51 protein-coding genes and 1 tRNA gene (2 of these 52 running past the window's edge) are annotated in these 56,507 nt (G+C 65.6%); 22 read left to right on the plus strand and 30 right to left on the minus strand.

Annotation, left to right across the window (positions count from 1 at the left end; translation table 11 throughout):
• Positions 1-871 carry the 3' portion of an NADP-dependent isocitrate dehydrogenase gene (gene icd / locus TBD_RS04325; protein WP_011311366.1) on the plus strand. Its footprint begins 371 nt before the window's first position, so only the last 871 of its 1,242 coding nucleotides appear in the window; its start codon lies beyond the left edge, outside the window; it ends in the stop codon at positions 869-871.
• A 131-nt stretch (positions 872-1,002) separates the two neighbouring features.
• Here the strand turns inward: icd and TBD_RS04330 are convergent, their stop codons facing one another.
• Positions 1,003-1,209 (minus strand): cold-shock protein, encoded by a 207-nt coding sequence (locus tag TBD_RS04330; protein ID WP_011311367.1) that lies wholly within the window; start codon positions 1,207-1,209, stop codon positions 1,003-1,005.
• Between the two features lie 328 nt (positions 1,210-1,537).
• On the opposite strand from TBD_RS04330, the gene earP reads away from it, so the two are divergent.
• From earP to dnaE, 3 genes are all read left to right on the plus strand, one after another.
• The gene (earP, locus tag TBD_RS04335; RefSeq protein WP_011311368.1) at positions 1,538-2,683 is read left to right on the plus strand and encodes an elongation factor P maturation arginine rhamnosyltransferase EarP; all 1,146 of its coding nucleotides are present in this window, start codon (positions 1,538-1,540) and stop codon (positions 2,681-2,683) included.
• A 46-nt stretch (positions 2,684-2,729) separates the two neighbouring features.
• Positions 2,730-3,290 (plus strand): elongation factor P, encoded by a 561-nt coding sequence (efp, locus tag TBD_RS04340; RefSeq protein ID WP_011311369.1) that lies wholly within the window; start codon positions 2,730-2,732, stop codon positions 3,288-3,290.
• Between the two features lie 104 nt (positions 3,291-3,394).
• A complete protein-coding gene (gene dnaE / locus TBD_RS04345; protein WP_011311370.1) occupies positions 3,395-6,820 on the plus strand; it encodes a DNA polymerase III subunit alpha in 3,426 nt (1,141 codons plus the stop codon).
• Positions 6,821-7,043: 223 nt separating this feature from the next.
• Here the strand turns inward: dnaE and TBD_RS04350 are convergent, their stop codons facing one another.
• From TBD_RS04350 to ispB, 6 genes are all read right to left on the minus strand, one after another.
• The gene (locus TBD_RS04350) at positions 7,044-7,313 is read right to left on the minus strand and encodes an acylphosphatase (protein ID WP_011311371.1); all 270 of its coding nucleotides are present in this window, start codon (positions 7,311-7,313) and stop codon (positions 7,044-7,046) included.
• Between the two features lie 4 nt (positions 7,314-7,317).
• Positions 7,318-9,390, minus strand: coding sequence for a methionine--tRNA ligase (gene metG, locus TBD_RS04355; protein WP_011311372.1), 2,073 nt, complete (start codon positions 9,388-9,390; stop codon positions 7,318-7,320).
• Positions 9,391-9,461: 71 nt separating this feature from the next.
• Complete coding sequence (locus tag TBD_RS04360; protein ID WP_041432350.1) at positions 9,462-10,064, minus strand: DUF924 family protein; 603 nt, start codon at positions 10,062-10,064, stop codon at positions 9,462-9,464.
• A 5-nt stretch (positions 10,065-10,069) separates the two neighbouring features.
• Positions 10,070-10,321 (minus strand): CDGSH iron-sulfur domain-containing protein, encoded by a 252-nt coding sequence (locus TBD_RS04365; RefSeq protein ID WP_011311374.1) that lies wholly within the window; start codon positions 10,319-10,321, stop codon positions 10,070-10,072.
• Positions 10,322-10,463: 142 nt separating this feature from the next.
• Positions 10,464-10,540: transfer RNA gene (locus TBD_RS04370), tRNA-Pro, on the minus strand.
• A gap of 70 nt (positions 10,541-10,610) precedes the next feature.
• Positions 10,611-11,579 carry an octaprenyl diphosphate synthase gene (gene ispB / locus TBD_RS04375; RefSeq protein WP_041432352.1) on the minus strand — a complete coding sequence of 323 codons (969 nt, stop codon included), beginning with the start codon at positions 11,577-11,579 and terminating at the stop codon, positions 10,611-10,613.
• Positions 11,580-11,757: 178 nt separating this feature from the next.
• Between ispB and rplU the strand changes: the two genes are divergently transcribed.
• The 3 genes from rplU to cgtA all read left to right on the plus strand — a co-directional run bounded on the left by rplU (position 11,758) and on the right by cgtA (position 13,477).
• The gene (gene rplU, locus TBD_RS04380) at positions 11,758-12,069 is read left to right on the plus strand and encodes a 50S ribosomal protein L21 (RefSeq protein WP_011311376.1); all 312 of its coding nucleotides are present in this window, start codon (positions 11,758-11,760) and stop codon (positions 12,067-12,069) included.
• 12 nt (positions 12,070-12,081) lie between these two features.
• A complete protein-coding gene (rpmA, locus tag TBD_RS04385; protein WP_011311377.1) occupies positions 12,082-12,345 on the plus strand; it encodes a 50S ribosomal protein L27 in 264 nt (87 codons plus the stop codon).
• Between the two features lie 79 nt (positions 12,346-12,424).
• Positions 12,425-13,477, plus strand: coding sequence for an Obg family GTPase CgtA (gene cgtA / locus TBD_RS04390; protein ID WP_011311378.1), 1,053 nt, complete (start codon positions 12,425-12,427; stop codon positions 13,475-13,477).
• Positions 13,478-13,504: 27 nt separating this feature from the next.
• On the opposite strand, the gene TBD_RS04395 is transcribed toward cgtA, so the two are convergent.
• From TBD_RS04395 to TBD_RS04440, 10 genes are all read right to left on the minus strand, one after another.
• Positions 13,505-13,765, minus strand: a complete 261-nt coding sequence (locus TBD_RS04395; RefSeq protein ID WP_011311379.1) for a hypothetical protein — start codon at positions 13,763-13,765, stop codon at positions 13,505-13,507.
• Entirely contained in the window at positions 13,762-15,849 is a 2,088-nt protein-coding gene (locus tag TBD_RS04400; protein ID WP_238376495.1) for a nitric oxide reductase activation protein NorD, read from the minus strand. The genes TBD_RS04395 and TBD_RS04400 overlap by 4 nt, the downstream gene beginning before the upstream one ends.
• 29 nt (positions 15,850-15,878) lie before the next feature.
• Positions 15,879-16,691, minus strand: coding sequence for a CbbQ/NirQ/NorQ/GpvN family protein (locus TBD_RS04405; RefSeq protein WP_011311381.1), 813 nt, complete (start codon positions 16,689-16,691; stop codon positions 15,879-15,881).
• Between the two features lie 4 nt (positions 16,692-16,695).
• Entirely contained in the window at positions 16,696-17,136 is a 441-nt protein-coding gene (locus TBD_RS04410; RefSeq protein WP_011311382.1) for a DUF4124 domain-containing protein, read from the minus strand.
• Positions 17,137-17,140: 4 nt separating this feature from the next.
• Complete coding sequence (locus TBD_RS04415; protein ID WP_011311383.1) at positions 17,141-18,052, minus strand: YkgJ family cysteine cluster protein; 912 nt, start codon at positions 18,050-18,052, stop codon at positions 17,141-17,143.
• A 179-nt stretch (positions 18,053-18,231) separates the two neighbouring features.
• The gene (aprA, locus tag TBD_RS04420; RefSeq protein ID WP_011311384.1) at positions 18,232-20,253 is read right to left on the minus strand and encodes an adenylyl-sulfate reductase subunit alpha; all 2,022 of its coding nucleotides are present in this window, start codon (positions 20,251-20,253) and stop codon (positions 18,232-18,234) included.
• An 18-nt stretch (positions 20,254-20,271) separates the two neighbouring features.
• Positions 20,272-20,757, minus strand: coding sequence for an adenylyl-sulfate reductase subunit beta (gene aprB / locus TBD_RS04425; RefSeq protein ID WP_011311385.1), 486 nt, complete (start codon positions 20,755-20,757; stop codon positions 20,272-20,274).
• Positions 20,758-20,927: 170 nt separating this feature from the next.
• Positions 20,928-22,136, minus strand: coding sequence for a sulfate adenylyltransferase (gene sat, locus TBD_RS04430; RefSeq protein ID WP_011311386.1), 1,209 nt, complete (start codon positions 22,134-22,136; stop codon positions 20,928-20,930).
• 170 nt (positions 22,137-22,306) lie between these two features.
• On the minus strand, positions 22,307-22,720 hold the full coding sequence (locus TBD_RS04435) for a hypothetical protein (protein WP_011311387.1): 414 nt from the start codon (positions 22,718-22,720) through the stop codon (positions 22,307-22,309).
• A gap of 102 nt (positions 22,721-22,822) precedes the next feature.
• Positions 22,823-23,533, minus strand: a complete 711-nt coding sequence (locus TBD_RS04440; protein ID WP_011311388.1) for a type 1 glutamine amidotransferase — start codon at positions 23,531-23,533, stop codon at positions 22,823-22,825.
• A gap of 1 nt (position 23,534) precedes the next feature.
• Between TBD_RS04440 and TBD_RS04445 the strand changes: the two genes are divergently transcribed.
• On the plus strand, positions 23,535-24,182 hold the full coding sequence (locus tag TBD_RS04445; protein WP_011311389.1) for a retropepsin-like aspartic protease family protein: 648 nt from the start codon (positions 23,535-23,537) through the stop codon (positions 24,180-24,182).
• A gap of 33 nt (positions 24,183-24,215) precedes the next feature.
• Here TBD_RS04445 and folE2 read toward each other — a convergent pair whose 3' ends face one another.
• From folE2 to TBD_RS04465, 4 genes are all read right to left on the minus strand, one after another.
• Positions 24,216-25,025, minus strand: a complete 810-nt coding sequence (folE2, locus tag TBD_RS04450; protein WP_011311390.1) for a GTP cyclohydrolase FolE2 — start codon at positions 25,023-25,025, stop codon at positions 24,216-24,218.
• Between the two features lie 96 nt (positions 25,026-25,121).
• Positions 25,122-26,978: a 1-deoxy-D-xylulose-5-phosphate synthase gene (dxs, locus tag TBD_RS04455; RefSeq protein WP_011311391.1), complete on the minus strand. Its 1,857-nt coding sequence runs from the start codon at positions 26,976-26,978 to the stop codon at positions 25,122-25,124.
• Position 26,979: 1 nt separating this feature from the next.
• A complete protein-coding gene (locus TBD_RS04460; protein ID WP_041432357.1) occupies positions 26,980-27,867 on the minus strand; it encodes a polyprenyl synthetase family protein in 888 nt (295 codons plus the stop codon).
• A complete protein-coding gene (locus TBD_RS04465) occupies positions 27,860-28,102 on the minus strand; it encodes an exodeoxyribonuclease VII small subunit (RefSeq protein WP_011311393.1) in 243 nt (80 codons plus the stop codon). The genes TBD_RS04460 and TBD_RS04465 overlap by 8 nt, the downstream gene beginning before the upstream one ends.
• Positions 28,103-28,446: 344 nt before the next feature.
• Here TBD_RS04465 and TBD_RS04470 point away from each other — a divergent pair, with 344 nt between their 5' ends.
• The 3 genes from TBD_RS04470 to TBD_RS04480 are packed head-to-tail and all read left to right on the plus strand — an operon-like array spanning position 28,447 to position 30,878.
• The gene (locus TBD_RS04470; protein ID WP_011311394.1) at positions 28,447-29,559 is read left to right on the plus strand and encodes an aromatic ring-hydroxylating oxygenase subunit alpha; all 1,113 of its coding nucleotides are present in this window, start codon (positions 28,447-28,449) and stop codon (positions 29,557-29,559) included.
• Positions 29,560-29,617: 58 nt separating this feature from the next.
• Positions 29,618-30,484, plus strand: a complete 867-nt coding sequence (locus tag TBD_RS04475) for a DMT family transporter (RefSeq protein ID WP_011311395.1) — start codon at positions 29,618-29,620, stop codon at positions 30,482-30,484.
• Positions 30,485-30,509: 25 nt separating this feature from the next.
• A complete protein-coding gene (locus tag TBD_RS04480; protein ID WP_011311396.1) occupies positions 30,510-30,878 on the plus strand; it encodes an STAS/SEC14 domain-containing protein in 369 nt (122 codons plus the stop codon).
• A gap of 33 nt (positions 30,879-30,911) precedes the next feature.
• On the opposite strand, the gene TBD_RS04485 is transcribed toward TBD_RS04480, so the two are convergent.
• Genes TBD_RS04485 through pip form a run of 3 tightly spaced genes read right to left on the minus strand, consistent with a single transcriptional unit; the run spans position 30,912 to position 33,522 of the window.
• Positions 30,912-31,700 (minus strand): DUF3025 domain-containing protein, encoded by a 789-nt coding sequence (locus tag TBD_RS04485; RefSeq protein ID WP_011311397.1) that lies wholly within the window; start codon positions 31,698-31,700, stop codon positions 30,912-30,914.
• Positions 31,697-32,560 carry a tetratricopeptide repeat protein gene (locus TBD_RS04490; protein ID WP_011311398.1) on the minus strand — a complete coding sequence of 288 codons (864 nt, stop codon included), beginning with the start codon at positions 32,558-32,560 and terminating at the stop codon, positions 31,697-31,699. The genes TBD_RS04485 and TBD_RS04490 overlap by 4 nt, the downstream gene beginning before the upstream one ends.
• Positions 32,560-33,522, minus strand: coding sequence for a prolyl aminopeptidase (gene pip / locus TBD_RS04495; RefSeq protein WP_011311399.1), 963 nt, complete (start codon positions 33,520-33,522; stop codon positions 32,560-32,562). Before pip ends, TBD_RS04490 begins: the two co-directional genes overlap by 1 nt.
• Before the next feature lie 169 nt (positions 33,523-33,691).
• On the opposite strand from pip, the gene TBD_RS04500 reads away from it, so the two are divergent.
• The 3 genes from TBD_RS04500 to TBD_RS04510 all read left to right on the plus strand — a co-directional run bounded on the left by TBD_RS04500 (position 33,692) and on the right by TBD_RS04510 (position 35,553).
• The gene (locus TBD_RS04500) at positions 33,692-34,081 is read left to right on the plus strand and encodes a hypothetical protein (RefSeq protein ID WP_011311400.1); all 390 of its coding nucleotides are present in this window, start codon (positions 33,692-33,694) and stop codon (positions 34,079-34,081) included.
• A gap of 86 nt (positions 34,082-34,167) precedes the next feature.
• The gene (locus TBD_RS04505) at positions 34,168-35,268 is read left to right on the plus strand and encodes an FIST signal transduction protein (RefSeq protein ID WP_041432360.1); all 1,101 of its coding nucleotides are present in this window, start codon (positions 34,168-34,170) and stop codon (positions 35,266-35,268) included.
• 21 nt (positions 35,269-35,289) lie between these two features.
• On the plus strand, positions 35,290-35,553 hold the full coding sequence (locus TBD_RS04510) for a hypothetical protein (RefSeq protein WP_011311402.1): 264 nt from the start codon (positions 35,290-35,292) through the stop codon (positions 35,551-35,553).
• 473 nt (positions 35,554-36,026) lie between these two features.
• Here TBD_RS04510 and TBD_RS04515 read toward each other — a convergent pair whose 3' ends face one another.
• The 5 genes from TBD_RS04515 to TBD_RS04535 all read right to left on the minus strand — a co-directional run bounded on the left by TBD_RS04515 (position 36,027) and on the right by TBD_RS04535 (position 41,500).
• Positions 36,027-38,846: an aconitate hydratase gene (locus TBD_RS04515; RefSeq protein WP_011311403.1), complete on the minus strand. Its 2,820-nt coding sequence runs from the start codon at positions 38,844-38,846 to the stop codon at positions 36,027-36,029.
• Between the two features lie 97 nt (positions 38,847-38,943).
• Complete coding sequence (locus TBD_RS04520; protein WP_011311404.1) at positions 38,944-39,294, minus strand: DUF3147 family protein; 351 nt, start codon at positions 39,292-39,294, stop codon at positions 38,944-38,946.
• A gap of 33 nt (positions 39,295-39,327) precedes the next feature.
• Entirely contained in the window at positions 39,328-40,833 is a 1,506-nt protein-coding gene (gene lysS / locus TBD_RS04525) for a lysine--tRNA ligase (RefSeq protein ID WP_011311405.1), read from the minus strand.
• Between the two features lie 8 nt (positions 40,834-40,841).
• Positions 40,842-41,273 carry a type II toxin-antitoxin system VapC family toxin gene (locus TBD_RS04530; protein ID WP_011311406.1) on the minus strand — a complete coding sequence of 144 codons (432 nt, stop codon included), beginning with the start codon at positions 41,271-41,273 and terminating at the stop codon, positions 40,842-40,844.
• Positions 41,270-41,500, minus strand: a complete 231-nt coding sequence (locus tag TBD_RS04535) for a type II toxin-antitoxin system Phd/YefM family antitoxin (protein WP_041432364.1) — start codon at positions 41,498-41,500, stop codon at positions 41,270-41,272. The genes TBD_RS04530 and TBD_RS04535 overlap by 4 nt, the downstream gene beginning before the upstream one ends.
• A 97-nt stretch (positions 41,501-41,597) precedes the next feature.
• On the opposite strand from TBD_RS04535, the gene recQ reads away from it, so the two are divergent.
• The 4 genes from recQ to TBD_RS14940 all read left to right on the plus strand — a co-directional run bounded on the left by recQ (position 41,598) and on the right by TBD_RS14940 (position 45,552).
• Positions 41,598-43,394 carry a DNA helicase RecQ gene (gene recQ, locus TBD_RS04540; protein WP_011311408.1) on the plus strand — a complete coding sequence of 599 codons (1,797 nt, stop codon included), beginning with the start codon at positions 41,598-41,600 and terminating at the stop codon, positions 43,392-43,394.
• Between the two features lie 600 nt (positions 43,395-43,994).
• Positions 43,995-44,288, plus strand: a complete 294-nt coding sequence (locus TBD_RS04545; protein WP_148203006.1) for a hypothetical protein — start codon at positions 43,995-43,997, stop codon at positions 44,286-44,288.
• 170 nt (positions 44,289-44,458) lie between these two features.
• Positions 44,459-45,325: an SAM-dependent methyltransferase gene (locus tag TBD_RS14205; protein ID WP_049750214.1), complete on the plus strand. Its 867-nt coding sequence runs from the start codon at positions 44,459-44,461 to the stop codon at positions 45,323-45,325.
• Between the two features lie 83 nt (positions 45,326-45,408).
• Positions 45,409-45,552, plus strand: a complete 144-nt coding sequence (locus TBD_RS14940) for a hypothetical protein (RefSeq protein ID WP_187147203.1) — start codon at positions 45,409-45,411, stop codon at positions 45,550-45,552.
• 14 nt (positions 45,553-45,566) lie between these two features.
• On the opposite strand, the gene pepN is transcribed toward TBD_RS14940, so the two are convergent.
• Complete coding sequence (pepN, locus tag TBD_RS04555) at positions 45,567-48,344, minus strand: aminopeptidase N (protein ID WP_011311411.1); 2,778 nt, start codon at positions 48,342-48,344, stop codon at positions 45,567-45,569.
• 377 nt (positions 48,345-48,721) lie between these two features.
• On the opposite strand from pepN, the gene TBD_RS04560 reads away from it, so the two are divergent.
• The 4 genes from TBD_RS04560 to TBD_RS04575 form a co-directional block, all read left to right on the plus strand.
• Positions 48,722-49,576 (plus strand): efflux RND transporter periplasmic adaptor subunit, encoded by an 855-nt coding sequence (locus TBD_RS04560; RefSeq protein ID WP_011311412.1) that lies wholly within the window; start codon positions 48,722-48,724, stop codon positions 49,574-49,576.
• Positions 49,566-50,879: an efflux RND transporter periplasmic adaptor subunit gene (locus TBD_RS04565; RefSeq protein ID WP_011311413.1), complete on the plus strand. Its 1,314-nt coding sequence runs from the start codon at positions 49,566-49,568 to the stop codon at positions 50,877-50,879. The genes TBD_RS04560 and TBD_RS04565 overlap by 11 nt, the downstream gene beginning before the upstream one ends.
• A 16-nt stretch (positions 50,880-50,895) precedes the next feature.
• Entirely contained in the window at positions 50,896-54,006 is a 3,111-nt protein-coding gene (locus TBD_RS04570) for an efflux RND transporter permease subunit (protein ID WP_011311414.1), read from the plus strand.
• Between the two features lie 87 nt (positions 54,007-54,093).
• Positions 54,094-56,507, plus strand: partial view of an ATP-binding protein gene (locus TBD_RS04575; protein WP_238376496.1) — the 5' portion only. Its footprint extends 250 nt past the window's final position; 2,414 of the gene's 2,664 nt are visible here — the first part of the coding sequence; it begins with the start codon at positions 54,094-54,096; its stop codon lies beyond the right edge, outside the window.

Consider the following 56,507-nt stretch of genomic DNA (forward strand, 5'->3'; position numbering starts at 1 on the left):
CGATCTCTACGTCTGCCTGCGCCCAGTGCGCTACTTCGCGGGCGTGCCCAGCCCGGTGAAGGCGCCCGAGAAGGTCGACATGGTTATCTTCCGCGAGAACACCGAAGACATTTACGCCGGCGTCGAATGGGAAGCCAACTCCGACGAGGCGAAGCGCGTCATCAAGTACCTGCAGCGGCAGATGGGCGTGAAGAAGATCCGCTTCCCCGCCACCTCGGCGATCGGCATCAAGCCCGTCTCGATCGAGGGTTCGGAACGGCTGATCAGAAAAGCGATCCAGTACGCGATCGACAACAAGCGCCGCTCGGTGACCCTCGTGCACAAGGGCAACATCATGAAGTTCACCGAAGGCGGTTTCAAGAAGTGGGGCTACGAACTCGCCGCGCGTGAGTTCGGCGCCAAGCTGATCGGCGAAGGCCCGTGGATGGAATTGCCGAACGGAATCGTGATCAAGGACGTGATTGCCGACGCCTTCCTGCAACAGATCCTGCTGCGCCCCGACGAGTACGACGTGATCGCGACGCTGAACCTCAACGGCGACTACATCTCCGACGCGCTGGCGGCGGAAGTCGGCGGCATCGGCATCGCGCCGGGCGCGAACCTCTCGGACACCGTCGCGATGTTCGAAGCCACGCACGGCACCGCGCCGAAGTACGCCGGCAAGGACTACGTCAACCCCGGTTCGCTGATCCTGTCGGCCGAGATGATGCTGCGCCACCTCGGCTGGATCGAAGCCGCCGACCTCATCGTCGCGAGCATGGAAAAGGCGATCGCGGCGAAGGCCGTCACCTACGACTTCGCGCGACTCATGGAAGGCGCGACCGAAGTCAAGTGCTCGCAGTTCGCCGAGGCGATGGTCGCGAAGATGTGAGTGACGCTGTCCTGCGGACGAAAAAAACCCCCGTCGAGGCGGGGGCGGTAGCAAAAGAAAACTCCGCTGTGGCGGGGCCGTATCAAAAGAAAACCCCGCCGAGGCGGGGTTTTTGTTGTTGCCTGCTCAACTCAACCTTGCGGCTGGATGTTGGAAGCCTGCTTGCCTTTGGGGCCTTGGCTGACTTCGAAGCTGACTTTCTGGCCTTCCTTCAAGGTCTTGAAGCCGTTGGTCTGGATCGCCGAGAAATGCGCGAAGACATCCTCGCCGCCGTCATCGGGCGTGATGAAACCAAAGCCTTTGGCGTCGCTGAACCATTTGACTGTACCTGTTGCCATTCAAACTCCCTCCTCTGGGCATAACACTAAAACAAAACCGCGGTAGCAGAATGCATTGGCGGATTGACAAGGCGGCCTGATTTTTTTAGCCGTCGGTCTGAATTCAAGCGCGCTACCCGGTATTGCCCTGTGGTAATGCCAAACCTGCACGGTTCTTGAAACCAAACTTCTGGCTTTGTACTACCGTAAATGAGTTTTTTCAAGGGGGAAACCGCGAAAATCGGCGCGTCGTTGACTTCCGTGATTTATATGCTATCTGGGCGTTTTTTGCGGCTTCGGATCGCCCCGGGTCCCGTCGTCGGCGAGGGGCTGGGGTAGGATTCCGGCGATGCGTGCGACCTGGGACGTCTTCTGCAACGTCATCGACAATTACGGCGATATCGGCATCGCGTGGCGGCTTGCCCGCGAGCTTGCGCGCCAACCCGATCTCGACGTGCGGCTGTGGGTCGACGACCTCGAAGCATTTCGACGGATCTGGCCCAGCATCGACGCGGATCGGAGCGAGCAACTCGACGCGGGGGTGACCGTCCGCGCCTGGCGTACGCCGTTCGACGACACGGCGGCCGCCGACGTCGTGATCGAGGCCTTCGGCTGTGCGCTGCCCGAGAGCTACCTGCACGCGATGAGCGCGCGCGCGTCCGCGCCGGTCTGGATCAATCTCGAATACCTGACCGCGGAATCCTGGGCGGACGCGCATCACGGCTTGCCGTCGCCGCATCCGAGCCTGCCGCTGACCAAGCACTTCTTCTTTCCGGGTTACACCGAGGCGACCGGGGGCTTGCTGATCGAGCCTGATCTTGCCGAGAGGAGGCGTGCCTTTCTCGACGACGGCGTCGCCGATTTCTGGCGTCGGCTCGACGTCGTGTCGCCGCGGCCGGACGAACTGCGCGTGTCGCTCTTCGCCTACCAAAACGCGGCGCTGCCGGCGCTGCTCGACGCCTGGGCAGGCGACCCCGCGCCCGTGAGCTGCATCGTGCCCGAAGGCCGCGTCATTCCGCAACTCGCGGCGTGGCTCGGCGTCGCGGGCTTGCGCGCCGGCGAGACGCACCGGCGCGGCGCGCTCCAGGTGTACGTCCTGCCCTTCCTGAGCCAGGACGATTACGACCGCTTGTTGTGGGCGTGTGCCGTCAACTTCGTGCGCGGCGAGGATTCGTGCGTGCACGCGCAACTCGCGGCGAGGCCGCTCGTGTGGCAGGCCTATCCGCAGACAGAAGGCGCGCACGCGCAAAAGGTCGAGGCCCTGCTCGCGCGCTACAGCGAAGGTCTGGACGCAGCGTCGGCCGCCGCAATCGGCGGACTTTGGCGGCACTGGAACGGCACCCCCGCAGCGCCGGAGCTCGCTTCCTGCTGGCGTACCTTCAGGGTGCGCCACGAGACGATGACGCGGCACGCCGACGCGTGGGCTGCGCGCCTGAGCGGGCAGGGGCGGCTGACTGGAAAGCTGTTGGAGTTTGTGGAAAAAAGGATAAAATAGCGGGTTTTCTAAAATCCCCACCAGCTCTCGCAGCGGATATACAGCCATGAAAATCGCACAGGAACTCCGGGCCGGCAACGTCGTGATGATCGGGAAGGACCCGATGGTCGTGCAGAAGGCCGAATTCTCGAAATCGGGCCGCAACGCCTCGGTGGTCAAGATGAAGCTCAAGAACCTGCTCACCGGCGCCGGCATGGAGTCGGTCTACCGCGCCGACGACAAGTTCGACACCGTGACGCTCGACCGCAAGGAGTGCACCTATTCGTACTTCGCCGATCCGCTCTACGTGTTCATGGACAGCGACTACAACCAGTACGAAGTCGAAGGCGACAACCTCGGCGACGCGCTGAACTATCTCGACGACGGCATGCCGGTCGAAGTGGTGTTCTACGAGGGCAAGGCAATCTCGGTCGAGATGCCGACGACGGTCATTCGCGAAGTCGAATACACCGAGCCGGCGGTGCGTGGCGACACCTCGGGCAAGGTCATGAAGCCTGCGCGCATCAAGCCGACCGGCTTCGAACTGCCGGTCGCGGCTTTCGTCGAAATCGGCGACATGATCGAAATCGACACCCGCACGAACGAATTCAAGCGCCGCGCCAACTGAGCGGCCCACGCCCCGTACACGAAGGCAGCCTCGGCTGCCTTTTTGTTTTTTTGCACGCCCCGGTGCGGGCGTAAAATACCGCTCTGCAATTTCGCCGCGTTGCCATGACCGACCCCCGCTTCATCCATCTTCGTCTGCACACCGAGTATTCGATCGTCGACGGCCTGGTGCGGGTCGACGAGGCGGTCAAACGGGCCCGCGAGATCGCGATGCCGGCGCTCGGCGTCTCCGACCTGTCCAACACCTTCGGCTGGGTCAAGTTCTACCGCGCGGCGCGCGGCGCGGGCGTCAAGCCGATCTTCGGCTGCGACGTCTGGGTGAGCAATGCGACCGACCGCAACCGGCCCTCGCGCCTGCTGCTCCTGGTGCAGCACCGCGAAGGCTACCGCCGACTGTGCGAGCTGCTGACGCGCGCCTACCAGGAGAATCTCCACCGCGGTCGCGCCGAGATCGACCCGTCCTGGCTCGCCGAGAACAACGGAGGACTTCTGGCGCTGTCGGGCGGCGACGGCGGCAACGTCGCGCAGGCGATCATCGACGACAAGCCCGCTGTGGCACGCGCGGCGGCCGAGGCCTGGGCCGCGCTCTTCCCGGGCCGTTACTACCTCGAACTGCAGCGCTTCGGCCAGGCGCACACCGAACGGCTGATCGACGGGCTGCTCGACATCGGCGCCGAGCTCGGCCTGCCGGCGGTCGCGACGCATCCGATCCAGTTCCTCGCGGCCGACGATTTCAAGGCGCACGAGGCGCGCGTGTGCATTGCCGAAGGCATGATGCTCGGCGATCCGCGCCGGCCGCGGCCCTTCACGGCGGAACAGTACTTCAAGACCCCCGACGAGATGGCGGCGCTTTTCGCCGACCTGCCCGAGGCGCTCGCCAACAGCGTCGAAATCGCCAAGCGCTGCAATCTCACGCTCGAACTCGGCAAGAGCAAGTTGCCCGACTTCCCGACGCCGGATGGCATGGGCCTCGACGACTACATGCGGCAGCGCGCGTACGAAGGGCTCGCCGAGCGCATGGCCCACCTCTATCCGGACGAAGCCGAGCGCGCGGCGAAGCGGCCCGAATATACCGAGCGGCTCGAATTCGAGCTCGGGACGATCATCCAGATGGGGTTTCCAGGCTATTTCCTGATCGTCGCCGACTTCATCAACTGGGCCAAGAACAATGGCGTGCCGGTCGGGCCGGGGCGCGGCTCGGGCGCGGGTTCGCTGGTCGCCTACTGTCTGCGCATCACCGACCTCGATCCGCTCGCCTACGACCTGCTGTTCGAGCGCTTTCTCAACCCCGAGCGGGTGTCGATGCCCGACTTCGATATCGACTTCTGCCAGGACGGCCGCGACCGCGTCATCCAGTACGTCAAGGACAAATACGGCCATGCGGCAGTGTCGCAGATCGCGACCTTCGGCACGATGGCGGCCAAGGCCGTATTGCGCGACGTCGGCCGCGTGCTCGACCTGCCTTATCTTTTCGTCGACAAGTTCGTCAAGCTCGTGCCGAACGAACTCGGCATCTCGCTCGCCGAGGCGCGCGAAAAGGAACCGCAGATCGACGAGCGGGCGAGGAACGAGGAAGAACTCGCGGAATTGCTGCCGCTCGCGGAAAAGCTCGAGGGCATCACGCGCAACGTCGGCATGCACGCGGGCGGCGTGCTGATCGCGCCGGGCAAGCTCACCGATTTCTGTCCGCTCTACCAGGCCGAAGGCTCGGACGCCGCGGTGTCGCAGTTCGACAAGGACGACGTCGAGGCGATCGGTCTCGTCAAGTTCGACTTCCTCGGCTTGCGCACGCTGACGATCCTGGCCGAGGCGGTCCGCTTCGTGCAGCGCCACGAAGACCGCAAGGACTTCAGGCTGGAGGATCTGCCGCTCGACGACCCGGCGGTGTACCGCCTGTTTGCCGACGGCAACACGACCGCGGTCTTCCAGTCCGAATCGCGCTCGGCGAAGGACCTCGAAAAGCGACTCAAGGGCGACTGCTTCGAGGACATCATCGCGCTGATGGCGTTGAACCGGCCGGGGCCGCTCGGTTCGGGCATGGTCGACGACTTCATCGCGCGCAAGCAGGGCAAGCAGAAACCCGAGTATTTCCATCCCGATCTCGAGCCGGTGCTGAAGTCGACCTACGGCATCATCGTCTACCAGGAGCAGGTCATGCTCGTGGCGCAGATCCTCGCCGGCTACAGCCTGGGTGGCGCCGACATGCTGCGGCGCGCGATGGGCAAGAAGAAGCCCGAGGAGATGGCCAAGCAGCGGGCGATCTTTCTCGAAGGGGCCGACAAGCGCGGGGTCGACGTCAAGATCGCCGAGCGCCTGTTCGACCTGATGGAGAAGTTCGCGGAATATGGCTTCAACAAGTCGCACTCCGCGGCCTACGCGCTGGTCGCCTATCACACGGCCTGGCTCAAGGCCTATTACCCGGCCGAGTTCATGGCGGCGACGATGTCGTCGGAAATGTCGGACACCGACAAGGTGCGGATCTTCTACGAAGACTGCCGGGCCAACGGGCTGACGATGTTGCCGCCCGACATCAACCTCTCCGGCTATCGCTTCGATCCGGTCAGCCGAACCGAGATCCGCTACGGCCTCGGCGCGATCAAGGGCAGCGGCGAAGCCGCGATCGGCGCGATCGTCGCCGAGCGTGGGGCGAACGGCCCGTACAAGGGTCTTTTCGACCTTGCGCGGCGGGTCGACAAGCGCTATCTGAACCGCCGCGTGCTCGAGGCGCTGGTCAAGGCGGGCGCGTTCGACAGCCTCAGCGACCACCGCGCGAGCCTCATGGCGTCGATCGGCGTCGCCCTCGAGACCGCTGACCGCGCGGCCCGCAGCGGCGGGCAAGTCGGGCTGTTCGGCGAAGTGCTCGAAGGCGGCGGTGAGGATCTGGTCGACGTGCCGTACTGGCCCGAGCAGGAAAAGCTGCTGCAGGAAAAGTCCGCGCTCGGCTATTTTTTCAGCGGGCACCCGTTCACCGCCTACCTTGCCGAAGTGTCCGGTTTCGCCAAGCGGCGGCTCGACAGCCTCGAACCCGCGCGCGAACCCGTGATGCTCGCCGGCGTCGCGGTGTCTTTGCGCACGCAGATGACGCGGCGCGGCAAGATGCTGATCCTGCTGCTCGACGACGCGACAGCCCAGGTCGAAGTCGTGATCTTCAATGAGCTCTACGAGCAGAGCCGCCATCTCCTCAAGGACGACGCGCTGCTCGTCATCGAAGGCAAGGTCAGCCGCGACGACTATTCAGGCGGCGTGCGGGTGACGGCCGAGCGCATCTACGATCTCGCCGGCGCGCGCACGCGCTTCGCCCAGGGGCTCCGGCTGGTCTGCAACGGCCAGTCCAGCGGGAGAGCACTGAGCGAGCTGCTCGCGCCCTATGCGATGGAGGAGGGCGGCTGCCCCGTCTGGATCGAATACCACAACCACAACGCGCGTTGCCGCGTGCGCCTGGGCGAGCGCTGGCGCGTCCGTCTCGACGACCGCCTGATCGAGTCGCTCGGCGGCTGGCTCAAGCCCGAGGCCGTCAGCGTCATCTACTGACACCCCGCCGTCTATCGACGCGGCCTCTGGCATAAAACTACCAATTCGTGAATTGCCCGTGAATAAGGCTTGACATGCATTTCGTTATATTAGAGAATTCTAATAACACGAAGCGACTGCAACGGTCACTGAGTGTTGTCTCCTCCAATCCTCCTCCTTTGGTGGATACTCTGCCCGGCTCTCGCGAGCTGGGCATTTTTTTGTCCTTTTTTGGTGGCGGTGGCTAGTCGCTGCGCTTCTCGAAGCCGCTGTATTCGCCTTCCGTCTCGCTGAGGTCGACGCGTTCGACGTGCGCGAGCGGCGGCCCCATTTTCGCCCAGGCGACAAGCGCCGCGACGGCTTCGTCGGTCCCCTGGACGACTGCTTCCACTGAGCCGTCCGGCCGGTTCCTTACCCAGCCGTCGACGCCGAGGCGCTCGGCCTCGCGCCGCATCGATTCGCGGAACCATACCCCCTGGACGCGGCCCTCGATCTGCAGGTGCAGCGTCTTCACCGGCTTACTTGACCTTCATGCCCGGCTCGGCGCCGCTGTCGGGCGAGAGGATGAAGAGGCCGGGCACGTCGTCTTTATGCCCGTCGGGGTTGGAGGCGGCGAGCACCATGCCCTCGCTCATGCCGAACTTCATCTTGCGCGGCGCGAGGTTGGCGACCATGACGGTCAGCCGGCCGACCAGCGCTTCGGGCGCGTAGGCCGACTTGATGCCGGCGAATACCTGGCGGGGGCCGAGTTCACCGACGTCGAGCGTCAAGCGCAGCAGCTTGTCGGCGCCTTCGACGTGCTCCGCGTTGGCGATGCGCGCGATGCGCAGGTCGACCTTCGCGAAGTCGTCGATCGAGATCGTCTCGGTCTTCGGTGCTTCGACGGCCTGCGCGGCATGCGCCTGCGCCTCGGCGTGGCGGGCGGGGGCCGGGGCGGGAGTGGGTTCGAGGTTCTGCTTGTTGGCGTCTACCATGGCTTCGATGGATTTGGGATCGATGCGGGTCATGAGATGGCTGTATGCGTTGATGGCCTGGCGGATGAAAAGACTTCGCGCGTCTTTCCACGTGAGGGCGGGGATGTCGAGGAAGCGCTCGACTTCGCCGGCGAGCTTGGGCAACACGGGCTTGAGGTAAAGCGTGAGCAGGCGGAACAGGTTGAGCGCGACCGTGCAGACCTCGTGCAGGCGGTAGACCGCTGCGTCGTCCTTGGCCAGTTCCCACGGCTTTTCGTCGGCAACATACTGGTTCGCGCGGTCGGCGAGCGCCATGATCTCCCTGAGCGCCTTGGCGTAGTCGCGCGCCTCGTAGTGCGCGGCGATCGTGTCGGCCGCGGCCTGGAATTCGCCGATTAGTTCAATGTTGCCGACGCCGTCGGCGAGCTTGCCGTCGAACTTCTTGTGGATGAAGCCGGCCGTGCGGCTCGCGATATTGATGAACTTGCCGACGAGGTCCGAGTTCACGCGCGCGACGAAGTCGTCGAGGTTGAGATCGATGTCCTCCATCGTGCCGTTGAGCTTCGCAGCGTAGTAGTAGCGCAGCCACTCGGGGTTGAGGCCTTGGTCGAGATAGCTCGACGCGGTGATGAAGGTGCCGCGCGACTTCGACATCTTCTGGCCGTTGACGGTCAGGAAGCCGTGCGCGTAGACGGCGGTCGGCAGGCGGTGGCCGGAGAACTTGAGCATCGCCGGCCAGAACAAGGCGTGGAAATACAGGATGTCTTTGCCGATGAAGTGCACGAGTTCGGTCTTCGAATCCTTGCCCCACCAGGCGTCGAAGTCGAGGCCGTGGTCCTTCGCATATCTGGCGAAGCTCGCCATGTAGCCGACCGGCGCGTCGAGCCAGACGTAGAAATACTTGCCCGGCGCGTCGGGGATCTCGAAGCCGAAGTAGGGCGCGTCGCGGCTGATGTCCCAGTTGTTGAGTCCCGCCGCGAACCACTCCTGCATCTTGTTAGCGGCCTCGGCCTGCAGCGTCCCTGAGGTGGTCCACTCGCGCAGAAAGGCCTCGCAGTCGCCGAGCTTGAAGAAGTAGTGCTCGGAATCCTTGTGCACCGGCGTCGCGCCCGACACCGCCGAGACGGGGTTCTTGAGCTCGGTCGGGCTGTAGGTCGCGCCGCAGACCTCGCAGTTGTCGCCGTACTGGTCCGCCGCGCCGCACTTCGGGCATTCGCCCTTGATGAAGCGGTCGGGCAGGAAGAGGTTCTTCACCGGGTCGTACAGCTGCGCGATCGTCTTCACCTCGATCAGCCCGGCGTCCTTCAAGGCCAGGTAGATCTTCGATGCGTGTTCGCGGTTCTCGTCCGAGTGCGTCGAGTAATAGTGATCGAAGCCGATGTGGAAGCCCGCGAAATCGCGCGTGTGTTCGGCCCACACGCGCTGGATCAGCGCCTCGGGTGTGATGGCTTCCTTCTCGGCGCGCAGCATGATCGCGGTGCCGTGCGTGTCGTCGGCGCACATGTAGCGGCAGTTGGTGCCCCGCATTTTCTGGAAACGCACCCAAATGTCGGTCTGGATGTACTCGACCAGATGACCCAGATGAATGCTGCCGTTGGCGTAGGGCAGCGCAGAGGTGACGAGGATTTGACGGGACATGAACAGCGGACGGGTCGCTCAGGAAGCCGCAATTTTAGCGCGAGCGGCCGCCGGCGCTGGATGAGCTTCGCCTAAAAACCCGAGCCCGGCTGCTTGAGGAATTCGATTTCGGCCGGTGACGACGCGCGGCCGAGGATCGCGTTGCGGTGCGGAAAGCGACCGAAGCGCGCGACGACGTCGCGATGTCGCCGCGCGTAATTGAGAAAATCATCGAACACGGCGCGCTCGGGCGGCGCCGCCTCGCCGGCCAGCGTTTCGAATAGCGACACCGCCTGCTCCTGCACCGCGAGCGACTCGGCATGCTCGAGCGGCAGGTACAGGAATACGCGTTCGAGGGGCGCAAGTTCCCGGTCTTCCCCCGTAGCGATCGCCGCGAGGCTCAGCGTCAGCGCCTGCGCGTCGCAGGCGAAGGCCTCGCGCCGGCCGCGGTAGACGTGATGCGGGAACTGGTCGAGGACGATCACCAGCGCGAGCCTTCCGCGCGGCGTCTTTGCCCAGGCGTCAAGCGCCCCGTGCGCGGCTTGTTCGAGCGTCTGGCCGAACCGCTCGCTTACCGCGACATCGTTCTCAGGGGTTTTACCGAACCACAGCTTGCGCTGGCGCGCCGCGGTCTCGGCCGCGCTGCCCGGCGGGCCGAACCAGAACGCGAGCACGCTTTCCGGAGTCGACCCCACGGGGCTCAGAAAATGTCGTCGGGCAATTGCTCGTGCGTGCCGTCGCAGAACGGCTTGTCCTTCGTATGCTTGCAATTGCAGAGCCAGACCGTAGTTTTTTCGTTGATGACGAAGGAAACCGGCTCGAGTCCTGTACCTTCGTGCGAGCCGTCGCAGAACGGCTGGGTCATCGAACGCCCGCAGGAACACCACCAGTATTCGCCGGGCTCGAGTTCGAGTTCGGCAGGATTGCGATCGTAGACGACGGGTTCGGACATGCTGGCTCCAGGGCGAAAAACCTCATTCTAGCCGTGACCGTCGCGCGCAAATCCGCGTCGGGTGTAGGCCAATTCGCTTCGTACGGGGAGAATGTCCCTTGGCAGGGAGATTGAGATCCACGCCCCGAGAGAGGGGAATTCGTGGTCGGGGTGAGAGGATTCGAACCTCCGACTCCTGCGTCCCGAACGCAGTACTCTACCAGGCTGAGCTACACCCCGAGGCAGATGGACGGTCAATAGTGGGTACTGAACCGATTTTGTAACTACCGGGAAACACCAGATTTCGTGGTCAAAAACTTCGCTCGACCGCGAAAGCCGCCAATTGTAGCAAAGCTGTTTTGGAATTTGAATCCGGCAGACGAGAAATTGCTGCATTGGCCGTCTGCACTTCGCGCTGTGCGACTTCACGCGTGTATTGCAGCGCGTTGGTATCCTTGATCGCGGCGAGCACGCTCTGGAATTCGGTCAGGCCGCCGTGTTCGATCGCGTGACGAATGCTCGCGGCCTGCGCCGCGCTGCCGTGCTTCATGGCATAGAGGAGCGGCAGCGTGGGCTTGCCTTCGGCGAGGTCGTCGCCGATGTTCTTTCCGGTCTTGAGGAAGTCGCCCGAGTAGTCGAGCACGTCGTCGATCAACTGGAAGGCAGTGCCGAGGTGCATGCCGTAGCGCGCCAGTGCGTCCTTGTCGGCTTCGCTGCCGCCGCCGATGACAGCGCCGAGGCGTCCCGCGGCCTCGAACAGCTTCGCGGTCTTGTAGCGGATCACGCGCAGATAGTTTTCTTCGTCGATGTCGGGGTCGTGGCAGTTGAGCAGCTGCAGGACCTCGCCTTCGGCGATGGTATTGGTCGCATCGGACAGGATGCGCATGACTTCCATGTTGTCGACGCCGACCATCATCTGGAACGCGCGCGAATAGAGGAAGTCGCCCACCAGCACGCTCGCCGCGTTGCCGAACAGCGCGTTGGCGGTTTCGCGGCCGCGACGGAGTTCAGATTCGTCGACGACGTCGTCGTGCAGCAAGGTGGCCGTGTGGATGAACTCGACGACCGCGGCGAGTTCGTGATGCGCCTGTCCGCGGTAGCCGAAGCAACCGGCCGACAGCAGCACGAGCGCCGGACGCAGGCGTTTGCCCCCGCTGTTGATGATGTATTCCGAGACCTGGCGGATCAGCACCACGTCGGAATACAGGCGCTCGCGGATGACATGATCGACGGCGCGCATATCATCGGCCAGAAACGATTGCAGGCTTTCCAGGGACACGATAGGGGATGGGGGAGCGGTTGCGAAATCAGCAATGGTAGCAGTGTGGGCGCCGTTTTTCATTTGCGCGAGCGACCGATTGACGCATCGTGCCGAGCGCCCGAAAGCGTTTGACTCGGCGGAGGGGAGCCGCTAGAATCTCGCGTTTTCCTGGGTTCGTATTGGTTGGAGACCCCCCATGTACGCAGTCATCAAAACCGGCGGCAAGCAATACCGCGTGAGCGCCGGCGACAAACTTAAAATTGAGAAGCTCGAAGCCGAAGTCGGCAGCGAGATCACCTTCGACCAAGTGTTGATGGTTGGCGACGGGGCCGACATCAAGATGGGCGCGCCCCTGCTGCGCGGCGCAACCGTCAGCGCCACCGTGCTGAACCAGGCCCGCGGCGACAAGATCAAGATTTTCAAGATGCGCCGCCGCAAGCACTACCGCAAGAGCCAGGGCCATCGCCAGTACTTCACCGAAGTGCAAATCGGCGGCATCACTGCATAAGGAGCACACGACATGGCACACAAGAAAGCAGGCGGCAGCTCGCGTAACGGCCGCGATTCCGAGTCGAAGCGTCTGGGCGTGAAGCGTTTCGGCGGTCAAGTGGTTCTGGCCGGAAACATCCTCGTGCGTCAGCGCGGCACCCAATTCCACCCCGGCGACAACGTCGGCATCGGCAAGGATCACACCTTGTTCGCGAAGACCGACGGCACGGTCAAGTTCGAGATCAAGGGTGCGGCGCGTCGGAAAGTGGTTCGTATCGAGCCGCTCGCGGCCTGATCGCGCTTGAACTGAAGCGCCTCCCGCGAAAAAAGCCCTGTCCGCCGGATAGGGCTTTTTTGTTTATGGACACACTCCCATGAAATTCATCGACGAAGCAAAGATTACGGTTCTGGCCGGCAAGGGCGGGGACGGCAGCGCTTCGTTTCGGCGCGAGAAGTACATCCCGAAGGGGGGACCCGACGGCGGCGACGGCGGCCGCGGCGGCAGCGTCTACGCAGTCGCCGACCGCAATGTCAACACGCTCGTGGAATTTCGCTATACGCGCATCTTCAAGGCGCAGAAGGGCGAGAACGGCCGCGGTGCGCAATGCTACGGCAAGGCCGGCGACGACCTCACGATCCGCGTTCCGGTCGGCACGGTGTTCAGCGACGTCAACAGCGGCGAAGTCGTCGCCGATCTCGCCGAGGACGGCGAGACCGTGTGTCTGGCGAAAGGTGGCAAGGGCGGATTGGGCAATATCCATTTCAAATCGAGCACCAATCGCGCACCGCGCCAGCACACACTCGGCGAACCGGGAGAGGAATGGGAGCTCGCGCTCGAGTTGAAGGTGCTGGCCGACGTGGGTCTGCTCGGCATGCCGAACGCGGGCAAGTCGACGTTCATACGCGCCGTCTCGGCGGCCCGGCCCAAGGTGGCGGACTATCCGTTCACGACGCTGGCGCCGAATCTGGGCGTCGTGCGCGTCGACAGTGAACGCAGCTTCGTCATCGCCGACATCCCCGGGCTGATCGAGGGGGCGGCGGAGGGCGCGGGCCTTGGCCACCAGTTCCTCCGCCATTTGCAGCGCACGCGCCTGCTGCTGCATCTGGTCGACATTTCGCCGCGCTGGGAAGCCGGCGATCCCGTGCACGAGGCGCGCGCGATCGTCGAGGAACTGCGCAAGTACGACCAGGCGCTCTACGAGAAGCCGCGCTGGCTCGTCCTCAATAAACTCGACATGGTCGATGAAGGCGAGCGCGAAGCGGTCGTCGCGAAATTCGTCGAGGATTATGGCTGGAATGGGCCGGTTTTTGCGATCTCGGCGCTCGACGGCAGCGGTTGCAGCGCGCTGACCTACGCCGTGATGGACTACCTCGGGATGCTTGCGCCGCGGCACGAGGCCGAAGACCCGGCCCCGCCCGCCAGCTGACTCCGGCTGGCGGCGGGTGCACCGCCTTCAGGACGTCGCGGGTTCGTCGGGTGCGCGCTTCCAGTCGTTTTCCAGCAGTTCGACCCGGTGCTTCGCCCACTGTGCGAATTCTGCCGGACTGCAGTGGCCTTTCTTGCGGCGACATACGCCCGCCACGCCGCGGAAGCGGGCGCGGGGCGCGCCGCTGCCATCGTCGGTCAGGATTTCGAGGAGCTGACGCACGCCCCAGGTCCTGCCGTAGGCGCCGTTGCTGTAGAAACAGCCTACCTTGAGTTCGTCCAGGCTCATGTCGTGATGCGTCGATAGATGTCGGTGACCTTGAGCGGCAATTGTCGCACGTCGTCGAGAAGGACGTAGCGCGCGGCGCCGTACATGTGCGGAAGGTAATCGCGCGCCTCGCGGTCGAGCGTGATGCAGAAGGGGTGGATGCCGGTCCGGCTCGCCTCGAGCAGCGCCATGCGCGTGTCCTCGACACCGTACTCGCCGCGGTAGACGTCGAAGTAATCGTCCGGACGGCCGTCCGAAAGCGTCACGAGCACCCGGGTCCGAGCGTCGACCTGGTTGAGCAGTTTGCTGAGGTGACGCAGCGCGAAGCCCATGCGCGTGTATTCCTGCGGGCGTATCCCAGAGATGCGCGCCTTCACCTCGTCGTCATAGGGCTCGTCGAAGGTCTTGATCCGGAAGAGTTCGCAGCGTTTGCGCGTGGTGCCCGAGAAACCGTAGATCGCGTAGCGGTCGCCGAGCAGTTCGAGGGCTTCGCACAGCAGGATCAGCGCCTCGCGTTCGGCCTCGTTGATCCAGCCTTTGGTCGAGCCGCTCATGTCGACCAGGAACGCGACGGCGATGTTGCGTTCGGCGCGGTGCAGCCGGACGAACAGCCGGTCGCTCATTTCGCGTCCGTCCTTCGCGTCGGCGAGGGCCTCGACCAGCGCGTCGAGGTCGATCTCGTCGCCCTGCGTCTGTCGCCGGTCGAGCCGGTTCTCGTCGCGCAGGGCTTCGAATTTCCGGCGCAGCTGCTTGACCGCGCCTTGATGCTTGACCAGCGTCTGGCGGTAGAAATCGTCCTGGATCGGCGGCACGGTCTTTTCCCGCATCACGCACCAGTTCTTGCGGTAATGCTGACGGCCGTGATCCCATTCCGGATACAGTTCCGCGCCTTTCTCGTGATAGGTGCCGTGCCACACCGCGTCGGGGTCCTCGGGCCGGTCGAAGACCAGGTTGGGATCGTATTCGCCCTCGCCGGCCGGCGTGAGGTATTCGGGTGGGATCTCGCCGAAATCGAGGTAGACCGAGGTGAGCAGTTGGCGGACGTCGTCGGGCGGCGCGAGCGGAACGCCGTCGAGCGTGATGTCGAAGTCGAGCTGGCCGCCTTCGTCGCGCGGCTCGACCTCGGCCGCTGGCGGATGCGTATCTTGGGAAGCGGCCGACGCGCGGTTTTCGGCCTGCTCCTCGAGGAGTTCGGCGAGCCGCACGCGCAGCCGCGCCTTTTCCTTGTCCAGGCGTGCCGCGCGGGCCGCGGCGACGGCGTCGGGGCGCAGGTCGAGCTGACCAGTCCAGCGCGGAGACTCAGGTTCGGCGTAAGCCGCAGCGAGAAGCGCGAGGCTGTCGTCGATGCTCGCATCGTCCCGCGTGAGCCGCGCCGCGAAGGCCTGCCACGCGGGAGTCAGAGGCTCGGCGACGCGCGCCAGACGCTGCATCTCGCGGTGGAGTCCCGGCAGGTCGCGCGCGATGCGGGCGCTCAAGCGAAGCGTCTCGAGCGCGTTGAGCCGGCTCAACGCGCGCTCGGGGTCGGCATAGCCCGCCGCGATCTGCGCATGGTCGACGCGCAAGGTGCCGAAGCGGGTCTGCGCCCAGGCGAGCGCGACCATGACCTTGGCGAGCTGAAAGTTGTCGTCGCGGTCGGAAAATTCGGCGACGAGCGGCGGCAGCACGATCCGTTCGCCGTCGGTCCATGCCTTGTCGCCTTCCTCGATGCGCAACCGGCGTCCCGACAGGCCGCAGACGAAATTGCCGAGGACCGGCGCAAAATCCTCGAACAGTGCGCCGGCGGCGTCGTGTTTGTGCTGCGCCGGGTCGAAGCTGTCGACCTGCTCCATGACCCGGAGCGCGGTCTGCAGGCCGGTGCGGTCGAAGACGTCGCAGGTGTGCACGGCCCATGCCTCGAGCAGGCGCCGTTCCATGCGCGGCAACAGGGCCGGCGCGCGGCGTCCGAATTGCCAGGCGAGCGTGATGTGCGTCGACGCGATCCGCCGGATCCAGCCGAGGATGAAGTCCTGGTCGTCGCGCGCAAGCGCCGCGAGTTCGCCGGCCAGCTCCTCGACCTTGAAGTAGGTGAACTCGGTTTCCAGCCAGGTATGGAGGCTGGCTTCCATGTCGGCGGCGGAAAGCGGCGGCCGCGCCATCAGAAGACGGACGAGGAGAGTTCCTGAATCGCCTTGAGCATGTCCGCGTCGTCCGTCACCGCTTGTGCGACGGCCGATTTGCACGCCGTAACCGGGCTGATCCCGTCGCTGATCAGTTTCCCGGCGTGCACGAGCAGGCGCGTCGACGCGCCTTCCTCGAGCCCGCTGCCTTTGAGGTTGCGCGTCATCTGCGCAAACCGCACGAGCTTGTCGGCGACGGCGTCGGACACGCCGGACTCGGTGGCGACGATACGCTGCTCCAATGCGGCGGAGGGATAGTCGAATTCGAGCGCGACGAAACGCTGCCGCGTCGACTGCTTGAGGTCCTTCAACACGCTCTGGTAGCCCGGGTTGTAGGAAATCGCCAGGCAGAATTCTGCGGGCGCCTCGAGCATCTGGCCGAGCTTCTCCATCGCCAGGGTGCGGCGGTCGTCGGCGAGCGGATGGATCACGACCATCGTGTCCTTACGCGCCTCGACGATTTCGTCGAGATAGCAGATGCCGCCGCAACGCACGGCGCGCGTCAGCGGCCCGTCGACCCAGACCGTTTCGCCGCCCTTGACCAGATAACGCCCGACGAGGTCCGACGCGGTGAGATCGTCATGGCAGGAAACGGTGATCAGCGGCCGCTGCAGGCGCCACGCCATGTGTTCCATGAAACGGGTCTTGCCGCAGCCGGTCGGGCCTTTCAGCAGTACGGGAATCCGCTGTCGATAGGCGGCCTCGAAGAGCGCGATTTCCTCGCCGACAGGCTCGTAATAGGGCTCCTTCTCGATCAGGCGCTCGGTCGGGTCGAGAGTGCGCGCATTCATGGACTCAGAAACAGCCAGCCTGCTGCTTTTTGCGTTGGAGATCCTTGATTTCGCGCCCCCATTTGTCCGCCTCGTCGAGGGTGTAGCCCTTGCGTCGCGCCTGGTCCATCGTGTCCGTCACGCGGCCGAGTTTCTCAGTGATCGCGTCGCAGCGTCGTGCGTCGCTCGTCGCGACCCGGCGCATGCGGATGCCTGCCGCCGCCGGCTGGCCGGTCTCACGATCGAGCGTCGGTGTGGCCGTGACGACGGGCGCCGCCTTGGCCCCGGCGGGCGGCTCGGGTGGCGGGTCGATCGGCAGTGCCTCGACGTGCCGGGCGCCGCGGCATGGGAGATTCGAATAGGTCACCTCGCCCGCCGCGCCGACGCACTTGTTGAGGCTCTCGGCGCCGGCTACAGGCGGCAGCAGCAGAGCGGCGAGGACGGCAGAGGCGAGCAGGCGGCGCATGGTCTCAGTGATCGGCTGAATATTTGTCGTCCTCCAGCGCCATCTTCTGCTGGAATGCGGCTTCCTTCTCCTGCTCGGCCAGAGCCCGGCGACGGGCGAGACGCTTCTCGTAGGCGTCCGGCCGCTCCTCGACGAATTTTTCGCCGAACAGCGCGTGGCGCAGGAAGTTCAGGCCGAAATCGAGCAGGGCTTCGTCGTCGGCGATGAGCGTCGCCATGATTTCGACCGGAATGTCGTAGGTGTCGTTGAAACTCGGGCTCATGACGAAGGCACGGAAGCGGTCGACGTCGTAGCTCGCCATGAAGAACAACTGGTTGGAAACCGGAGTCGGCTTGCCGATGGCAGGGCCGGCCGATTTGCGCTTGACCACCAGCTGGCGCCATGCATGCCCTTTCCGGTCGTACTCGTCAACGCCCTGTTCGTGGCGGTATTCCTCGATGGTCTGGATCTTATCCTCGAAGTGGCCAAGGCAGTGGGGTTCCCTCACCAGCGCGTAGGCGCTGCGGTCGACGTACTCGTCCGAACGGCGCATGGTCAACAGCGCCACCGGGTAATAGCGGCAGGCGGTGGGGCGGTCTTCGTAGACGCCGCAGCCTTCCGGCGTCATGAACTGGCAGGCAGTACCGCCTTCGACCGGGTTCAGTTTGATGCCGGGCATGCCGTCCTTGTCCATCTCGAACGGCACCGAGTACTGCTTGAGGAATTCGCCGGACGACATGTCCAGGCGCTTTTTCAGACGCAGGACGTCGTAGGGGGTCAAAGGAATGTCGATGTTGCTGCAGCAGGCATTCCAGCACTTGACGTCGCGATGGCAGCGGAACTGCAGCTTGGCGTCTTCGGCCAGCATGGTGGGTTTGACCGGGCTGCCCGCGAACGGGGAGTCTTCGATCAGGTCTTTGAATTCGGCTTCATTCATGGTTCAACCTCATGGGGCACGGCCCCTCACTTCAAAAATCAAATAACACACAGTCGGGAGTGCGTAGGGTACGCGCTTTCGGCTGGATGCTGAACAACCTTGCTCGCATTGCAGCTATTGAAGCCGGAAAAAAACCGGGCGCCATGGAGGCGCCCGGAGTTCACTGCAATACTAAGCGATTAGTGGGCAGCGGGCTTGAACAGCTTGGACTTGTCGACCAGATCCACGTGGGCACGCTTGAAGCAGTTCCACTGCTTGGAGTTCTTGTCGTAGACCGAGTTCACGAAGCAGTGCCAGTTTTCCTCATCGACGAAGTTCTTGTCCATGCGGTAGTAGAAGCCGGGGTAACGGCTTTCTTCGCGGAACTGGATGTGCTTCATGTGGGCTTCGGCCGTCAGGATGCGGTGGTAGTTTTCCCACGCGCGCAGCAGCTCGTGCAGGTCCTTCGCACGCATCTTCTCGGCGTCTTCCTTCAGCATGCCGAGCTTGTCTTCGGCCACGGCCAGCATGTTGGCGTTGGTCTTGTAGTAGGTCGCGACGCCGGCAACATACTCGTCCATGATTTTCTGCAGACGGAACTGCAGCATCTTGGGGGTGATGTAGTTGGGGTTGACGTCGATCGCCGTGGTGTAGTCCTTGTGCTCGAGGAAGGTGCGCACCGGCTTGTAGATCTCTTCCACCAGTTGCTCGACGGGGGTGTCGAGTTCCGGCTTCCAGTCCTTGTTGTCGATGCAGTACTTGACCATGGACTTGGCGCACATGCGACCTTCGGCGTGCGAGCCGGAGGAGAACTTGTGGCCGGATGCGCCCACGCCGTCGCCGGCGGTGAACAGACCCTTGACCGTGGTCATCGAGCGATAGCCCCAGTTCCAGCCCTTGGGCAAGTGAGCCGGGATCTTGGCCGCATCGGCGTGGGCTTCGTCGGTGGGAGCGCCGACGTCCTCGGGGCCCGACACCCAGATGCCGCAGCAGCCGGAGTGGGAACCCAGCAGGTAGGGCTCGGTCGGCATCAATTCGGAGTTCTTCTTCTCCGGCTCGATGTTCTCGCCCACCCAGATGCCGCACTGGCCGACGCACATGTCGAGGAAGTCTTCCCAGGCTTCGGCCTCGAGGTGCTTCACTTCGCGCGGGGTCAGGGTTTCACGCAGCTTCGCCAACGCGGTCACGGTGTCCATGTAGATGGGGCCGCGGCCTTCCTGCATTTCCTTCAGCATCAGGTGGTTGCGCAGACAGGAGGCCGGCACCGCAGCCTGGCCGTAGGGGGGGTAGTCGTTCAGCAGTTCCTTGTTCTTCTGCATGTAGACTTCGCCGTAGGCGTTGACGGCCTGGGCCTTGAACAGCAGGAACCAGGCGCCGACCGGGCCGTAACCGTCCTTGAAGCGGGCGGGAACGAAACGGTTTTCCATCATCGTCAGCTCGGCGCCGGCTTCGGCAGCCATGGCGTAGGTCGAGCCGGCGTTCCACACCGGGTACCAGGCACGGCCGGTACCTTCGCCGACGGAGCGCGGGCGGAAGATGTTCACGCAGCCACCGGCAGCCAGCAGGATGGCCTTGGCCTTGTAGACGACGACCTTGTGGTCGCGGGTCGAGAAACCGACGGCACCGGCGATGCGGCTCGGGTCGTTCTTGTCGTTGACCAGCTTGACGATGAAGATGCGCTCTTCGATGCGATCCATGCCGAGCGCTTTTTTGGTGGCTTCTGCAACGATCCATTTGTAGGACTCGCCGTTGATCATGATCTGCCATTTGCCGGAACGTACGGGCTTGCCGCCGTCCTTCAGCGCGGGCAGGCCCTGGGCGCCGTCGTGGCGCTCGCCGTTTTCGTCGGTTTTCCAGATCGGCAGGCCCCATTCTTCGAACAGGTGCACCGAATCGTCGACGTTGCGGCCCAGGTCGTAGGCCAGGTCGTCGCGGGTGATGCCCATCAGGTCGTTGGAGACCATGCGGGCATAGTCGGCGGGATCCTGCTCGGAACCGATGTAGGTGTTGATCGCGGACAGGCCCTGCGCCACGGCGCCGGAACGGTCCATCGCGGCCTTGTCGACCAGCTTGATCTTGAGGTCCATGCCCAGCTCCGCCTTGGCGGCGTCGGCCCAGCGCATGATTTCGTAACCGGCGCCGCAGCATGCCATGCCACCACCGATCAGAAGGACGTCGACGTCCTCTTGGACAACTTCGGGATTACCAAATTCTCCAGCCATTTCGTTTACCTCTCTAAATTACTTGCGAATCAGTTCAGCGGGATTGCCCGGACGGTAGCCCTTGGTGATGCCGCCGTCGGCCGAGCCGGTGAAGAAGCCGGTTGCCGTGAGGTCGGCGAGCTTGGCCGTGGGCTTGCCGCCGAAGGGATCGATCGAGCCTTCGGGCGTCGTGCGGATCGGGAACTTGAAGCGCTTGAGCGTGCCGTTGCGGAACTTGATGGTCCACATGATCGAGTCGGAGCCGCGCAGGGGCTGCACCATGCCACCCAGAGGCACGACGTCGGCGTAGTGACGGGCTTCGATCGCTTGCTGCGGGCAGATCTTGACGCAGGAATAGCACTCCCAGCACTGCTCGGGCTCCTGGTTGAAGGCGCGCATGGCGTGGCCAGTTTCCGAACCGTCCTTGTCCAGCTTCATCAGATCGTGCGGGCAGATGTACATGCAAGCGGTCTTGTCCTGACCTTTGCAGCCGTCGCACTTGTCGGTACGAACGTAGGTTGGCATTACAGTCTCCTAAAGTTAGCTAACAATCCGCGTACGTCGCGGTCCATTTAGAACTGAACCCGTCCTTGGCCGGGGCGTGTCGCGAATCCGCTTCCGGTAGGCTCGTGTCCTAAAACTCTCCCTGTCCCCGATCCCGGACAGGCAACGGGTGGCCGCAGCCGCCCGAAAATTCACGCCGCCGAATGTCCCTTCAATTCGACCTTGACGTTCTGCTCTGCAGAGAGCCCCGCGTAGTATTTCTGCAAGACCTTCGCGACTTCGGGGCGGCTGAATTCGACCGGCAGATCCTGCCCTTCGGAGAGCATCGCGCGGACCTTGGTGCCGGACAGCAGGATGCGGTCGTCCTTGGTGTGCGGGCAGGTGCGCTGGCTGGCCATGCCGCCGCACTTCTTGCACCAGAAGGTCCAGTCGATGTTCATGTTCACGGTCTCGAGCGAACCCTTGGGGATCTCGTCGAAGATCTTCTGCGCGTCGAAGGGGCCGTAGTAATCGCCGACACCGGCGTGGTCGCGGCCAACGATCAGGTGCGAGCAGCCGTAATTCTGGCGGAACAGGGCGTGCAGCAGGGCCTCGCGCGGACCGGCGTAGCGCATGTCGAGCGGGTAGCCGGCCTGGATCACGGTGTTGGGGGCGAAGTAGTTGTCGATCAGGGTCGCGATCGCTTCCGAGCGCACCTCGGCCGGGATGTCGCCGGGCTTGAGCGCGCCGAGCAGCGAGTGGACCAGCACGCCATCCATCGTCTCGATCGCGATCTTCGCCAGATATTCATGGCTGCGGTGCATCGGGTTGCGGGTCTGGAAGGCGGCGACGCGGCTCCATCCCATCTGTTCGAACTTGGCGCGGGTCTCCGCGGGGGTCATGAACTGCTCGCCGTACTCTTCCTTGAAGTTGCCCGTCGACAGCACCTTGACCGGGCCGGCCAGGTTGTATTTGCCCTGCGCCATGACCATCTTGACGCCGGGGTGCTCCATGTCGGTCGTCTTGTACACCTGCATGCACTCGTGGGCCTTGTCGATGGTGTACTTGTCGGTCACCTTCATCGTGCCCATGATTTCGCCGGTCTCGGCGTCGACCAGGGCGAGCTCGTCGCCGTCCTTGATCGACTCGTCGTCGGTCGAAAGCGTGATCGGAATGGGCCAGAACAGGCCGTTGGTCATCTTGTAGCCGTCGCATACGCCCTGCCAGTCGGACTTGGTCATGAAGCCATCGAGCGGGGTGAAGCCGCCGATGCCCATCATGATCAGGTCGCCGGTTTCGCGGGAGCTCATCTTGAGTTGGGGCAGCGAGGCCGCGCGCGCCTTTTCGGCGGAGAGTGCGTCGCCCGTCAGCAGCAGGGGTTTGAGTTCACCGCCACCGTGGGGGCGTACGAGTTTGGACATGGTGCGGGTCTCCTCAGACTGGATGGGGGTATTTCAGAGTTGGGGCAGAATAGCACCGGCCAGAACGCGTGAATAATGCTTTATTTTTATTTGAGGATAAGCGGGTTTGATTTAGTCGAGGCGATAAAAAAGCCCGGATAGTCCGGGCTTTTTTATTCTGAAACAATGGCTTATGCGTCGAAGAACGCGGGCATGTCCGTCGGCTCGGTCTTGATGACGTCGACCCAGGCGGGCCTGTTCGCGGCGCCCGCAGCGGCCAGTTTTTTCGTGTCCTCGTACAGCGTTTTCCAGCGGTTGTAGAGGCAATCGCTTACCTTGCGCATCCCCGAATCGAAGTAGGAATTGTGCAGGTCGCCGACGGTGCGGGTGAAGGATTCCATCTGCTCGAGCAGGTTATGCGGGTAGCCCTGGCGGTTCGGATCCGCGTATTTGACCATCTCGCGCTTGACGGCGCGGACGAAGACTTTCTGACCTTCGGTCAGGTCGGCTTCGGTACGCGGCGCGCCGCCGTAGTTCATCAACTCGCGGACGAAGCCGTTGAGGCGTTCACCGAAATCGAAATTGGCGTAGTCGACGTTTTGCATAACTCCTCCGTTTCAGATGGTGCTCAGACTGGATGTGCTTCCGATGCCTATCCTACGCCGCGCCGTGCCGCTGTCCAGCGTCTCCTCGAGCCGGCCGCACGGTCAGCGGCTAAGCCCTTGAATCCAGCGGGAATAAATTTTGTCGGCGAGCCTGTGAAGCGGCGCGATGCGTTCGACCGTCTCGGCTGCGATGGTTTCGGGGGCCTGCACGGCCGGGCTTTCGCGCGCCCCGGCGATTTCGTCCGCCCCGTGTTCGCACCAGGTGGCGATGAGTTCAGGCGTCATCTCGATGTGGCACTGCATGCCGAGGTGGATGCCGTTCAGCACGTAAGCCTGGTTCGCGCACCACGCGCTTTCGAGGATGCGCGTCGCACCCGCCGGCAGCGCGAAGGTTTCGCCGTGCCAGTGGAAGACCTGTAGCGGCTCGGCGTCGTCCCCGAGCCAGGGGCCCGCGGCGGGGTCGGTGACCCGTACCTCGCCCCAGCCGATTTCCTTGACCGGATTTGCGCCGACGCCCGCGCCAAGTGCCTTGGCCATCAGTTGGCCGCCCAGGCAATGGCCGATCACGGGTATGTCCGCTGCCACTGCCTGCCGGATCAACGCGAGCAAAGGCGATATCCAGGGCAGATCGTCGTTCACGCTCATTGGTCCGCCCATCAAGCAGACGCCGGAAACGCCGTTAAGTGCGGAGGGCACGGGTTCGCCGGCGTCGATACGGACCAGGTGCCAGGGAATGTCGTGGCGGTCGAGAAAGCTCGCGAAGTAGCCGGGCCCCTCGATCGGGGAGTGCTGAAAAATCAGAACAGGATGCATGATGGTCTTCAAGCAGGGAATCCGGGCGTTCATCTTAACCGCCGGCGTGTTTGCGTGCACCGCGGTGTCAGCGACCAGCGTGGCCGTGGTCGGCCTCTTCAGGGACAAGGCCATCGTCAGCATTGACGGCGGCAAGCCGCTCACGCTGAGCCGCGGCCAGACGGTAAGCGGCGTGACCTTGATCGCCGCCGACTCGGACCGCGTCGCGGTGGATGTCGACGGAGAGCGCCGCAGCCTTGGCATGGGACAGTCGTTTGCCGGGGGCGCTCAGACGGCCGCGCGCCAGTCGGTTTCGCTGACGGCCGATGCGCGCGGTCACTTCGCGGCGAATGGCGCGCTGAACGGGTACCCGATCACGTTTCTGGTCGACACCGGCGCTACCGCGGTCGCGATCGGTGCGGCGGAAGCCCGCCGGCTCGGGCTCGACTACCGCAGCGGCACGGCCGCGCGCGTCAACACGGCCGCGGGCGCCGTGCCGGCTTGGCGGGTGACGTTCCACACGGTGAAGGTGGGCGGTATCAGCGTCAATCAGGTCGAGGGGCTGGTCGTCGAAAGCGGACTCGACGTACCCCTGCTCGGCATGAGCTTTCTCAACCGGATGGACATGACGCGCGACGGCCAGACGATGACGCTGACGCGTCGCTACTGACGACGACCGCTGTAGCGGCCAGGTCGCAGGCGCCTATTTTTTGCGCTTGTCGTGCTCGATCAGCGCGTAGGCGCTGTGGTTATGGATCGACTCGAAGTTCTCCGCCTCGACCACGTAGGCGTCGATCAGCGGCTCGGCATTCATCGCCGCCGCGACGTCGCGCACGATGTCCTCGACGAACTTCGGATTGTCGTAGGCGCGCTCGGTGACGTATTTCTCGTCCGGGCGCTTGAGCAGGCCGAACAGTTCGCACGACGCCTGATCCTCGACCTTGCGCACGAGATCCTCGATCCACAGGAAGCCGCGGGTTTTCGCCGTGACGGTGACGTGCGAGCGCTGGTTGTGCGCACCGTATTCGGAAATTTTCTTCGAGCAGGGGCACAGGCTGGTCACCGGCACGACGACCTTCGTGGTGTGCGTGTACTGGCCGTTCTCGATCGCGCCGACGAAGGTGACTTCGTAGTCGAGCATGCTCTGCACGCCGGACACGGGCGCCGACTTGTTGATGAAGTAGGGGAACGTCATCTCGATGTAGCCCGATTCGGCTTCCAGGCGCTCGACCATCTGCCGCAGCATGCCCTCGAAATTCTCGACCGAGATTTCGCGCTCGCGCGTGTTGAGGATTTCGATGAAACGCGACATGTGCGTGCCCTTGAAGTTATGGGGCAGGAATACGTACATGTTGAAATTCGCGATCGTGTGCTGCACGCCGTCGGCCTTGTCGGCGACGCGGACGGGATGGCGAATGCTCTTGATGCCGACCTTGTCGATGGCGATTTGCCGGGTATCGGCCGAGCTTTGCACGTCTGGCATGCAAACGGCGGTGTCGCAAATCTCGTTCATGGAAGGCTCCTCGATGGCAATTTAGACCAAGTATAAACTGCCATAATAGTTGAGTAAACTACTCGGACTTAGCCGAGCCCCGCGCGCGGGGCTGCTTTACTCCGGTAGCGCGGCGAGGCGCTCACTCACGGCGCGCTCGATCCCGGGGGCGTCGAGGCCGCAGGCGGCGAGCATCGCGGCAGCGTCGCCGTGCTCGATGAACACGTCCGACAGTCCCAACTGCAGGACGGGGACGACGATTCCGAGCTGTGCCAGGAGTTCCGCCACGGCCGCACCGGCACCGCCGGCCACCGCGTTTTCCTCGAGCGTCACGAGCAGGCGGTGGCCCGCTGCGAGCTCGCCCACGAGGTCGACGTCGAGCGGCTTGACGAAGCGCATGTCGGCGACCGTCGCATCGAGCCGCTCCGCGGCAGTCAGGGCGGGGGCGACGAGGCTGCCGAAAGCGAGCAGGGCGACGTCGCGACCCCGGCGGCGGCACACGCCCTTGCCGATCTCGACCGGTTCGAGCCCGGGTTCGATCGCCGCACCGGTGCCGCAGCCACGCGGATAACGAACGGCCGCCGGCCCGTCGTGCAGGAAGGCCGTGCTGAGCAGGCGACGGCATTCGTTCTCGTCGGAAGGTGCGGCGATCACGAGATCGGGCACGCAGCGCAAAAACGACAGATCGAAGCTGCCGGCGTGCGTCGGCCCGTCCGCGCCGACGAGGCCGGCGCGGTCGATCGCGAGCGTCACAGGCAGATTCTGCAGCGCGATGTCGTGGATCAGTTGATCGTAGGCGCGCTGCAGGAAGGTCGAATAGATCGCGACGACGGGCTTGACGCCCTCGCAGGCGAGGCCTGCGGCGAAGGTCAGCGCGTGCTGTTCGGCGATGCCGACGTCGAAATAGCGCTCGGGGAATTCCTGCGAAAAGCGCACCAGGCCGGAGCCTTCGCGCATCGCCGGCGTGATGCCGACGAGACGCGGGTCGGACGCCGCCATGTCGCACAGCCAGTCGCCGAATACCTCGGTGTAGCTCGGCTTGCCCGCGCGTTTTTCGGCGACGCCAGCGGCGGGGTCGAAGCGCGCGACGCCGTGGTAGAGGCAGGGATTCGTTTCGGCGGGCGTGTAACCCTTGCCCTTGCGGGTGACGACGTGCAGGAACTGCGGCCCGCGCAGGTGGCGAATATTGCGCAGCGTGTTGACCAGCACGTCGAGGTCGTGGCCGTCGATCGGTCCGATGTAGTTGAAGCCGAATTCCTCGAACAAGGTGCCGGGCGTCACCATGCCCTTCATATGTTCCTCGGCACGCTTGGCGAGCTCGCGGATCGGCGGCGCGACCGACAAGACCTTGTCGCCGGCGCGCCGCGCGGCGGCGTAGAAGCGGCCCGACATCAGGCGCGCGAGGTAGTTGTTCAGCGCGCCGACGTTTGGCGAAATCGACATGTCGTTGTCGTTCAGGACCACGAGCAGCGGCAGTTCGGTCGCACCGGCGTTGTTGAGCGCCTCGAAGGCCATGCCCGCGGTCATCGCGCCGTCGCCGATCACCGCAACCGCGCGCTGGTCGGAGCCGAGTTGATGGAAGGCTTCGGCCATCCCGAGGGCCGCCGAGATTGACGTGCTCGAATGTCCGGTGCCGAAGGCGTCGAACTCGCTCTCGGCCCGGCGCGGGAAACCGGCGATCCCGCCGCGTTGCCGGAGCCCCTGCATCGCGTCGCGCCGGCCGGTGAGTATCTTGTGGGTGTAGCTCTGGTGCCCGACGTCCCAGACGATGCGGTCACGCGGCGTGTCGAATACGTAATGCAGCGCGAGCGTGAGTTCCACGGCGCCGAGGTTGGAGGCGAGATGGCCGCCGGTGCCGGCGACCGAATCGATGAGGAAGGCGCGCACTTCCGCGGCGAGCCCGGGCAGCTCGGCGGCGGGCAGGGCGCGCAGATCGGCCGGGCTTTCTATCGTGTCGAGCAGCGACGCCGGCATGTCAGAACGTCCGCTCGACGACGAAATCCGCCAGCTCGCGCAGGCGTCGCGCGGACGGACCGAGCGGATCGAGCGCGGCGCAGGCGTCGGCGCGCAATTCCAGGGCCCGTTCGCGGGCGCGTTGGACGCCGAGCAGACTGACGTAGGTCGGCTTGTTGTTCGCCGCGTCCTTGCCCGCGGTTTTGCCGAGCGTCGCGGTCGACGCCTCGGCGTCGAGCACATCGTCGACGACCTGGAAGGCGAGGCCGATGCATTTCGCGTAATGGTCGAGCGCCGTGCGCGCAGGCTCCGACAGCGTGCCGCACTCGGCGCCGAGCAGGACCGACGCGCGGATCAGGGCGCCCGTCTTGTGGATGTGCATGAATTCGAGTTCGGTGAGGTCGAGAGACTTGCCGACGTTCGCGAGGTCGATCGCCTGGCCGCCGGCCATGCCGCGCGAGCCGGACGCCCGGGCCAGCAGCTGCACCATCGCGAGTTGCGTCGAAGCGGCCTGCGCCAGTCCGGGGCTCGCCAGGATGTCGAAGGCGAGGCTCTGCAGCGCGTCGCCCACGAGCAGCGCGGTCGGCTCGTCGAACTCGACATGGACGGTGGGCTTGCCGCGGCGCAGCGCGTCGTCGTCCATCGCCGGCATGTCGTCGTGAACGAGCGAATAGGCGTGAATCAATTCGACCGCGGCCGCCGCGTGCTGCACCTGTTCGACGGCGGCGCCCGTGACGTCGCCGGCGGCGAACGCCAGCAGCGGACGCACGCGTTTTCCGCCGCCCAGCACCGCGTAGCGCATGGCCTCGTGCAGCCGCTTCGGTGCAATGTCGGACGGCGGCAGCCGCTCGGCCAGCACGTGTTCGATACGCGCCTGGCATGCCTGTGTCCAGGCGGAAAAATCACTCATCACTGTCTTGGGGATTGAAAGGCTGAAGCGTTCCGTTTTCGAGAATCCGGACCTGCTGCTCGGCGTCGGCCAGCTGCTGGCGGCAGTACTGCAACAGTTCGGCGCCGCGTCGGTAGGCGACGAGCGAGGCCTCGAGCGGGAGTTGGCCCGCTTCCATCTCGGCCACGATCGCTTCGAGTTCGGCGAGCGCGGACTCGTAGTCTTTGGGTGCGGCGGCAGCCCGTGGCTTGGCCATTCAATTCATCCGGCTGGGGCAAAGAACGCTACTTTAACAAATTCGGCTCGCAGGGCGCGCGGGTTTGATCCGCGGGGCGGCGCGATCGGCACTTACTTCCGCCTGCCGAAGGGGGAGGCCGGCCGGGGCGCACGAATCCGTAGCAAGCGCCGCGCCCGCGCGCCGGCAAAGCGCGACAGACCTGCCGCAAGGCGCGCGCAGACAGCGCTTCGGGCGAGACGCCTATGCTAGAATTTCGCGCTTGCCCTGGCTCGGAAGCCGGGGGTTCACCCGGTAAATCCGGTGGGTCACACTTGCCGCTCCGGGAATTCCTGGAGGGGGCTCGGTTCTGAGTAGGGTACGCCGTGAGCGATCTCGCCGAATCCAGCGCCTTGTCGCTAACTTCGCCTCAACTGCCAGTTTCCTGGTACTTCGATCCGGTCATCTACGACCTGGAATTGACCCATCTATTCAAGCGCGGGCCGGGCTACGCCGGGCACCAGCTCATGGTGCCCGAGCCGGGCGACTATCATGCGCTCGAAATGTTCGACGGCGGCAAGATGCTCGTCAACAGCGGATCGGGTGTCGAACTCCTCTCTAACGTCTGCCGCCATCGCCAGGCGCTGATGCTCACGGGCCGCGGCAAGCTGCCCTCCGACAACATCGTCTGCCCGGTGCATCGCTGGACCTACGATCGGCAGGGCCAACTGCTGGGTGCGCCGGAGTTTCCCGGCAACCCCTGTCTGAACCTCGGCCGGACCGGCCTGCAGAACTGGCAGGGACTGCTGTTCGCCGGCGAGCGCGACGTCAAGGCCGATCTCGCCGGCATGCAGGTCGCGCGCGAACTGGACTTTTCCGGATTCATGCTCGACCGCGTGCAGGTGACGCATTACGCATGCAACTGGAAGACCTTCATCGAGGTTTACCTCGAGGACTACCACGTCGCCCCCTATCACCCGGGCCTCGGTCACTTCGTCACCTGCGACGACCTCAAGTGGGAATACGGAGACTGGTGGTCGGTGCAGACCGTGGGCGTGAACCGCGGCCTCGCCAAGCCGGGCTCGCCGGCCTACCGGAAATGGCACGAGCAGGTGCTGGCCTATGATCGCGGCGCGATCCCGGCGCACGGCTCGATCTGGCTGACCTACTATCCCGGCCTCATGGTCGAGTGGTACCCGCACGTGCTCGTCGTGTCGTCGATCGTGCCGACCGGCGTCGAGTCGTGCAGCAACGTCGTCGAGTTCTACTACCCGGAGGACATCGTGCTGTTCGAGCGTGCCTTCGTCGAGGCCGAGCAGGCCGCGTACGAGGAAACGGCAGTCGAGGACGAGGACATCTGCGCGCGTATGCACGCCGGGCGGCGCGCGCTGTACAAGCAGGGAATCTCGGAGACCGGCCCCTACCAGTCGCCGCTCGAGGACGGCATGATGCATTTCCATGCCTTCCTGCGGCGCGAGATCGAACCTCACCTCGGATGAGCGCACGCACGAACCCGGACGGGCGGCCGTTGCCGCCCGTTTTTTTCGTCCAGGCGACATGACGTCGGGCTGGATGCTCGTCGCGGCGGCGCTGTTCGCGTTGATGGGCGTGCTGGTGAAGCACGCGTCGCAAAATTTCTCGGCGCCCGAGCTCGTGTTCTACCGCTCGGCCTTCGGCCTGCTCGCGATCTGGGCGATGATCGCGGTCGGCCAACGCCGGCTGCTCGCGCCCTTCGCGACAGTACACGCCGGAACGCACGTCTGGCGCGGGCTCTCCGGATTTCTCGCGCTGGTGCTGTTTTTTTACGCGTTGAGCCGGCTGCCGCTCGCCACGGCCGTCACCCTCAACTACACCGCGCCGCTGTTTCTCGCGGCCCTGTCGGCGTGGTGGCTGCGCGAACGCCACGGCCGCGGGGTGACCGGCGCGGTGCTGCTCGGCTTCGTCGGCGTCGTGTTGCTGCTGCGCCCGCAGATGGACAACCAGGCCTGGCAGCCCGCGCTCGCCGGGCTTGCCTCCGGCATGCTCGCCGCGGTCGCCTACGTCAACGTCAAACGCCTCGGCAAGCTCGGCGAGCCCGAGTGGCGCGTCGTGTTCTACTTCACGCTGCTGTCGACCGTGGGCGGGGCGCTATGGATGGCGCTCGCCGGATTTCATTTCCCGCACCCGAGCGATTGGCCGTGGCTTGTCGGCATCGGCGTCACGGCGACGCTTGCGCAACTCGCCCTGACCCGCGCCTACCACCGCGGGCACACGCTCACGGTCGGCGCGCTCGCCTACAGCACCGTCGGCTTTTCCGCTCTCTACGGCGTGGTACTGTTCGGCGAGCGTCTGCCGCCGCTGACCTGGGCCGGCATGGCCGTCATCGCCGGCGCCGGCATCTGGGCCGTGCGCGCGTCGGCGCCGGCGCGACCCGAGTCGCTATAGTGGAAAGACTGTTGAGGAGACCGTCATGATCAGCCTGGATGTGGACCAAAACCTGATTGCCGTCACCGTGATGGGCCAGTTCACGCTCGCCGACTATCGCGAGTTCGAGGAGGCGGTCGCCCACGGCATCGCATTCGAGGGCAAGGTCAACCTGTTGTTCGATCTGCGCGACATGCTGTCGTACAGCGTCGACGTCGCGTGGGAGGAACTGAAGTTTTCGCGCGAGCACAAGAACGACTTCGGGCGCATCGCGATCCTCACCGGCGACGAATGGGTCGCGTGGAGCATGTGGGTCAACCGCATGTTCATGTCAGCCGACATCCGGCTGTTCGACGAACTCGAAGCCGCGCAGGCCTGGGTCACCGGCGGCGAGCTGCCGGCCCCGGTCATCTGAACAGTTGAATCGCACCGAAGGCGCGGCTGCGGGTCAGCGTCCCGCGCCGGCAAGCGTTTCGTCGCGCGCGCAGCACGGTGGATCGCGCAAGGGGCGAAAGATCTCCACGTTCGCGTAATAGCCGGCCGCCGCGTTGGCCGGGTCCCAGCCCGGGATGCCTTGCACCGGCAGGGGCGGGAGCGCACGCGGACGCGCGATCTGCACGAGTTCACGCGCCGCGGTTGCGTCGAGCGCGGCGGCGTCGAGCGTCTCGGCGTGCAGGACCAGACATTTCCCCGTCATCGCCGGATAAGGCGTGAGCGCCTTCTCGAGCAGCGCGTGGCCGACCACGATGAAAGCCATGTCGCGCTCGACCTCCGCGCGCGCTTCCCAGAAAAGAGCGTGCCACGCACGCTCGCGCAGCAATCGCGGCAAGGCCGGCGAGCGGCTCGCCACCCAGACGCCCGACTCGTCGAGCACCGTCAGCGCATCGCGCGCCGGCCCGCGCACGGCCCCATCCTCGGTCGCGATCGCGGCGCCGTGGGCCGCGTTCAGCGTGCCCTTGAACTGCGGGAAGCGCAGCCAGACCAGCGCGTTCAACACGTCGTGCCAGGTCGTCGAACGCGTGGGAACGGCGCCGGTCTGCAGGATCGCCGTTTCGTAGGCGCGGGCGGAAAGCCGGCCGCTCGATTCGACGAAACGCAGCGGCCGGCCGGCGGCATTCCTTATGTTGCGTGCAGCGGCCGAGGCGTTCAGCGCGTCGAGCGTCGGCAGGCCGTGCGGCAGTGCGAGTTCGGCGACGAGTTCGCGGTAGGGCGTGAAGGCCGGATGCGCGAAGTTCAATGCAGCGACTCGGACAGCAGGCGCCGGTATTTGAGCGTCAGCGGATCGGCGCTGCCGAGCAGGTCGAACAACGCGAGCAGGCTGATGCGGCCGATATCCTGGCCGAAGTCGCGATCGGTGCGTGCGATGAACAGCAGTTCGTCCATCGCGCCCGCGTAGTCGTCGCCCGCCAGCAGCACGGCGGCGCGCTGATAGTGCGTCTCGATGTCGTCAGGCTGGCTTGCTATGTGCTCGTCGAGTGTGGCGAGTGCAGGCGCCTGGCGCGCGGTCTCGGCCAGGCGCAGGTGGGCGTGGAGCGGTGCGATGCGCGCGTCCTTGCGTGCCTCGGGCGGCAGGCTCTCGAGCAGTTTCAGCGCCTGATCGCCGTCGCCTTCGGCCCATAGCAGCTTGGCGAGGTCGCGCGGAATGTCGAGATTGTCCGGCTCGGCCATGGCGGCGTTGGCGAGCAGCATGCGCGCCTCCGACAGTTTGCCGGCCTGCCACGCGGCGACGCCGAGAGCATGCGCGCGGTTGGCGTCGCCGGCGATGAAGCGGTCGAGAGCTTCGCGAAAAGTGCTGTCGGGCTCGGCGCCGTGGATCGTGTGCGCGACTTCGCCGCGCCAGAAGAATTTCACGGTCGGAACCGAGTTCACGGCGAAGCGCTGTGCGAGTTGCGGAAGCTCCTCGGCGTTCAGCATCACCAGCAGGAACTTGCCGCCGTACTCGGCCGCGAGCCGCACGAGCCGCGGCATCAGCACGAAGCAGGGCCCGGCCTTCGGGGTCCAGAAGTGGACCAGCACGGGTCCCTTGTGCGAATTCTCCAGAACCAGGCGATTGAAATTGTCGGCGGTGGCGTCGAAGACGTGGGGCGAGAGCGTCATCAGATCAGGGCTCCGGTGGCAGCGAAGCGGTCGCAGGCGGCGACCAGTGCACGGGCGATGCCGGGCTCGAACGCCGAGTGGCCCGCGTCCGGCACGACCTGGTAGTGCGCTTCGGGCCAGGCCCGCGCGAGGTCGTCGGCCGAGGTGATCGGGCAGACGGCGTCGTAGCGACCCTGCACGATCAGCGCGGGGATGTGGCGGATGCGCGCGACGTTGGCGAGCAGGCTGTCGTCGGGAAGGAAGATGCCATTGACGAAGTAGTGCGCCTCGATGCGCGACAACGAGAGCGCGGTCCGTTCGCTGCCGAACGCGGCGACGAGTTCGGCACTCGGCAGCAGCGTCGAGCACGAGGCCTCGAAGGTCGCCCACTGCCAAGCGGCCGGGCGATGCACGGCCGGATCGGGATCGACCAGGCGGCGATGGTAGGCGACGAGCAGATCGTCACGCTCGTCTTCGGGGATGAATTCCGCGAGCTGGCGCTGCGCTTCGGGGAAAAAGCTGCGGATCCCGTAGAGAAACCAGTCGATCTCCTGCGGGCGGCAGAGGAAGATGCCACGCAGCACGAGGCCGCGGCAGCGCTCGGGATGAGCCTGGGCATAGGCCAGCGCGAGCGTCGATCCCCAGGAGCCGCCGAACACGAGCCATGAGGCGACGTCGAGTTCGTCGCGCAGCGCTTCCATGTCGGCGATGAGGTGCGGCGTCGTATTGTCGGCGAGTTCGCCGTGCGGCGTCGAGCGGCCGCAGCCGCGCTGATCGAACAGCACGATGCGGTAGCGCGCGGGATCGAAGAAGCGTCTCTGGTTGGCCGACGTGCCGGCCCCCGGGCCACCGTGGACGAAGAGCACGGGGATGCCTGCGGGGTTGCCCGAGGTTTCCCAGTAGATGCGGTGGACGCCGTCGGTCTCGAGCAGGCCGCTGGCGTAGGGGGTGATCGGCGGATAGAGCGACGCGGGGCCTGACATGAGCTTGGGTTACGACGGAGAACTCGCATGATAGCGTCTCGCCGCCCTGGCAGAAGGGTCGCCGGCCGCGCCCGTATCGACAGGCGCCGGGCGGGTACGTATGCTTTCGGAACGCGCGACCTCGCGCGAGTGAAGTGTTCTCTCAATATCAATGATCAGGAGGGGTTCCATGGGGCATGTGGTGAAAGTCGCGCTGCTGGGATTGGGCGAAGTCGGAGAGAAGTTTGCCGAGCATTTCCTGGAAAAAATCCAGGAGGATCGCGCGAACGTCGAGATCGTGGCGGTCGCCCACCGGGACCTCGAGTCGCCGGTCGCGCTCGGGTTCGTTCACAGCAAGGTCCCGGTATTCAAGGACGCGATGGAGGTCGTCACGCTCGGCGCGAAGGTGGACATCATCTTCGATCTGACCGGCGACCCCGAGGTGCGGCGCAAACTGCGGATCGCGCTGCAGGAATCGCACAACCAGCACACCGTGATCGCGCCCGAAGTGGTGGCGCATCTGTTGTGGAACTTCTTCGGCGAGGGCGAGCTGCCGCGCAGCAACCGCACCGGCTACTGACGCCGGCCGGGCGGCCCCGGCCGCCCCGGACCCGTGGCGCGCCGATGAGATGAGGGTTTTTGGTGAGACAGGCTGAGACGGAATCCATGAGCGCCCCCTTCAAATATGCCCACGCCGCGGCGGCGGCCTGGCGGGAGGCCGCGGAGGCCTGCGTCGAGCGGATCGGGGCGGTGCCGGCGAACGCGACCCTCGGTTTTCTTTACGTCTCCGACGCCTTCGCCGACGAACTCGAGGCCATCCTCGCCTTTTTCAAGGGGGCCACCGGCGTCGTCCACTGGACGGGCAGCGTCGGCGTCGGCGTCTGCGCCACCGGGCACGAATACCTCGACGAGCCGGCGATCGCCGTCATGCTCGGCGAATTCGCGCCCGCCGATTTCACGATGCTGCCGCTGCTGCGCTCGACGGCCGAAATCGGCGCCGAGCCCGCGAGCGGCTACTTCGCCGTCGTTCACGGCGACCCTGCGAACGGCCATATCCAGGAATTGATCGAGGGCGTTTCGGCGCAGGTATCGAGCGGCTTCGTCGTCGGCGGCCTGTCGAGTTCACGCGGCACGGCGCGGCAGATCAGCGACGAGGTCGTCAGCGGCGGGCTGTCGGGCGTCGTGTTCAGCGAGCGCGTGAAGCTCGCGACGCGTCTGACGCAGGGCGTTTCGCCGCTCGGTCCGCGCCACGAGATCACGGCTGCCAACAAGAACGTCGTCGGCAGCCTCGACCACCGGCCGGCGCTCGAAGTGATGAAAGAGGAAATCGGCGAAGTGCTCGCGCGCGATCTGCGCCGCGCGGCCGGCTACATTTTCGTCGGCCTGCCGGTCCGCGGCTCCGATACGGGCGACTACCTGGTGCGCAACATCCTCGGCGTCGACCCGCAGAACAATCTGGTCGCCGTCGGCGAACAACTCGCGCCCGGCGACGACCTGCTGTTCTGCCGACGCGACGAGCAGACGGCCGAACAAGACCTGCTGCGCATGCTCGCCGCGATCCGTGCGCAACTCGGCACGGCGATCCGGGGCGGCGTGTATTATTCCTGCCTCGGTCGCGGCCGCCACATGTTCGGCGCGCCCAACCGGGAGCTGGAGCTCATTCGCGAGACCCTGGGGGATTTCCCGCTGGTCGGCTTTTTCGCCAACGGCGAGATCTCGCATAACCGTTTATACGGCTACACAGGAGTGCTGACCCTGTTTGGCTGACCCGTTGAAAGGGAGACACGCATGACCCTGCACGCGATGAAGGAAGACGAAGTCCGACTGCTGCGCGACGAAATCGAACTGCTGATGTCCGAACGCCGCCAACTGTTGCAGGTGACCGGAGCCGCCGCCGTATTCGTCGCCAACCTGGATACCGACAGCCTCCCCGACGAGGCCGACACGATCGACGCGGCCGAGATGCTCGCCGAGCAGTTGAACGGCTTGTCCGAGGAAACGCTCAAGGACGCGTTGGAGTCGGTGCGCGCCCAGGTCGATCCGGTGCAATAGGCTTCATCCCCGAGCCCCGCTGCCGAAGCCTGAGAAAAACGGGCGTTTTTGGTGTCCCCGCAAGCGTGAGGGCGCTGGCGAGCACTGGCAGCCCAAGCCTGAAGCTCTCCACCCATATCACCGACAGGGTCGCACGGACTCTGGCTGGCCAGGGGGTCGGCACCAGCGTCCCCCCGGAAGCACGGCCGCGCGGCCGTGCCACGCGGCCCTGCCGAGCATCGGGTGATGGCAGCGCCGACTGAACTACTTTCCCCTCGCGGCCGCACGATTGCCCGGCGACATCAATTCGATTTCCGGCGCCGTGTTTTGCGTTGCCGGTCTGCTTGCATATAGAGAAAGGCCGAACCGGCGGTCCCGTTTCGATCTCACCGGCGCCGTGTTGCACGCCCACCTCGGCCGAAAAGAGCAGGTGCTCGATCGCACAGAGGCGGCGCCGCAAGCTGGCCGGGTAAAAACCCGGCCGCGTGCGCAGCTCAGCCGAGCAGCTGACCGAGCACGAAGGGCAGGATGCCGCCCTTGTTGTAGTACTCGACTTCGATCGGCGTGTCGATGCGCAGCGTCAGCCCGACGCGATCGACCGCGCCGTTTGCCCGCGTGATCGCGAGCGTGACGTCCTGTTGCGGCGTGATGCCGGACTCGAGGCCTTCGAGGGCGAAGGTTTCGCTGCCGTCGAGCTTGAGCGTCGCGGTGTCGGCGCCGTCCTTGAACTGGCAGGGCAGCACGCCCATGCCCGCGAGGTTGGCGCGGTGGATGCGCTCGAAGCTCTTGGCGACGACGGCCTTCACGCCCAGGAGCGTCGTTCCCTTGGCGGCCCAGTCGCGCGAAGAGCCGGTGCCGTACTCCTCACCTGCGAAGATCATGAGCGGCGTTCCCTCGCGCTGGTAGGCCATTGCAGCGTCGTAGATCGGCTGCTGCGCGCCGTCCTTCAGCGTCACGCCGCCTTCCGAGCCCGGAATCATCAGGTTCTTGATGCGCACGTTGGCGAAGGTGCCGCGCATCATGACTTCGTGGTTGCCGCGGCGCGCGCCATAGCTGTTGAAGTCGGCCTTCTGCACGCCGTTCTCGTCGAGGTAGAGGCCGGCGGGCGAAGTCGGCTTGATGCCGCCGGCCGGACTGATGTGGTCGGTCGTGACCGAGTCGCCGAATAGCGCGAGCGCGCGCGCGCCGCTAATCGCCGGCCCCGTGGCCCGTACGCTTGCCGTTTCCGCGGAGGCGGCGAAGAAGGGCGGTTCCTGGATGTAGGTCGATTTCGCGTCCCACTGGTAGACGGCGCCGGCGGGCGCGGGCACCGCGTCCCATAGCGGGTTGTTCGCGCCGACGTCGGCGTAGATCGCGCGGTAGATGCCGGCGTCGGTCGCCGCGGCCATCACCGCCGCGATTTCGTCGTTGCTCGGCCACAGGTCGCGCAGATAGACGGGCTTGCCGGCGCTCGACGTGCCGAGCGGCTCATTCTCGAAGTCGATGTCGACGCGGCCGGCCAGTGCGAAGGCGACGACGAGCGGCGGGCTCATCAGGAAGTTGGCCTTCACGGCCTGGTGCACGCGGGCCTCGAAGTTGCGGTTGCCCGAGAGCACCGAGGCGACGACGAGATCCTGCTCGGCGACCGTCTTCTCGATCTCGGGCTTGAGCGGGCCGGAGTTGCCGATGCAGGTCGTGCAGCCGTAGCCGACGACCGAGAAGCCGACTGCTTCGAGCGCATCCATCAGGCCGGCGTTCTTGAGGTATTCGCTGACCGCGCGCGAACCGGGGCCGAGCGAGGTCTTGACGTGGGCAGGCGGCTTCAGGCCGAGCGCGGCGGCTTTCTTCGCCAGGAGGCCCGCGGCGAGCATGACGCCCGGGTTCGAGGTGTTGGTGCACGAGGTGATCGCGGCGATGACGACGTCGCCGTGGCCGAGGCTGCCGTTGCCCTGGCCGAACACGCGCGCCGGGTCGGCCACGACGTGGTCCGGGCTCGGGTGGTTGTCGATCATTTCCGCTTCCGCGGCGGGCGCGGGCACGGGTTCGTCCTGGCTGCCGCCGCCGGCGAGGTCGACCGGCGTGTGCGCCGTCGGCGGCAGGACGTGGCGTGCGCCGAGCTGCCCGGGCTTGCCGTAGCCGCCTTCTCCGGCCGGCTTTTCCATCAGCCCGGCGAAGGCCGACTTGAGGCCCTTCAACTCGATGCGGTCCTGCGGGCGACGGGGTCCGGCGACCGAGGGCGCGACGCTCGCGAGATCGACTTCGATCACCTGCGAGTAGTCGATGGCCCCTGCCTCGGGTATGCCGAAGAGACCCTGCGCCTGGTAGTAGGCGCGCAGCATGTCGACCTGAGCAGCGGGGCGGCCGGTCGCGGCGAAGTACTGGCAGGTCGCTTCGTCGACGGGGAAGAAGCCCATCGTCGCACCATACTCGGGCGCCATGTTGGCGACGGTCGCGCGGTCGGTGACCGACATGGCGGCCGCACCTTCGCCGAAGAACTCGACGAACTTACCGACGACCTTGGCGCGGCGCAGCGTTTCGGTGATCGTCAGCACGACGTCGGTCGCGGTGACGCCGGGCGCCGCGACGCCCTTGAGGTGCACGCCGACGACGTCGGGCGTCAGGAAGTAGACCGGCTGGCCGAGCATCGCGGCTTCGGCCTCGATGCCGCCGACGCCCCAGGCGACGACGCCGAGGCCGTTGATCATCGTCGTGTGCGAGTCGGTGCCGACCAGCGTGTCGGGGTAGGCGACGCCGTCCTTCTCCATCACGCCGCGCGCGAGATATTCCATGTTGACCTGGTGCACGATGCCGACGCCGGGCGGCACGACCTTGAAGGTCTCGAAGGCCTGCATGCCCCACTTGAGGAACTGGTAGCGCTCGAGGTTGCGCTCGAATTCGATCTTCATGTTGAGGTCGAGCGCCTCGCGGCTGCCGTAGGCGTCGACCTGGACCGAGTGGTCGACGACCATGTCGACCGGCACCAGCGGTTCGATCTTCTTCGGATCCTTGCCGGCTTTCGCAGCGGCCGAGCGCATCGCCGCGAGGTCGGCCAGGAGCGGCACGCCGGTGAAGTCCTGCAGGATCACGCGCGCCACCGTGAACGGGATTTCCTCGGTGCGCGCGGCGTTCGGCTTCCAGTTCGCGAGCTGCCTGACGTGCGCCTCGGTGACTTTTACCCCGTCGCAATTGCGCAGCACCGATTCGAGCACGACGCGGATCGAAACCGGCAGCCGTGCCAGCGACGTCCCCAGCGCGGCTTCGAGCTTCTTGAGCGAGGCGAAGCCGAGGCTGCCGCTACCGGTTGAAAAGGAATCGCGGGTATTGAAGTCGGTCATGATGGGGTGGCTCTGCAAGGAAGGACGGAAAACGGGTAAACGGCGGGATTTTACCGGAAGCGCGCGCCGCGCCGACAGCGCTGCGCGAAGCCTGCGCTCAGAGACGAATGCCGAAAGCCGCGAACAGCCTGAGCGCGCCGAGGTAGGCGAGCGCGGTCGCGGCGCTCGCGGCGGCGAGGCTCGCCCAGAATCCCCAGCCGCCGCGCAGCAGGACCGGCAGCAGCACGAGCAGCAGCAGCGAGGGCAGCACGAGCCAGAAGATGCTCGTCGACAGCGCGGCGACGCGCTCGACGTCGTGCGTGTCGAGGTAGAGCCAGACGAAGGCCAAGAGCGAGGTCAGCGGCAGCGACGCCAGCGCGGCCGCCCAGAAGGTGCTGCGCTTGGCGATCTCGGCGACCGCGACGACGACGAACGCCGAGAGGGCGATCTTGAGCAGATATTGGCCCATGTCTGCTTCAGCCGCGCCGCCGGCGAGCCCGGCTCAGGCCTCGCGCCGCATCTGCGGGAAGAGGATGACGTCGCGGATCGACGGCGAATCGGTGAGCAGCATCACGAGGCGGTCGATGCCGATGCCGCAGCCGCCGGTCGGCGGCAGGCCGTGTTCGAGCGCGCGGATGAAGTCGGCGTCGTAGTGCATCGCCTCCTCGTCGCCGGCTTCCTTGGCGCGCACCTGCTCCATGAAGCGTTCGGCCTGGTCCTCGGCGTCGTTCAATTCGGAAAAGCCGTTCGCCATTTCACGGCCGGTGATGAAGAGTTCGAAGCGCTCGGTGATCTCGGGCTGCGTGTCGGAGCGACGCGCCAGCGGCGAGACTTCGGCCGGGTAGTCGACAATGAAGGTCGGCTGCACGAGCAGCGCCTCGGTCGTCTCCTCGAAGAAGGTCAGCTGCAGGCCGCCGAGCCCGTCGTGCTCGCGGTACTTGGCCTTCATCGCCGTGAATTGCGCGGTCAGCCAGTCGCGATCGTTGAGTTGCTCGACGGTGTACTCGGGGTGGTATTTGCGCACCGCCTCGACGATGGTCAGGCGGTCGAAGGGCGTGCCGAGTTCGATCGTGCTTCCCTGGTAGGAAATCGTCGTCGAGCCGGTCGCGGCGACCGCGGTGTGGCGGATCAGCGCCTCGGTGAAGTCCATGAGGTAGCGATATTCGCGGTAGGCCTCGTAGAACTCCATCATCGTGAACTCGGGGTTGTGGCGCGTGCTCAAGCCCTCGTTGCGGAAGTTGCGGTTGATCTCGAACACCTTCTCGAAGCCGCCGACGACGAGCCGCTTGAGATAGAGCTCGGGCGCGATGCGCAGGAAGAGCTCCATGTCGAGCGCGTTGTGGTGGGTGACGAAGGGCTTGGCCGCGGCGCCGCCGGGGATCGGGTGCATCATCGGCGTCTCGACTTCGAGAAAGCCGTGGCCGGTCATGAATTCGCGGATCGCCTGGATGATCTTCGAGCGGCGCACGAAGGTCGACCGCGCGTCGTCGTTGGTGATGAGGTCGAGATAGCGCTGGCGGTACTTCTGTTCCTGGTCCGCGAGCCCGTGGAATTTTTCCGGCAGCGGACGCAGCGCCTTCGACAGCAAGCGGACCGATTTTGCCTGGATCGTCAGTTCGCCCTTGTTGGTCTTGAACAGCGTGCCGCTCACGCCGACGAAGTCGCCGAGGTCCCAGCGCTTGAACGCCTCGTGCGCGTCGAGCCCGGTCAGGTCGTTCGAGACGTAGACCTGGATGCGGCCGCTCATGTCCTGCAGCGTCGCGAAGCTCGCCTTGCCCATCACGCGCTTGAGCATCATGCGGCCCGCCAGCTGCACGTCGACGGCCTCGGCTTCGAGCGCTTCCTTGGATTTGTCGCCGTGTTCGTGCGCGAGCCTGCCGGCGTAGTCGCGGCGCTCGAAGTCGTTGGGGAAGGCGACGCCCGCCTCGCGGATCGCGGCGAGCTTGGCGCGGCGCTCGGCGATGATCTGGTTTTCGTCGAGGGCGGGGGCGTTGGTGGGGTCGGTCATGATGCCATTCAATAAAAGGTGAAAACGGGGATACCGAGCGCTCTGGCCGCGTCGGCTTGATGCTTGTCGGCGGTGGCGAAACTGACTGCACCGTAATGGCGGGCATAGGCCAGATGCAGCGCGTCCAATGCGCGCAGGGGCAGTTCCGGAATCAGGTCGATGAGTTGTCTCGCCTCGACGAACAGGCTGGAGGCATCCTGCTGGATGCGCCAGGCGGTCGCTTGCACGTCACGGTCAAATTCGGCGAGGGCAACGCGTTCAAGCTGCAGATCGATTTGTTGAGCGCGCCGACGGCGTGCCAGCACGCAGCGGAATTCCACTAGCGTGAGTGGGCTGGTCGCGACTTCATCCTGTGCATCGACCCAGTCGAGTACATCCAGTGAGCGCGGTTCACGGATATAGCACTTGGCCAGCGCACTGGTGTCGATATAGGCGCTCAAATGCGATCCTCTCGCTCTTCCGCCAGAATGTCCTCGCTGGGGACCGTTTGCATGGGCTGGCTTTCCAGAAACGCCCGCAACGAGCGTACCCGGCGCTTGGGTTCAACCGGCAGAATCCGCGCGACCGGCTCGCCATGCTTTACCACCAGAACTTCGTCGCTGTCGGCGAACATCTGGTCGGGGTGCGACAAGCCCTCCCGGGCTTCGCGGATGGTCAGGGTTTTCATGGCAGCCTCCCGGGGGAAAAAACAGCGCAAAACGTGACACAATTATAGCGAATGTGACACATCGCCCGCCAGTTCGCCTTACCTTTAATCCAGCTTCATGCCCGAAACCCCTTTAAGCCTCCTCAACCGCGTCTTCGGCTATCCCGCGTTCCGTGGTGAGCAGGCCGCGATCGTCGATACGGTCGTCGCCGGCGACGATGCGCTGGTGCTGATGCCGACGGGCGGCGGCAAGTCGCTGTGCTACCAGATCCCCGCGCTGTTGCGCGAAGGCTGCGCGGTCGTCGTCTCGCCGCTGATCGCGCTTATGCAGGACCAGGTCGCGGCGCTGCAGGAGTTGGGCATCGCCGCCGCCTTCCTGAATTCGAGCCTCGACGGCGCCACCGCCGCGCGGGTCGAGCGCGATTTCGTTTCGGGGCAGTTGAAGCTGCTCTACGTCGCCCCCGAGCGCCTGTTGACGCCGCGTTTTCAGAGCCTGCTCGCCGAGGCACGCATCGCGTTGTTCGCGATCGACGAGGCGCACTGCGTGTCGCAATGGGGCCACGACTTCCGCCCGGAATACCTCGGCCTGTCGGCGCTGCACGAACGCTTCCCCGAGGTGCCGCGCATCGCGCTGACCGCGACGGCCGACGCCGCGACGCGCGCCGAAATCCTGCAACGCCTTGATCTAGGCGCCGCGCGCGTCTTCGTCGCGAGTTTCGACCGCCCCAACATCCGCTACCGTATCGCCGAGAAAACCGAGCCGCGCCGGCAACTGCTCGACTTCCTCGCCGAACACACAGGCGAGGCCGGCATCGTCTATTGCAGCACGCGCAAGAAAGTCGAAGAAACCGCCGACGCGCTGAAGCAGGCCGGCCTCACGGCGCTGCCGTATCACGGCGGCATGGACAACGACACGCGTCGCCGCCATCAGGAAAAATTCCTGCGCGAGGAGGGCGTCGTCATGGTCGCGACGCTCGCGTTCGGCATGGGCATCGACAAGCCCGACGTGCGCTTCGTCGCCCACCTCGACCTGCCGCGCTCGGTCGAGGGCTACTACCAGGAAACCGGCCGCGCCGGCCGCGACGGCGAGCCGGCCGAGGCGTGGATGGCCTGGGGCCTGCAGGACGTCGTCACCCAGCGCCGCTTCATCGATGAAGGCGAGGCCGGAGACGCGCACAAGCGCATCGGCCACGCCAAGCTCGACGCCCTGGTCGGCCTGTGCGAAGCGGCCAGCTGCCGCCGCGTCGCGCTATTGAGCTACTTCGGCGAAGCCAGCCAGCCCTGCGGCAACTGCGACGTCTGCCTCAATCCGCCCACGCTGTGGGACGGCACCGAGGCCGCACAGAAATTGTTAAGCACCGTCTACCGCACCGGCCAGCGCTTCGGCGCCGGGCACGTGATCGACGTGCTGCTCGGCAAGACGACCGAGAAGATCGACCGCTTCGGCCACAGCCAGCTGAGCGTGTTCGGCATCGGCGCCAGCCAGACCGACAAGGTGTGGCGCGCCGTGCTGCGGCAGCTGGTGGTGCGCGGCCTGCTGGAGGTGGACCACAGTGCCTACGGCGCGCTCAAGCTCACCCAAGCCGCGAAGCCCGTGCTCAAAGGCGAGGAAACCGTGATGCTGCGCGCCATCGAAGCGCGCCCGGCGCGCAAGAAATCGCGCCTCGCCCCCAGTTCCGGCGCCGGCGTCCACGACGACGAAGACCCGCTGTTCCTCTCCCTGCGCGCCTGGCGCCGCGAAACCGCCAACGAAAAGGGCGTGCCCGCCTACGTCATCCTGCACGACGCCACGCTGCGCGAGATCGCCGCGCGCCGCCCCGCCACGCTGGCCGAGCTGGGCGAGATATCCGGGCTGGGGACGAAGAAGCTGGAAGCATACGGCGAGGACGTGTTGGCGGTGGTGGCGGAGGGGTGAGGCGGGGGCGCCGCCCCGCATGTTCCTGTCGACAGGTTTTACACCCCGGTGGGGGCGCCTGCCTTCGATTTGCCTGAAAGCCCGACGAATCCTGCGTTTGCCGGGGTCGCCTCGGCGGTGGCGCGAATCCTGCTTTTTCCTCCCCAGCACAATAATGTCGAAGGGATCCGCCTTCGGCAGCATGCGGAGCGTCCATTGACTGCAATCCACGACAGATGGAACGAGCCCCCTTGACTGCCCGCACCACCCTTTGTGCCTCGAGCCTCATCACGGCCGCAATGTCTGCTTTCGCGTACCCCGAAGCCCTCGCTTGCGTTGACGGCGATGGCACCGCCTACTGGAACCGTGGCTGGAAACTCGCAAATTACGGGGTATCCGGTTCGTTCAGCCTCGAGACCGTGCTCTCGGAATGGGATCCCACGCGTAGCCATTTCTATCTCCGAGAGCACGCGGTGGCCAGCGATGCGCCAAGCTATGCCGGCGTCATCTTGCCGAGCTTCTTCGCGAAGCGGGACGACGCACTCAGTTATTCGGACGCCCTGCTTCGAGTTCGGCTTCTACCTCGATCTGGCGATGACTTCGTCGTGCTCGGGTTTGTCCATGGGCTTATTGACGTCGGCCAGCGGCACGCTCAAAGACGGAGTACCTTCCGTAGACGGGCTCGCTGCGGGCATGTGGTTGTGGCCGACCGCCTTTATCCAATTGCCCGTCGGCGTCGAGCCGGATCCTGATGCGCTAGTCAACTACGATGCTGTAGCCGGCCGGTTCGGTTATCACCTGGTTGCCGTGGAAGAGGTCGCCTCCGTGCAGGAATCTTCGATGGTGTTGCTGATTCTCGGCGGGCTCGGAGCGATGACCGCCGGCGCGCGCCGGCGCAAGGCCGGAGTGTCCTGAGCTTCGAAAAAAAAAGGGCCTCGGGCGAGGGGCGGCGTGGAAGAGCGACCACTACGGTCCTGGGCTCTCTGCGCTTATGGAGCACTCACTCAGGCAGGGGGGCGCAAGAGGCCGCCTGGCCTCCATTGTGGGAAAATTTTTTGTTCAGTGTTGACCGTAAGGAGACGACGATGAGCATGCGTTTACTGGCAAGGAAAATGCTGTTTATGCGGGGTGCCTCGTGGCAGCACCCTGTCATCCGGCTCGGACTGACCGCACTTGATCCTGTCGACGCCATCATTCGCAGCGCGACGGGGTTACGCAGTCTTCCTCGGTACTCGACCCGGGTCAGATCCAACGGTTTATCGAACCAGTTCGGTGGGGGCAAATTTGCCCGTCAGGGGAGAGTCATTCTCCACATGCTTCAACGGCACTGCGCCTTGTCTCCTAAGAGCCGGGTTCTGGAAATCGGTTGCGGATGTGGACGTACGGCAGTGCAGTTGGCGAGCTTTTTGGAAGCTGAAAAATACGTGGGCATGGATATAGAGATGGTTTCACTTGAGGCATGTCGTGATAACCCTCATTTGAAAAGGCGGGGTTTCAAATTCGATTTGATCGACATCCAGAATAATGAATACAACCCGAAGGGCCGGTTCCGCGCGGACGAATACCGTTTTTCTTACCTCGATGGAAGCATGGACTGTGTTTTTCTCATCTCGGTATTCACGCACATGCTTCCGGAAGACGTGTCCAATTATGTAACCGAGATCGGTCGCATGCTTGATCGAGGCGGGATGTGCCTATTCTCAACGTTCCTCATCGACCATGGGCGAGGTGGGCGCGGGCTCAACTTTGCCCATGACGGAAATGGCTTCAGCTACTACGACGTACGTATGCCAGAAATAGCGGTCGCATATCCACAGCGTTTTTTTGAGGATAGCTTCGGCAGGGCCGGGCTCGTGCTTCACGAGGTCAAATTGGGCAGTTGGCGAGACGATGGTCGGGGCAGCTATCCGGAATTCGGCCAGGATGTACTTGTGTTTAAGAAAGCCGCGTGACGGTACCGTTATAAGAAACTCTGGTCTCTGAACATCGACCGGCGGCTGTACGGTTTTCTGGCAGAGGCTGAAAGGAGAGTTGAATGAAAACCGCCGTCATCGATACCAATGCCGACCGGAAAGCCGCACTCAAGGCAGCGCAAAAGGCATCCACCAAGCGGCAAAGTCGGGGCGCGTCCGGCAAAAACCTCCCGCTGACCGCTTGGTCCGAGAATCCGCCCACCTGATTCTTGCACTGCGATCAACCCTTTAGCGCATTCCCCACAACTTCCGCCACGTCCTTCGCTAGATCCTCGATCTCCGCGATACGTTCCAGCGCCACGCGCGCGTGTGCCTGCCGACCGGCGTCGAACTGCCGCCAGCGATCGAAGCTGCGCGCGATGCGTGACGCGACCTGGGGGTTGATGGCCTGCAATTCGCTGATGACGTCGGCCGCCAGCGCGTAGCCGCTGCCATCAAAGGCGTGGAAGTGGCGCGGGTTGGCGCCGCAGAAGCCGCGGATCAGGGCATAGACGCGGTTGGGGTTCTTGAGGTCAAACGCCGGATGCTGCATCAGCGCGCGCACGCGCGCGGCGGTGCCTGGCAGGCGCGAGGTGGCTTGCACGGCAAACCACTTGTCGACGACCAGGGCTTCGTTTTGCCAGCGCGTGTAGAAATCGGCGAGCGTCGCTTCCCTTTCCGGCAGGTCGAGGTTGGCGAGCGTGGCCAGCGCGGCCATTTGACTGGTCATGTTGCCGTCGGTCATGTTGCCGCCCGCCGCGAGCTGGGCGGTGAGGCGCGGGACGACCGCGCTCTGCAAATACTCGACGTCGCTTTCGGCGAGGTAGCCGAGGCAGGCGTTGCGCAGGGCGCGCTGGCCGACCTGGGCGCCGTCGGGCGCATAGGCCGCAGTTGGGGTGAGGGCGGCCCAAGCGGCTTCGAAGGCGTCGCGCAGACGGGCGGCGAGGTGGCGGCGCAGGGCCACGCGCGCGGCGTGGATGGCTTCGGGGTCGATGGGCTGGCCAAGCGATACCACCGCTTCGGCGAGCACGGCTTCGGCGGGCAGGTTGAGCGCTTCGGCAGCCAGCGCCGGGTCGCCGGCGAGGCCGGCGTCGAGCACGCGGCCGCAGGCGGCGACGAAGGCGTCGGGAATCCAGTCGCTGCCGGCGCCACGCCACGAGTCGTCCTCTCCCGCATGCGGGAGAGTATGGCGCATCAACGCTGCGCGTTGCTGCGCGGCAATACCGGCGAGCAGCACCCGCGTCGCCAGCCGCTGCCCGGCTTCCCAGCGGTTGAAGGCGTCGTCATCGTGTGCCATCAGGTGCGCGAGCTCGGCGTCGGTCTGTTCGAACTCCAACTGCACCGGCGCCGAAAAATCGCGCAGCAGCGAGGCGACGGGGGCGGCGGGAATGTCCTCGAAGACGAAGGTCTGCGTGGGCTCGGTCAGCGAGAGGACGCGCGTGGTGCCGCTCGCCTCGGCCTCACCGGCGAGTTTCAGCGGCGCGTCATTACCATTTGGCAATACCAGCCCGAGCGCGACGGGGATGTGCAGCGTGCCGTCGACGATGGCCTGTCCCGATTCGGTCAGCCGCTTTTCGTAGGCGGTCGGCGCGAGGGTTTGCGTGAGCGTCAGCGTGTAGCGTCGGGTCGTGGCGTCGTAGCTGCTTGATGCGTTCAGGCGCGGCGTGCCGGCGCGCGCGTACCAGCGGCGGAACTGCGCGAGGTCGATCCCGGAAGCATCCTGCATCGCTGCGACGAAATCCTCGCAGGTGACGGCCTGGCCGTCGTGGCGCGCGAAGTACAAATCCGTGCCGCGGCGGAACGCCTCGCGCCCGAGCAGGGTGTGCATCATGCGGATGACTTCCGCGCCCTTGTTGTAGACGGTGGCGGTGTAGAAGTTGTTGATCTCGGCGTAGGAGGCCGGCCGGATCGGGTGCGCCATCGGCCCGACGTCTTCGGGGAACTGGCCGACGCGCAGTGCGCGCACTTCCTGGATGCGGGTGACCGCGCGCGAGTGCGTGTCGGCGCCGAATTCCTGGTCGCGGAACACCGTGAGGCCTTCCTTCAACGACAGCTGGAACCAGTCGCGGCAGGTGACGCGGTTGCCGGTCCAGTTGTGGAAATACTCGTGCGCCACCACGCGGTCGATGCCCTGGTAGTCGGCGTCGGTCGCGGTGTCGGGGCGGGCGAGCACGTATTTGGTATTGAAGATGTTGAGGCCCTTGTTCTCCATCGCCCCCATGTTGAAGTCGCCGACGGCGACGATCATGTACTGGTCGAGGTCGTATTCGAGGCCGAAGCGCTCTTCGTCCCAGCGCATGGCTTTTTTCAGCGCGGCCATCGCGTGGCCGCACTGGTCGAGCTTGCCCGGCTCGACGTAGACCGCGAGCCTGACCTTGCGTCCCGAGGCGGTGACGTATTCGTCCTCCAGCACGTCGAGCCTGGCGGCGACGAGCGCGAACAGGTAGCACGGCTTGGCGTAGGGGTCGTCCCAGCGCGCCCAGTGCCGCGCTGCGTCGTCGTCGCAGACCCCCGCCGCCACGGGATTGCCGTTCGACAGCAGATGCGGAAACCGCGCGCGGTCGGCTTCGACCGTGCAGCTGAATTTCGTCATCACGTCGGGCCGGTCCGGGAAGAAGGTGATGCGGCGGAAGCCTTCGGGCTCGCATTGCGTGAAATAGCCGTCCTGCGAGCGGTAGAGGCCCGAGAGCTGGGTGTTCAGATCGGGGCGGATGCGCACGACGCTTTCGAGCACGCAGCGATCGGGCAGGGGCCCCGCGATGCGCAGCAGATCGTCGCCGTACACGTAGCGCGCGGGGTCGAGCGGCGCGCCGTCGAGGCTGAGGCCGACGAGTTCCAGCGCTTCGCCGTTCAGAACCAGCGCGTCGTCGCCGCCCGCGGTGTTGCGCACGCAGTCGAGGCGCGCACGCACCTCGGCATGGTCGTCGTGGATGGCGACGTGCAGGTCGGCCGACTCGATCCGCCAGGCGGGCGGGGCGTAATCCTTCAGGTAAAGCGTGACGGGGGTTTCGGTGCGCATGAGATCTCCGGGCGGCGCGGCGGGCGCCGAGTCTGAACGCGGTTTTCGGAACAGGGCTCCGGAAAACCGCTCGTGTCGTGAGGGCAGAAGCATAAGCCGCCGCGGCGCCGTGTGCACGGGCCGGCACCTCCGGACGCGCCGTTCGCCGCGGTCGTCCCGCGTTTCATTTCGGAACGCGTGGAACAGGCCGCAAAGGCGCGTGGGGTGAAGCGGCCGCCGCGCGTTGCCGTGGACTCGGTTGTCCGCGCGGCGCCAACGGCGGGCAGGCGGGCGTCTCGTCGTTGCGAGGCGAGGGCGCGAAGCCAGGCGTGCCGACGTCTGCGGCGTCTGGTACAGCGCTTGCTTCGGACCTCCGTGTCGCTTCTCTGTCCGGAAAAATGCTCCCTCGCCTGCTTCTGCTGCTGCCCTTGTTCGTCGGCCTGCCGACCGCAGCGCATGCGCATTCCGATGCCTCGATGTTCGGCGCGCCGTCGGCGGCGGCGCAGCACGATCACGACGACCGCGCCGCGCCGCGCCATCCGGCGACGCTGAGCTTCGACCCGCGCCATCTCGTCAACGTGGTGATCAAGATCAACGCGCGCATCACGCGCCTGAACAACCTCTATGTCGGCAAGCGCGTCGCGCGCAACGAGGTGCTCGGCGAAATGGAGAGCGCCGAGCTCGAGACCGTGCAGGCGACCTATCTCGGCCTGTTCCGCAACATGGACGCCGTGCAGTCGTTCTCGATGACTGGCAACGAGAAGCTCATCGACGCGCGCATGAATCTGCGCTGGCGCGGCATGTCTGAGAACGACATCAAGCAGATGGAGCGCGCGCGCGAGCCGCTCAAACGCATCAAGATCACGGCGCCCGAATCCGGCTTCATCTACGCCGTGAACGTGGTCAACAACCAGATCCTCAACACCGGCGCCCCGGTCGGGCAGTACACGGCGACCGGCACGACCATCCTCACGCTCGCGCGGCCTGCGGCGATCCAGATCGAGACGAGCCTGCCGATCGACGTGGCGCGTGGCCTCAAGCCGGGGCAGCGGATGACGGTCCACGTCGCCGACGCGCGCCGCGGCGAGGTGGCGCTCCCGGCGGTGGTGCAGCAGATCTTCGCGTTCGCCAACCCGGTCAACCAGCGCCAGCGCGTGCGGCTCAAGCTCGCCGGCAACCCGCCTAAAGGGGTCGCGCTGCCCGCTGGTCTGCAGGCGAGCGTCAGCCTCGAGGAACCCGACCATGCGCATTGAGCGATTCCGTCTTCGCCAAGCGGCGTCGGCCTGGCGGCGGGGTGCCGCGCTGCTGAGCTTCGCCGCGGGCAGCGTGTTCGCCCCGTCCGTGCTCGCGCACAGCGACCCGCACGTGTTCGGCCAGTCGGCGCCGGCTAAAGCTGCGCCGGGTAAATCGGCCCCCGCACCCGCCGCGCCGGACAAGGCCGGTACGGCGCCGAAAGCCGGGAAGGCTGCGAACGCCGGGGCGGCGGCGAAACCCGGCACGGAACCCACGGTTCAGGCCGGGGAGGCAGTGAATCTGCCTGCCGACGCCAAGGCCACGCGGGGCCTCTTCACGCTCGCGACGGCGCGTGGCGGCGCGCAGGCGGGCGGGATCAAGACCTACGGTCTGGTCGTGCCGAACAGCCAGGCGATGGTCGACGTGAACATCGCCGTCAGCGGCCAGGTCGTCGACGTGTTCGTGCGCGTCGGCGACAGTGTGCGCAAAGGCGAGCCGATCGTCGCCATCTTCAATCCCGAATTCATCACGACGCAACGCGGCTATCTCGAATTCCTCAAGAACGAGGAGAAGCTGCAGGTGCTGCGTGAAGAGGGCCGGCTGCCGAACTATCTCAAGGACGCCAAGGAAAACCTGCGCTGGTGGGGCATGACGGACAAGGAGATCGCCGCCCTCATCGAGCACGGCAGGGTCGTCGAGCACATCCGGCTCGACGCGCCGACCGACGGTTTCATCACCGAACTGCTGGTGCAGCCGGGTTCGCTGGTCAACGCCGGCGACCGCACGATGAAGCAGTTCGTCGTCGTCGGCCGGGCCGTCGCGCGCATGGTGTCGGCCGATGCGCCGCACTGGCTCGAAGGCTACGTCTACCCCGACCAGAGGGCGCTCGTGCAGCCCGGCGTGCCGGTGCGCGTCAGCTTGCCCGACGGCCGCGAGCTCGAGCGGCGGGTGACCCAGGTCATGCCGGTCGTCGACCCGGCGACGCAGCGTGCGCGCTTTCTCGTCGACCTTGGCAAGGCGGGGGCGGCGCTGACCGTCGGCCAGACTGTCGACCTGAGCCTGCTGCTCGACAAGCCGACCGGGGTCTGGGTGCCGCGTGGCGCCGTGCTCGGGCAGGGGCTCGCCCCGGTCGTGTTCGTCCAGCGCGCGCCCGGACGGTACCTGCGGCGGACGGTGCAGGTCGTCGACGAAACCGCCACGCTGCTGCGCGTGAACGGCGTGGCCGCAGGGGAAAAGCTGGTGGTCGCCGGAAAAATGATGCTCGAAGGCCTCTATCGCATTTCGGCGCGCCCCGCCGCGGCCGCCGACCATCATCATCACTGACGCAGCGGATCGACACATGTTTGATTGGGTAATCGGATGGTCCTTGCGGAACCGCGTCACGGTGGTTCTGCTGTATCTCATTCTGGCCGGCGCGGCCATCGTCGCCGCGCGCAACATGGCCGTCGACGTCTTCCCCGAATACGCGCCGCCGCAGGTGCAGATCCAGACCGAGGTGCCCGGCTATTCGGCCGGCGACGTCGAAACGCTGGTCACGCGCCCGATCGAAGTGGTGCTGCAGGGCGCGCCCTACGTTGACCAGATCCGCTCGAATTCCTCGGTCGGCCTGTCGCGCATCACCATCGTCTTCGAGTGGGGCGTCGACATCTACCGCGCGCGGCAGATCATCCAGGAGCGCATGCAGGCGGTGCAGGGCCAGTTGCCGTCCGGCGCGCAGACGCCGCAGCTCATGCCGGTGACCTCGGCCGTGAGCTGGCTGCTCAAGTTCGCGCTCGTCGACTGGTCGGGCGCCGACCGCGAGCACGAACTGCGCACGTTGGTCGACTGGGACATCCGCAACCGGCTGCTCGCCCAGCCCGGCGTCGCCTCGGTCGTCGCCGTGGGCGGCGGGGTCAAGCAGTACCAGGTGCTGCTCGACCCGCTGCGCATGCGCAAATACGGCGTGTCGGTCGCGATGGTGGCCGACGCGCTGCGCAGCGCCAATCTGGTCGCGCCGGGCGGCTTCGTCTACCCGAGCGCGGAAGAGGAATATTTCATCCGCGCCAACGGCAAGGTCGCGAGCCTGCGCGACGTGGCCGAGACGCTGGTGGTGATGCGCGACGGGCAGCCGATCCACATCGGCGACATCGCCGAGGTGCGCTTCGGCAGCGAGATCAAGCGCGGCGAGGGCCAGATCCACGGCGGCCCGGCGGTGATCGGCACGGTGTCCAAGCTGTGGGGCGCCGACACCATGGAAACCACGCGCAACGTGGAAAAGGTGCTGGCGAGCATGGCGCAGAACCTGCCCGAGGACGTCGAGCTGATTCCCCACGTGTTCCGCCAGGCGAGCTTCATCGACGCCTCGATCGACAACCTGCGCGACGCCTTGCTGCATTCTTCGATCATCGTTGCGCTCGTGCTGCTGCTGTTCCTGTTCCGCTGGCGCCCGACCGCGATCAGCCTGATCGCGATCCCGACTTCGCTGATGGCCGGCGTGCTCGTGCTGTGGGCGTTCGACATCAGCATCAACGCGCTGACGCTCGGCGGGCTCGTGTTCGCGATCGGCGAGGTCGTCGACGACGCGATCATCGACGTCGAGAACATCCTGCGGCGCCTGCGCGAAAATGCGCGCGCGGTCGCACCGCTGCCCGCCCTCGACATCGTCTACGAAGGTTCGCGCGAAATCCGCAACTCGGTCGTTTTCGCGACGCTCATCATCCTCGTCGCGTTCACGCCGATCTTCTTCCTCCAGGGCATCGAGGGGCGCATCTTCCAGCCGATGGCGATCGCCTACCTGGCCGCCATCGCCAGTTCGCTGATCGTCGCGATCACGCTCGTGCCGGTGCTCAGCTATTACCTGATGGGTCGCGAACAGCGGGCGCGCGAATACGGGCTGGGGCCGGTTTCCGAGTTCCTGCTCGGGCGCTACGAGCGCCTGCTGCAGTGCCTGCTCGCGTGGCCCCTGACGGTTGCCGTGGCGACGCTGCTGCTCGTCGCAGCGGCCGCGATCGCCTTTGCCGGGCTCGGGCGTTCGTTCATCCCGCCTTTTCACGAGGGCAATCTCGTGATCGCGACGACGATGATGCCCGGCACCTCGCTCGAGGAAAACCTGCGCATGGGCCGTGAGGTCGAAAGGCGGGTCGGAGAGATGCCCGAGGTCGCGAGCCTCGCCCAGCGTGCGGGCCGCTCCCGGCTCGACGAGGACGCGCAGCCGGTCAACTTCAGCGAATTCGACATCGCGCTGAAGCCCGGCACGCGCAACGTGCCCGAGGTCATGCAGCGCATCCGCGAGCAGCTCGGGCAGATACCGGGCATGTCGACCAACGTCTCGCAATTCATCACCCACCGCATGTCGGAAATCCTGTCCGGCGTGCGCTCCCAGGTCGCGGTCAAGATCTACGGCCCCGACCTCGCGGTGCTGCAGCAGAAACAGCAGGCGATCCATCAGGCCGTGCAGGGCGTCGCCGGGGTCGTCGATCTGCAGATGGAGCCGATGATTCTGGTGCCGGGTGTGGATGTGCAGGTCGACCGCGCTGCGGCGGCAGCCTACGGCTTCACGCCGGGCGCCATCGTGGCCCAGGTCGAACAGGCCTTCAACGGCGTCGTCGCGTCGAAAGTGCTCGAGCAGGACCGGACCTTCGACCTCTTCCTGCGCGTCAACGAAGCCTCGCGCGCCGACGTCCGCACGCTCGGCGAGATTCCCCTGATCTCGCCCGAAGGCGTCGTCGTGCCGCTACGCGACCTCGCGCGCTTCACGGTCGTGCAGGAGCCCTACATGATCAATCGCGATAGCGGCGCGCGCCGCGCCGTCGTGCAGTGGAACACCGAAGGCCGCGACCTCGACGGCGTCGTGCGCGAGGCGCAGGCGCGCATCCGCGACACGGTCGAACTGCCGCCAGGCTATGCGATCGAGATCGGCGGCGATTTCGAGGGCCAGCAGCGCGCGACACGCAGCCTGCTGCTCTCGGGCACGGCCGCGCTGGTGCTGATCACGCTGATCATGTTCCATGCCTTCCGCAACTGGTCGCTCGTGATGCTGATCATGCTCAACCTGCCGCTTGCGCTGATCGGCGGCGTCTTTGCGCTACTGCTGGCCGGCGAGACGCTCAACGTCTCGTCCATGATCGGCATGGTCGCGCTGTTCGGCGTGGCGACGCGCAACAGCCTGCTGCTCGTGTCGCGCTACCTGCATCTGATGGAGGCCGAGCCGCAGCTCGGCGCCGCCGAGCTCGCGGTGCGCGGCGCGCGCGACCGCCTCGTTCCCATCCTGCTGACCGCCTTCACGGCCGCGCTGGCCGTGACGCCGCTGATTTTCGGCGACCCGACCGGAAAGGAAATGGAACGCCCGCTCGCGATCGTCCTGCTCGGCGGCATGCTGAGCTCGACGCTGCTGAATCTCGTGGTGATTCCCACGCTGTTCCACTGGCTGGCGGCGCGCCGGCCGGGCTGGCTTTCCCCGGGGGCGGCCTGAGTGCGATGGTCCGGAAGCGCTATGGTCCGCCGGCCGTGGCGCCGCGTAATATGAATGTACCTGCCGGTTTCGACGATGGTGAAGTTCATGTTCGCTAAATCGCCCGCTCCTTCGCTTGCCGCGCGTCTGACCGAAGCGAGGCGCGCCCTCGGGCAGCGGCCGAGCCCGGTCAGCCCTCCCGAGATCGGCGTGCTGCTGTGGCTGCTGCTGCTCGTGGCGATGCCCGTCTTCGTCTTTTCGCAGTGGTCGCTGCCCGCGCAGCAGGCGGTACACGTCGAGCCGGAAAGCCATCTGCTGATCGAAGCCTTCTGCGGCCTGACCGCGCTGACGCTCGCCGGGATGATGCTCTCCGTCTGCATCAAGCGGCGCGAGCCGAGCCTCATCCTGTTCGGCCTCGGTTTTTTCGCCATGGGCGTGTTCGATCTGCTGCATGCGTGGACTGACCCCGCGCGCGAGCAGACCGCGTTCGTCGTCTATCACACGCTTTCGACGCTGCTCGGCAGCGTCTTCATCCTGGCCGGTGTCATCGTCCGTATCGCGGCCGAGCGCAGCCACGGATTTTCCAACGCCGACCACGCGACGTTTGCAATCGGCCTGGCCCTGGCCGTCGCCGTCGCCGTGCTCTACCAGATTTGGATTCCCAACCTGTTCGCACCCCGGGTGGAGACGGTCGGCTTTTCCTCGCTCAACCACGCCGCGCATTATTTCGCCGCGCTCGCCTATGTGCTCGCGGGCATCGCGTTCTATCGCTACTTCCGCGAGCACCACCAGAAGCTGGCCTTGCTCGCGTTCAGCCTGCTGGTCGTGTTCGCGCAGAGTGCCTACCTGTTCAGCCTTTCGAGCATGTGGGACCTCGCCTGGTGGATATGGCACGGGGTCAAGCTCCTGTTCTACGTCGGCGCCATGCTGATCGTGTTCGTCGGCTTCCTTCTGGCCTTGCGCACGATCGAGAAGTCGCGCCGTTCGCTGTTCCGCGTCAACCGGCGCCTCCAGCGCTCCCAGCAGGCGATACTCGGCTTCAATCGCGAACTCGAAATCCGCAATCGCATGGCCCAGGGCGCGATGCTCACGCGCGATCTCGACCACGCCCTCGACGTGGTTTCCGACGCCATCCGCGAACTCCTCGGACTGACGAGCTGCGAGCTCATGCTGCGCATCCCGCCGGACGAGGTCGACGAATTCGACCGCCTGACGCGGCGCCTGAGCAGCCGCTGGCCGGTGCGCGCGCTGCGCGATGCCTCGCCCTGTCACGGCGACGATTGCCGGCCGCTCGCGACGCGCGACGTGTTCGAATGCGGCTACCACGACGCGTCCGGTGCGCATTCGGTATGCCTCGCGCTGACCGCCGAAGGGCAGGAGGTCGGCCGCCTGCGTCTGCTCGGGAGCCCCGCCGCCGTCGAAAAGTGCAAGCCCGATGCCTTGCGTGCGCTCGCGGTCGAGGCCGGCGCGATCGTGCACAACGCCTTGCTCTACCAGCAGCGGCAGGAGGCGAACGACTTCAGGATGGCGCTGCTGCGCGTCTCGACCATGATCACCGCGACGCTCGATCTCGACCGCGTGCTCGAAGCCGTGTGCAAGGAAAGCGCTGCGCTGTTCGAGTGCGACGGCGCGCTCGTCTGGCTGCCCGAGGCCGAGGCGAGAAGCTTTTACCTCGCGGCGAGATGGTTCGCACAGGGCGACCGGGCGGTCTCGGCCGAACTCGAAGCCTGGTGCAGCGACGGCGAACAATGCGCGACGCTGCTGCAGGGCGTGCGCGGCCAGTTCCAGCCGATAAGCGTGCTGTGGCGGGACGGCGCGCAGGCGACCCCGTTCTGCAAGCCGGCGGGTTGCCCCTGGGAGGCGCTCGCCGTGTTCCCGCTGCTCGACGGCGAGCAGCTCATGGGCGCGATGGTGCTGGCGCGCAGCGAGGCCGTGCGCTTCAGCGCGGCGACGCTCGGCAAGGGCGTGCTGCTCGCGGACCAGGTGCGCATCGCGGTCAACAATGCGCGCAGCTATACGCGGCTTGCCGAATTCAACCGTCAACTCAAGCTCGCGGAGGAAGACAAGCTACGCAGCGAACGCATGGCGGTCATGGGGCAGATGGCGGCTTCGGTCGCGCACGAGGTGCGCAATCCCCTGTCGGCGATCAACAACTGCCTCGCCGTGCTGCGCCCCGAGGCGGCGACCCAGCCGCGCAGCCAGGCGGCACTCGAAATCATCCAGGACGAAGTCGAACGGCTGACCAACCTCACGAGCAATTTCCTCTCGTTCGGCAAGCCGCGTGCGCCGGTCAGCAAACCGGTGGTGCTCGAGCAGGTCGTGAAGAAGACATGCGCCCTGCTCGAGCGGCATATCAGCGAGGAGGAGCTGCCGATCAGGTTGAGTCTCGAGATCGAGCCGGCCTCGTCGCTGCTGCTCTTCGACGCCGACGCGCTCGAGTCGGTGCTGTGGAATCTGCTGCTCAACGCCTCCCAGGCGATCCACGGCGCGGGCCGCATCGAGGTCGGGCTGCGCCGCTATTC

Origin of the sequence: Thiobacillus denitrificans ATCC 25259 (genome assembly GCF_000012745.1) — a bacterium.
In the GTDB taxonomy this organism is placed as follows: domain Bacteria; phylum Pseudomonadota; class Gammaproteobacteria; order Burkholderiales; family Thiobacillaceae; genus Thiobacillus; species Thiobacillus denitrificans_B.

Excerpts from the sequence above, each read along its gene's own strand:
- rplU (WP_011311376.1), top strand. The coding sequence starts at position 11,758 with ATGTACGCAGTCATCAAAACCGGCGGCAAGCAATACCGCGTGAGCGCC.
- TBD_RS04560 (WP_011311412.1), top strand. The coding sequence starts at position 48,722 with ATGCTCCCTCGCCTGCTTCTGCTGCTGCCCTTGTTCGTCGGCCTGCCG.
- recQ (WP_011311408.1), top strand. The coding sequence starts at position 41,598 with ATGCCCGAAACCCCTTTAAGCCTCCTCAACCGCGTCTTCGGCTATCCC.
- TBD_RS14205 (WP_049750214.1), top strand. The coding sequence starts at position 44,459 with ATGAGCATGCGTTTACTGGCAAGGAAAATGCTGTTTATGCGGGGTGCC.
- TBD_RS04445 (WP_011311389.1), top strand. The coding sequence starts at position 23,535 with ATGGTCTTCAAGCAGGGAATCCGGGCGTTCATCTTAACCGCCGGCGTG.
- TBD_RS04480 (WP_011311396.1), top strand. The coding sequence starts at position 30,510 with ATGATCAGCCTGGATGTGGACCAAAACCTGATTGCCGTCACCGTGATG.
- TBD_RS04365 (WP_011311374.1), bottom strand. The coding sequence starts at position 10,321 with ATGTCCGAACCCGTCGTCTACGATCGCAATCCTGCCGAACTCGAACTC.
- TBD_RS04460 (WP_041432357.1), bottom strand. The coding sequence starts at position 27,867 with ATGAGTGATTTTTCCGCCTGGACACAGGCATGCCAGGCGCGTATCGAA.
- TBD_RS04465 (WP_011311393.1), bottom strand. The coding sequence starts at position 28,102 with ATGGCCAAGCCACGGGCTGCCGCCGCACCCAAAGACTACGAGTCCGCG.
- TBD_RS04490 (WP_011311398.1), bottom strand. The coding sequence starts at position 32,560 with ATGACGCTCTCGCCCCACGTCTTCGACGCCACCGCCGACAATTTCAAT.
- earP (WP_011311368.1), top strand. The coding sequence starts at position 1,538 with ATGCGTGCGACCTGGGACGTCTTCTGCAACGTCATCGACAATTACGGC.
- TBD_RS04510 (WP_011311402.1), top strand. The coding sequence starts at position 35,290 with ATGACCCTGCACGCGATGAAGGAAGACGAAGTCCGACTGCTGCGCGAC.
- TBD_RS04520 (WP_011311404.1), bottom strand. The coding sequence starts at position 39,294 with ATGGGCCAATATCTGCTCAAGATCGCCCTCTCGGCGTTCGTCGTCGTC.
- TBD_RS04565 (WP_011311413.1), top strand. The coding sequence starts at position 49,566 with ATGCGCATTGAGCGATTCCGTCTTCGCCAAGCGGCGTCGGCCTGGCGG.
- TBD_RS04440 (WP_011311388.1), bottom strand. The coding sequence starts at position 23,533 with ATGCATCCTGTTCTGATTTTTCAGCACTCCCCGATCGAGGGGCCCGGC.
- rpmA (WP_011311377.1), top strand. The coding sequence starts at position 12,082 with ATGGCACACAAGAAAGCAGGCGGCAGCTCGCGTAACGGCCGCGATTCC.
- TBD_RS04545 (WP_148203006.1), top strand. The coding sequence starts at position 43,995 with ATGGGCTTATTGACGTCGGCCAGCGGCACGCTCAAAGACGGAGTACCT.
- TBD_RS14940 (WP_187147203.1), top strand. The coding sequence starts at position 45,409 with ATGAAAACCGCCGTCATCGATACCAATGCCGACCGGAAAGCCGCACTC.
- dnaE (WP_011311370.1), top strand. The coding sequence starts at position 3,395 with ATGACCGACCCCCGCTTCATCCATCTTCGTCTGCACACCGAGTATTCG.
- dxs (WP_011311391.1), bottom strand. The coding sequence starts at position 26,978 with ATGCCGGCGTCGCTGCTCGACACGATAGAAAGCCCGGCCGATCTGCGC.
- aprA (WP_011311384.1), bottom strand. The coding sequence starts at position 20,253 with ATGGCTGGAGAATTTGGTAATCCCGAAGTTGTCCAAGAGGACGTCGAC.
- folE2 (WP_011311390.1), bottom strand. The coding sequence starts at position 25,025 with ATGAACGAGATTTGCGACACCGCCGTTTGCATGCCAGACGTGCAAAGC.
- TBD_RS04535 (WP_041432364.1), bottom strand. The coding sequence starts at position 41,500 with ATGAAAACCCTGACCATCCGCGAAGCCCGGGAGGGCTTGTCGCACCCC.
- TBD_RS04405 (WP_011311381.1), bottom strand. The coding sequence starts at position 16,691 with ATGAATGCGCGCACTCTCGACCCGACCGAGCGCCTGATCGAGAAGGAG.
- TBD_RS04570 (WP_011311414.1), top strand. The coding sequence starts at position 50,896 with ATGTTTGATTGGGTAATCGGATGGTCCTTGCGGAACCGCGTCACGGTG.
- cgtA (WP_011311378.1), top strand. The coding sequence starts at position 12,425 with ATGAAATTCATCGACGAAGCAAAGATTACGGTTCTGGCCGGCAAGGGC.
- TBD_RS04415 (WP_011311383.1), bottom strand. The coding sequence starts at position 18,052 with ATGAATGAAGCCGAATTCAAAGACCTGATCGAAGACTCCCCGTTCGCG.
- aprB (WP_011311385.1), bottom strand. The coding sequence starts at position 20,757 with ATGCCAACCTACGTTCGTACCGACAAGTGCGACGGCTGCAAAGGTCAG.
- TBD_RS04475 (WP_011311395.1), top strand. The coding sequence starts at position 29,618 with ATGACGTCGGGCTGGATGCTCGTCGCGGCGGCGCTGTTCGCGTTGATG.
- pip (WP_011311399.1), bottom strand. The coding sequence starts at position 33,522 with ATGTCAGGCCCCGCGTCGCTCTATCCGCCGATCACCCCCTACGCCAGC.
- TBD_RS04395 (WP_011311379.1), bottom strand. The coding sequence starts at position 13,765 with ATGAGCCTGGACGAACTCAAGGTAGGCTGTTTCTACAGCAACGGCGCC.
- TBD_RS04410 (WP_011311382.1), bottom strand. The coding sequence starts at position 17,136 with ATGCGCCGCCTGCTCGCCTCTGCCGTCCTCGCCGCTCTGCTGCTGCCG.
- TBD_RS04505 (WP_041432360.1), top strand. The coding sequence starts at position 34,168 with ATGAGCGCCCCCTTCAAATATGCCCACGCCGCGGCGGCGGCCTGGCGG.
- efp (WP_011311369.1), top strand. The coding sequence starts at position 2,730 with ATGAAAATCGCACAGGAACTCCGGGCCGGCAACGTCGTGATGATCGGG.
- TBD_RS04330 (WP_011311367.1), bottom strand. The coding sequence starts at position 1,209 with ATGGCAACAGGTACAGTCAAATGGTTCAGCGACGCCAAAGGCTTTGGT.
- TBD_RS04515 (WP_011311403.1), bottom strand. The coding sequence starts at position 38,846 with ATGACCGACTTCAATACCCGCGATTCCTTTTCAACCGGTAGCGGCAGC.
- metG (WP_011311372.1), bottom strand. The coding sequence starts at position 9,390 with ATGTCCCGTCAAATCCTCGTCACCTCTGCGCTGCCCTACGCCAACGGC.
- TBD_RS04400 (WP_238376495.1), bottom strand. The coding sequence starts at position 15,849 with ATGGAAGCCAGCCTCCATACCTGGCTGGAAACCGAGTTCACCTACTTC.
- sat (WP_011311386.1), bottom strand. The coding sequence starts at position 22,136 with ATGTCCAAACTCGTACGCCCCCACGGTGGCGGTGAACTCAAACCCCTG.
- TBD_RS04435 (WP_011311387.1), bottom strand. The coding sequence starts at position 22,720 with ATGCAAAACGTCGACTACGCCAATTTCGATTTCGGTGAACGCCTCAAC.
- TBD_RS04500 (WP_011311400.1), top strand. The coding sequence starts at position 33,692 with ATGGGGCATGTGGTGAAAGTCGCGCTGCTGGGATTGGGCGAAGTCGGA.
- pepN (WP_011311411.1), bottom strand. The coding sequence starts at position 48,344 with ATGCGCACCGAAACCCCCGTCACGCTTTACCTGAAGGATTACGCCCCG.
- lysS (WP_011311405.1), bottom strand. The coding sequence starts at position 40,833 with ATGACCGACCCCACCAACGCCCCCGCCCTCGACGAAAACCAGATCATC.